Origin of the sequence: Kitasatospora setae KM-6054 (genome assembly GCF_000269985.1) — a bacterium.
Taxonomy (GTDB): Bacteria; Actinomycetota; Actinomycetes; order Streptomycetales; family Streptomycetaceae; genus Kitasatospora; species Kitasatospora setae.
In genome coordinates this window covers 5,469,372-5,525,522 of the sequence record NC_016109.1, presented here as the reverse complement: position 1 = coordinate 5,525,522, position 56,151 = coordinate 5,469,372, and the positions used below count along the sequence as shown (strand labels likewise).

Genomic DNA, 56,151 nt, shown 5'->3' with positions numbered 1-56,151 from the left:
CCAGCTGGAGACCGCGGAGAGCCCGGCGGGCGTGCTGATCGCGCGCCTGCGGGACCTGGGGCTCTGACCGGGGCGGAGCGGCCCGGGGACCGCCGTTGGCTCCGCCCCCGACCCGTCCCCCCGGGGGGCTACGCCTGGCCGAGCGTGGTCTCCTGGCGGCCGAGCCGGGTGACTTCGAGGGCGACCTTGTCGCCGGCCCGGAGGAACGGGGTGCCGGGGCGGCCGAGGGTGACGCCGGCGGGGGTGCCGGTGATGACGATGTCGCCGGGGTCGAGGCGCATGAAGTGGGTGAGGTAGCGGACGGTCTCGTGCACCGGGAAGATCATCGCGGCGGTGCTGCCGTCCTGCCGGAGCTCGCCGTTGACCCACAGGCGCAGGTCGAGGGCCTGCGGGTCGCCGAGCTCGTCGGGGGTGACCAGCCAGGGGCCGAGCGGGGTGAAGGTCTCGGCGGACTTGCCCTTGTCCCACTGGCCGCCGCGGTCGAACTGGAAGGCGCGCTCGGTGACGTCGTTGACGGCCGCGTAGCCGGCGATGATCGCGGCGGCGTCGGCCGGGGTCTCCAGGTAGCGGCCGGTGCGGCCGATGACGACGGCGAGTTCCACCTCGTAGTCGGTCTTCTCGCTGCCGCGCGGGACGAGCACCTGGTCGTTCGGGCCGACCAGGGTGTTGGTCGGCTTGAGGAAGACCACCGGCTCGGCCGGGATCGCGGCGCCCGCCTCGGCCGCGTGGTCGCGGTAGTTGAGGCCGATGCCGACGATCTTGCCGGGGCGGGCGACCGGCGGGCCGACGCGCTCGCCGGCCAGGTCGGTGACCGGGAGCGCCGCGAGGTCGAGCGCCGCCGGGTCGAGGGCCGCGAGGAAGGCGCCGTCGAGGTCGGGGGTGAGCGGGCGCAGGTCGCGGGCGGTGCCGTCGGGTGCGAGTACGACGGGTCGTTCTGCGCCCGCAGGGCCCACGCGGAGGAGCTTCACTGCACGTCACCACCTGTTCGTCGGGGGCGGGTCGTCCCTGCCCCTGGACACCGAGGTATATCAGGGGCGCTCGCCTGCGGAACAGCGGTGCCGCTTCGGCGAATTCCTCCCAATCGGAGGCGGGGCGGCGGGAGCCGAATCGGCGGCCCGCACCCTTGACACCCGACGCCGCCGGGCCCGGCCGCCCAGCCCGGCCGTCCGGTCAGGTCTCGCGCTGCGGGCGGTACGCGGACTCCTCGACGCCGAACGTCCAGGCGACGCCGGCCCGGGCGGTGCGGGTGCCGGGCGGGACGCGCAGGTAGTAGGTGCGGTGGGTGCCGTCCGGCTCGGGGGTGGAGTTGACCACCTCGACCATCACCACCGGTTCGTCGTCCGGGAGTTGGATCCGCCACAGCACGCCGGTCTCGTCCCGGTGCAGCGGTTCGGCACCGGACTCGGCGAGGTAGCGGTCGTAGCCGAAGTGCTCCAGCATGACCCGGCGCAGCTCGGCGTTGTCCTCGGCGCGGATCCGCTCGGGGGTGAGCCCGGTCAGCCGCGCCGGGAAGTCGGCGGGGACCGGCATGCCGCGCCAGGCGTACAGCGCGAAGCCGTCGGCGTAGGCGAGGGCGGGGCCGTCGGCGCGGTCGAGCCGGCCGGCCTCGTCGCGGTGCAGCGCGGCGGGGCGCTCGCTGAGCAGCACGGTCCGCTCGTACGGCCACCACCAGCCGGTCTGCCGGGCGGCGGCGGCCAGCGCGGCGAGGGCGGCGTCGCCGGTGCCGGCGGTGTCGAAGGCGGCGAGCCAGGCGGCGTCGTGCTGGCCGGCCACCGCGTCGAGCAGCAGCAGCCGGACCCGGCCGCGCTGTTCGGCGGCGAGCGCCCGGACCGCCTTGTTCTCGGGCTTGCGGGCCTCCTGCCAGTCGGTGATCGGCTCGGGCTCGGGGGCGAAGTGGTCGAGCAACGCGGTGCGGACCCGCTCGGCGGGCAGCCCGGTGGTGGCGGCCAACTCGGCGCCGGTGGTGGCCCAGAGCGCGGCCCAGCCGGCCGGGCCGTGCGCGGCGAGGGCGCCGGCGCGGGCCCGCTCCCAGGCGGCGGTGCGCACCCGCTCGCGCACGCTCGCCCCGAACTCGGCCCGGCGCTCCAGGAGTTCGGCGACGGCGGCGCGCGGCGAGGGGTGCCAGCGGAACTCGACCGGCTCGGCCAGCCCGGCGGCCCGGTAGGCGTCCCGGACGGCCTGCTCGGCGGTGGCCCGGTCGGCGGGCCCGGTGGCGGCGGCGACGGCCCGCCAGTGGGCCACCGCGAGGTCGGCGGGACGGCCCGTCAGCTGGCTGCTCATCGGTTCTCCGGATTCTGGGTCTGGTACGTCTGGTACGGGTGTCGGGTCGGGGCGGGGAAGGCTAGTCGGCGACCATCCGGACGGCGCCGGGCGCGTACTCGCGCTGGCGGACCACCCGGAACCAGCCGGCCGGCAGCGCGATCGTCGCGTGCTCCTCGTGCACGACCTTGCCGCCCTCCGGCAGGTGCAGCCAGGCGAACGAGAACGGGCCGCCCTCGCGGACGAGTTCGCCCGGGCCGAGCACCGCGTGGGCGTGCCCGGTCACCTCGCCGAGGGCCAGCACCAGCCGGCCCCGGCCGTCCCTCGGCTGGCGCGCCATGGTCGCGGCGGAGGCCGGGACGGCGCTCGGCTCGACCGGAACGATCAGTACGTCACCCTGGCGGTACACGGGGCCTCCCGCGGTCCGGTCCGGCCCGCTGCCGAACTCCGTGCCCCGCAAACTAGGCCGTGCCACCGACAACCGGGCGCCCGTCGCGTCGTCCGCGCGGGTGGACGTCACGGGCGGCTGGTAGACAGGTCTCCGGCCCCCGCGGGCGACAGCGCACCACCCCGGCGGGACCACGACAGCGGCACCACGACCACTCCAGCGAGGAGCAGCGCATGGCCATCAGCGAGCACGCCAAGGAGTTCCACGGCCTCCCGGTCACCGACTTCCGCACGGCGCAGGAGAAGGGCGACCTGCCGCCCGCGGCCGGCACCGCCTGGCGGATCGGCCTGGACTGGGACGACGAGAAGGACTTCGCCGCGCTCTGGGGCGAGTTCCTGGCGGCCGTCGACCCGTCCGAGGTCGGCGCGCTGGTGCTGGGCCGCTGGTTCGCGGAGGAGCCGGAGTCGCTGTCCGTCGCGCTGCCGCTGATCCTCGGCGCCGCCGACCGGCTGACCGGGCTGCGCGCGCTGTTCCTCGCCGACGTCACGTACGAGGAGTGCGAGATCTCCTGGATCCAGATGTGCGACGTCACGCCGGTGTTCGAGACCTTCCCGCTGCTGGAGGAGCTGGTGGTGCGCGGCGCCAGCGAGGACTACGAGGACACCGAGCGGCTCGCCCTCACGCCGCTGCGGCACGAGCGGCTGAAGGCGCTGCGCTTCGAGTCCGGCGGGCTGCCCGCCGCGGTGGTCCGGGCGGTCGGCGCCTGCGACTTCCCGGCGCTGGAGCGGCTGGAGCTGTGGCTCGGCGTCGACAACTACGGCGGCGACTGGACGCTGGAGGACCTCGCGCCGTTCCTGTCCGGCGCCCGGCTGCCCGCGCTGACCCACCTGGGCCTGCAGGACTCGGTGCTGCAGGACCGGATCGCCGAACTGGTCGCCCGGGCGCCCGTGGTGCCCCGGCTGACCGGCCTGTCGCTGTCGATGGGCGCGTTCACCGACGAGGGCGCGGCGGCGCTGCTGGAGGGCCAGCCGCTCACCCACCTGAAGACCCTGGACCTGCACCACCACTACCTCACCGCCGGCATGCAGCAGCGCCTGCGCGACGCGCTGCCCGGCGTCGAGCTCGACCTCTCCGGCGCCGAGGACCCGGGCGACAACTGGCGCTACGTCGCCATCTCCGAGTAGCCGCCGGCTCCGAGCAGCCGCCATCTCCGAGTCGCCGGGAGGCACCGTCTTGACCGCGCACCAGCTGGTCGTCCTGGGTTGCCCGGGGCACCGCCGGGTCACCCTGTTCGCCGCCGCGGCCCGCGCCGCCGGGCGGCCGGAACCCGCCGTGCTGCCCTGGGCGGCCGTGCTGCGCGGGCGGTACGAGCTGCCGCCCGGCGCGGTGGTCCGGGTCGACTCGCCCGGCGAGGACCCGGAGGCCGACCTGCTGCTGCGCGGCCCCGCGCTCGGCCCCGGCTACGCGCCGACCCGGGTCGAGGGCGGCCCCGCCTGGTACGCGGGCGTCACCGCGGCCCTGCGCGCGCTGGCCGCCCGGCCCGGGGTGCGGCTGCTCGGCGACCCGGACGAGATCGCCGCCATGTTCGACAAGCGGCGCGCGCACGCCCGGCTGGCGGCGGCCGGGGTGCCGGTGCCGCCCGCGCTGCCCGGCGGACTCCCGTCCGGCTACGCCGAGCTGCGGGAGCGGCTGGCGGCGGCCGGGATGCGCCGGGTGTTCCTGAAGCCGGTGCACGGCTCGTCGGCGTCCGGCGTGGTGGCGCTGGAGTACGGGCCGCGCGGCCGGGTCCAGGCCACCGCCTCGGTCGAGGTCGCCCCGGACGGGCTGCACAACTCGCTGACCGTCCGCCGCTACCGCACCGAGGCGGAGGTCGCCGCCCTGGTCGACCGGCTCGCCCCCGAGGGGCTGCACGTCGAGCGCTGGGTGCCGAAGTCCGGCCAGGCCGGCCGGCCCGCCGACCTGCGGGTGCTGGTGGTCGGCGGCCGGGCCACCCACGCGGTGGTCCGCACCAGCCGCCACCCGATGACCAACCTGCACCTGGGCGGCCGGCGCGGCGACACCGCCCTGGCCCGGGCCGAGGCCGGCGACCACTGGCCCGCCCTGCTCGCCACCGCCGAGGCCGCCGCCCGGTGCTTCCCCCGCTCCCCCATGGTCGGCGTCGACCTGCTCCCGCACTCCCACTGGCGCCGCACCCTGGTCGCCGAGGTCAACGCCTTCGGCGACCTGCTGCCGAACCTCCCCGGCCTCCCCGAGGGCCCGGCCCCGGGGCTCGACACCTACGCCGCCCAGCTCGCCTCCCCGGCCTACGCCCCGGCCCCCGGACCCCCGCCGGCGCGCGGGCCGCTGTCCCGCTCTGCGGAGGCGGTCGCGTGATCCCCGACATGAACCGGGTCGTCGGCTCGCACGACCTGCTGCTGGTCACCCTCGACACGCTGCGCTACGACGTCGCCGCCGAGCTGCTCGCGGCCGGCCGCCTGCCGAACCTGGCGAAGGTCCTGCCGCCCACCGGCTGGGAGCGGCGGCACTCGCCGGGCAGTTTCACGTACGCCGCGCACCAGGCGATCCTGGCCGGGTTCCTGCCCACGCCCGCCTCGCCGGACGGCCCGCACCCGCGGCTGTTCGCGGCCCGGTTCGCCGGGTCGGAGACGACCGAGCCGCGCACCTGGGTGTTCGACGCGCCGGACCTGCCGACGGCGCTCGCCGGGGCCGGGTACCGGACGGTCTGCGTCGGCGGGGTGGGGTTCTTCAACAAGCAGGGCGCGCTCGGCTCGGTGCTGCCGAACCTGTTCCAGGAGAGCCACTGGGCCCCGGAGCTGGGCGTCCCGTCGCCGACCTCCTTCGAGTCGCAGGTGGCCGTCGCGGAGCGGGTCGCGGCCGAGCAGCCGCCGGACCGCCCGCTGTTCCTGTTCGTCAACGTCTCGGCGCTGCACCAGCCGAACTGGTTCCACCTGCCGGGCGCGACCCGGGCCGACGGGGACAGCCGGGCGACCCACGCCGCCGCGCTGGAGTACGTGGACGCGCACGTGGGGAGGCTGTTCGCGGCGATGAGCGCCCGTCGCCCGTGCTTCGCGATCGTCTGCTCGGACCACGGCACCGCGTACGGCGAGGACGGGTACACCGGCCACCGGATCGGCCACGAGGTGGTCTGGACCGTCCCGTACGCGCACTTCACCCTCCCCGCCACCCCGCAGGAGCCCGCATGACCCCGACGAGCACCACCGCCACCGCCGAGTCCCCGTACCAGAGTTACGTCTACGCGTACCCGCACAAGACGGCGTACCGCCCGCTGCCGGAGCGGCCGCGGCTCGCCGAGCTGTGGCGGGGCGAGAAGCAGGACGCGCTCTCGCTGTACCTGCACGTGCCGTTCTGCGAGGTGCGGTGCGGGTTCTGCAACCTGTTCACCCGGATCGGCAGCCCGGAGGGGTTGACCACGGCGTACCTGGACGCGCTGGAGCGGCAGGCGGCGCAGGTGCGCGAGGCGCTGGCGCCGGGGGCGCGGTTCGCGCTGGCGGCGTTCGGCGGCGGGACGCCGACCTACCTGAGCGCGGCCGAGCTGGAGCGGCTGTGCGACATCGCCGAGTCGCGGATGGGCGTCGACCTGCGGGCGGTGCCGCTCTCGGTGGAGGCCTCGCCGGACACCGCGACGGCGGACCGGCTGCGGGTGCTGGCCGAGCGCGGGACGACCCGGCTCAGCCTCGGCGTGCAGTCGTTCCTGGACGGGGAGGCGAAGGCGGCGGTGCGCCCGCAGAAGCGGGCGGCGGTGGAGGCGGCGCTGGAGCGGGTGCGGGCGGCCGGCTTCCCGGTGCTGAACGTCGACCTGATCTACGGCATCGAGGGCCAGACCCCGGCCAGCTGGGTGGCGTCCCTCGACGCGGCGCTGCGCTGGCGGCCGGAGGAGCTGTACCTGTACCCGCTGTACGTCCGCCCGCTGACCGGCCTGGGCCGGCACGGCGCGGCCGGCGCGGCGGAGCCGGCGTGGGACGCCCAGCGGCTGGCGCTGTACCGGGCGGGCCGCGACCACCTGCTGGCCGAGGGCTACGAGCAGGTGTCGATGCGGATGTTCCGCCGGGCGGGCGCGGCGCGCGCGAGCGCGGGCGAGTACGCCTGCCAGACCGACGGCATGGTGGGCCTGGGCTGCGGGGCGCGCTCGTACACCTCGCGGCTGCACTACTCGTTCGACTACGCGGTGGACGCCCGCGAGGTGCGCCGGATCATCGACGACTACGTGGCCGCGCCGGACTTCTCCCGGGCCGAGCTGGGCTGGGAGATGACGGACGAGGAGACCCGCCGCCGCCACCTGGTGCAGTCGCTGCTGCAGGGCGAGGGCGTCGACCTGGCGGCCTACCGGGAGCGCTTCGGCAGCACCCCGGAGCTGGACTTCCCGGCCGAGCTGGCCGAGCTCGCCGCCCGCGGCTGGCTGGCCGACCCGGCGGCGGGCCGGCTGCTGCTCAGCCCGGAGGGGCTGGCCTGGTCGGACGCGGTGGGCCCGCGGCTGTTCTCGGCGGCGGCGCGCGCCGCGATGGCGGAGTACGAGGCCAAGTGAGCGAGGTGAACACCGTGGACGCCGTGGACGACCACCTGAGCGTGCTCTACCGGGGCCCGCTGTCCTCCTGCGACTACGACTGCCCGTACTGCCCGTTCGCCAAGCGGCGCGACACCCCGGAGCTGCTGCGCGCCGACCGGGCGGCGCTGGAGCGGTTCACCGCCTGGGCGGCGGCGTACCGGCACGGGCGGCTGTCAGTGCTGTTCACGCCGTGGGGCGAGGGGCTGGTGCGGAGCTGGTACCGGCGGGCGATGGTGGAGCTGAGCCGGCTGCCGCACCTGGAGCGGGTGGCGATCCAGACCAACGGGAGCTGCCGCACCGGCTGGCTGGCGGAGGCCGACCGCGCGAAGCTGGCGCTCTGGGTGACGTACCACCCGGGGCAGGTCAGCGAGCAGCGCTTCCTCGCCAAGTGCGCCGAACTCACCGCGCTGGGCGTGCGGTTCAGCGTCGGCGTGGTCGGCCTGCCGGAGCAGGCGGCGGCGGCCCGGCGGCTGCGCGCGGCGCTGCCGCCGGAGGTCTACCTGTGGGTGAACGCGGCCGACGGGCACGTGTACGACGACGCCGAGGCGGCCGGCTGGGCGGAGCTGGACCCGCTGTTCGGCTACAGCCGCCACCCGCACCGCAGCGCGGGGCTGCCGTGCCGGACGGGCGAGAGCGTGGTGTCGGTGGACGGCGAGGGCACGGTGCGCCGCTGCCACTTCGTCCGGCCGCCGCTGGGCAACCTGTACGACGACTCGTACCGGGAGCAACTGCGGCCGCGGGCCTGCCCGTTGGGGAGCTGCGACTGCCACATCGGGTACGTGCACCTGGAGTCGCTGCCGCTGTACGACGTGTTCGCGGGCGGCGTGCTGGAGCGCATCCCGCACGGGTGGTGAGGGATGCGCTCCAGCGGGTGCCGGTGGCGGGTCAGTTGGTCTTGGGCAGGCCGGGCGGGTTGATCTCGGAGGTCTGCACGGCCTCCTTGTCCAGGCCCCAGCGCTTCAGCACCTCGCCGTAGCTGCCGCCCTTGATGATCTCGTTGAGTGCCGCGTTGAGCGCCTTGACCAGGCCGTTGTCCTTCTTGGTGGTGGCGCCGATCTTGCCGAGGACGGTGTCGCCGCCGCCGGAGTAGGTGCCGATCACCTCGGTCTCGCCGGTCTGCACGGCGTGGAAGGCGGTGGCCGGGTTGGGGCCGAGCCAGGCGTCGATCCGGCCGGAGCCGAGCGCCAGGTAGTAGTCGGATGAGGTCTGGAAGTACTTCACGTCGACCGGCTTGAGGCCGTTCTTGACGTCCTGCGCGCTCCAGTCGAGCAGCAGCTTCTCCTGGTTGGTGCCGGAGCTGACGCCGATGGTGTGGCCGGCGACGTCGGCCGGGCCCTTGATCTTCCAGCTGCCGCCCTTCTTGGCCTCGAAGCCGAGGTTGTCGAGCCGGTAGGTGGCGAAGTCGTACTTCTCCTTGCGGGCCTCGGTGACGGTGATGTTGGTGATGCCGACGTCGTACTTGCCGCTGTCCAGGCCGACGAAGACGTTCTCCCAGGAGCTCGGGTTGAGCTCGACCTTGAGGCCCAGCACGTCGCCGACCAGGTAGGCGATGTCGGTCTCGTTGCCGATCACCGTCTTGTCGTCGGTGGCGTAGAAGACCAGCGGCGGGACGGTGCCGGCCGCGGCGGCTACCTGGAGGGTGCCTCTTCGGCGGATCTCGTCCGGGACGAGTGCCGCGATCGCGTCGACTTTCGCGACGTGGGTCCGGTTCTGGTCGGGCGTCAGGTTGACCTTCGCGCCGTTGGGCGCGGTGCCCTCCTTCTTGGCGCCGAGGTCGGCGGAGGCGCCGCCGGACGAGCCGCAGGAGGAGAGCAGCAGCGCGGCGGCGAGCGCGGCGGCGGCCGGGACGAAGGTGCGGCGGATCACGGACATGCGGATCGACTCCTGATCGGGTGCGAGGGGATGGGGCGTTGCGGGGTACGGGGGGTCAGAGGACCTTGGCGAGGAAGGCGCGGGTCCGCTCCTGCCGCGGGTCGTCCAGCACCTGGCTGGGCGGGCCCTGCTCGACGATCACGCCGCCGTCCATGAAGACCACCGTGTCGGCGACCTCGCGGGCGAAGCCGATCTCGTGGGTGACGACGATCATGGTGGTGCCGGCCCGGGCCAGGTCCTTGATCACGTCGAGCACCTCGCCGACCAGCTCGGGGTCGAGCGCCGAGGTCGGCTCGTCGAACAGCAGCACCTTGGGCTCCAGGGCGAGCGCCCGGGCGATGGCGACGCGCTGCTGCTGGCCGCCGGAGAGCCGGCGCGGGTACTCGGCGGCCTTGTCGGCCAGGCCGACCCGCTCCAGCAGTTCCAGGGCGCGGGCCCGGGCCTCGGCCTTGGGCACGCCGAGCGCGCCGACCGGGGCCTCCACCAGGTTCTCCAGCACGGTCAGGTGCGGGAAGAGGTTGAAGTTCTGGAAGACGAAGCCGAGCCGGGTGCGCTGCTTGAGCACCTCGCGCTCGGGCAGCTCGCGCAGCTTGTCGCCGCTGCGCCGGTAGCCGATCAGCTCGCCGTCCACCCGGACGTAGCCCTGGTCGAGCTTCTCCAGGTGGTTGACCGCCCGCAGCAGGGTGGACTTGCCGGAGCCGGACGGGCCGAGCACCACCGTGACGGTGCCGGGGCGGACGTCGAGGTCGATGCCGCGCAGCACCTCCAGCCGTCCGAACCGCTTGTGCACGCCGCGCACCTCGACCATGGCCGTGGCGCCGGCGGTGGCCGTGTCGCCGCTCATGCCCGCTTCTCCTTGAACTCGGTGGCGGCGGCCCGCAGCCGCTGCCAGGGGGTGGGCGGCACGCTGCGTTCGCTGCCGCGGGCGAAGTACCGCTCGACGTAGTACTGGACCAGCGAGAGCGCGGTGGTCAGCAGCACGTACCAGACGGTGGCGACCATCAGCAGCGGCACCACCCGGCCGGTCCGGCCGTAGATCACCTGGACCTGGTAGAACAGCTCGCCGATCGCCATCACGTAGACGATCGAGGTGCCCTTGAAGAGCGAGACCACCTCGTTGGCGGCGTTCGGCAGGATGCCGCGCATCGCCTGCGGCACCACGATCCGCCAGGCCTGCCGGAACTTCGGGATGCCGAGCGCGGCGGCCGCCTCGAGCTGCCCGGCGTCCACCGAGAGCACGCCGCCGCGGATGATCTCGGCGGCGTACGCGGCCTGGTGCAGGGCCAGGCCGAGGACGGCCGCGCCGAGCGCGCCGAGCAGGTCCATCGTCTCGAAGGAGACGAAGCTCGGGCCGAACGGGATGCCGATCCCGAACCGCTTGTACAGGTAGGACAGGTTGAACCAGAACACCAGCTGGACGATCAGCGGGATCGACCGGAACGCCCACACGTACGTCCAGGCGATGGTGCGCAGGATCGGGCTGCCGGACAGCCGCAGGGCGGCCACCACCGCGCCCAGCGCGAAGCCCAGGACCGTTCCGTAGACGGTGAGTTGGATGGTCATCCCGACCGCGCGCAGGATGCTGTCGGAGAACACGAAGGCGCGGAAGGTCGGCCAGTCCCAGCCGGGGTTGACGGCCAGCCCGTGGGCGAACTGGACGACCAGCACCAGGGCGGCCAGGCCGGCCACCAGCCGCCAGGGGCGGCGGTGCGGGACGATCGTCAGCCGCTCCACGGAGTCGTCCGACTGTCTGAGGGCGAGGGTTTTCTCGGGGGTGAGGGCGGTCATCGGGGGCTCCGTGGTCAGGGGTGCTCGGGCGGGTTGATCTGCGACTCGGTGATCGCCGAGTCGGCGGTGCCCCACTTGGCCAGGATCTTCTGGTACGTGCCGTCCTTGATCAGCTGGTTGACGGCGGCCTGGAAGGCGGGGGTGAGCGTCGAGCCCTTCTTGAACGCGAAGCCGACGTCCAGGCGGTGGAACTCGCCGAGGAAGCGGATCTTCGCGGTGGGCTGGTTCGCCTGGTAGCGCAGGCCGTTGATGGTCGACATCACCACGTCCAGCCGGCCCTGCTGGAGGCCGGTGAGCACGGCGCCGTTCTCGGTGAACACCTTCACGTCGTACGGCTTCTTGCCGGCCTTCGCGCAGTCGTCCTTCTTCGCGTTCAGGGTCGCCTCGAAGGTGGTGCCCGCGCCGGTCCCGACGGTCAGGCCGCACAGCTGGGTCAGGTCGGTGACGTTGTTCAGCGCGGTGTTGTCCGAGCGCACCGCGAAGCCCTGGCCGTCGTCGATGTAGGTGACGAAGTCGACGGTCTTCAGCCGGGCCGTGGTGACGCCGAAGTTGCCGGTGCCGACGTCGTACTTGCCGCTGCCGAGCGCGGGCAGGATGGTCTCGAACGCGGCGTCCTCGCGCTGCACCTTCACCCCGAGCACCGCGGCGACGCCGTTGACCAGGTCGACGTCCAGCCCGGCGAGCTCCTTCTTGCCCTCCGGGTAGTACGCCCCGGGCGGGGTGCCGACCGCGCCGCCGAGCTTGATCGTGCCGGCGGCCTTGACGTCGTCGGGCAGCAGCGCGGCGGCCGCGTCGCTCTTGTGGACGCCCGACAGGACGTCCTGGCTCGGCTGGATGCCGACCGGCGCGGCCTTCGGGGCGGCCGCCGGGTCGGAGCCGCAGCCCGCCAGCGCCAGGGCGGCGACCGAGGCCAGGGCGAGGGCGGGGAGGTGGCGCTTCATCGGGTCGGTGCCTTTCCGGCCGCCGCGGCGGCCAGGTCTTGCGGGCGGGTCGGGCCGGGCCCTGTCGGGTCGGGGTGGTGCAGGTCCTTCTCGAACGGCAGCGGCCGGTCCTGCGGCGGCGCGCCGACGTCGAACAGCGGGGTGTAGCCGGCCGCCAGGTAGAGGCCCTTGGCCTCCGGCTGGAGCGGCCCGGTGGTGAGGTGGATCCGGCGGTAGCCGGCCTGCCGGGCGGCGTCCTCCAGCTCGGCCAGGACGCGGCGGCCCAGGCCCTGGCGGCGGTGCCCGGCGGCGGTCCACATCCGCTTCACCTCGGCGGTGCGGTCGCTCTCGTGGCGGCGGTAGGCGCCGCCGGCCACCGGTTCGCCGTCGCGCAGCAGCAGGAGCAGCAGCCCGTCCGGCGGGGTGAACTCCTCGGCGCCGTAGCGGGCCATCTCCTGCTGTCCGCCGTCCCCGTAGCGGGTGACGTACTCGTGGGTGAGCTCGCGGATCAGCGGCTGGGTGAGCGGGTCGCCGAGGACGGCCCGCTCGACGGTCAGCGTGCTCATGCCGCGGCGGCCTTGGCGGTGTCGGCCGCGGCCTCGGCGGCCTTCGCGGCCTTGGCGGCGTCGCGCTTGGCGACCTCCTCGCGGACGATCGGGATGACGTACCGGCCGAAGTCGATCGCGTCGCCGACGTGGTCGTAGCCGCGGGCGGAGAGGATGTCCACGCCGAGGTCGTAGTAGTCGAGCAGCGCCTGGGCGACCGTCTCGGGCGTGCCGACCAGGGCGTTGGAGTTGCCGGCGCCGCCGGTCGCGGCGGCGGTCGGGGTCCACAGCGCGCGGTCGTAGCGCTCGCCGGCCTCGGCGATCTCCACCAGCCGCTGCGAGCCGGCGTTCTCCGGCCCCTCGGCGCTGACCGACCGGTGGCGCACCAGGTCGCCGGAGCCCCGGCGGGCCTTGATCGCGGCGACCGTGCGGTGCGCCTTCTCCCAGGCGAGCTCCTCGGTGGGCGCGATGATCGGCCGGAAGGCGACCTGGATCCGCGGGGTGTCGGTGCGCCCGGCGGCCTCGGCGGCGGCCTTCACCAGCTCGATCTGCTCGGCGGTGCGGACCAGCGGCTCGCCCCACAGCGCGTAGATGTCGGCCTCGGCGCCGCCGGCCGCGAACGCGGCGGGCGAGGAGCCGCCGAAGGAGACGTTCGGCCGGGGCTGCTGGACCGGGAAGACGTCCGAGACGAAGTCGTTGAAGCGGTAGAACTCGCCCTCGTGGTCGAAGGGTTCGCGGCTGGTCCAGGCCTTCTTGACGATCCCGATGTACTCGCGGGTGCGGGCGTAGCGGCGGTCCTTGGGCAGGAAGTCGCCCTCGCGCTGCTGCTCGTGGTCGTTGCCGCCGGTGATGAAGTGCACGGTGAGCCGGCCGTCGCTGATCCGGTCCAGGGTGGCGAAGGTCTTGGCGGCGAAGGTCGGGTACGAGACGTTGGGGCGGTGCGCGAGCAGGATCTGCAGCCGGTCGAGCTTGGCCGCGAGGAACGCGGCGGCGGCGGCCGGCTCGGGCGCGCCGGCGCCGTAGGCGAACAGCACCCGGTCCCAGCCGTGGTCCTCGTGGGCGCGGGCCAGCCGCAGCGTGTAGTCGCGGTCGAAGGCGTGGGTGGTGCGGGCGGTGGTCTCCGAACCGTCGCCGGTGGCGGCGATTCCGAGGAACTCGACGGGCATGGTGGAGCCTCTTCCGGTGGGGCACGGCCGCGGCGCCCGGGTACGCCGAGGGGACGCCTCGGCGGACAGGTGGCGGGCGGGCGGCTGGGATGACAGGCGGCTGGGTGGGGGGCGCGTGACGGTGCGCCGGCTCGGGAGCGAGCGGTGGTGTTCGGGCGGCAGCGTGCGCCTGTCGATCCGTCCGGACGGACGGCGTTCCCGGCCCGCGACTGGGGCGACCGAGGGAGGACTCCCGGAGGAGAGGAAGGGCCGGTCAGGCGGCCCGCTGCCGGGTCAGCCGCGACACGCCGCGGACCACACCCGACCGAAGTCGATGTGGCCTCGCGTCACGAGGGCGGGCTGGTCGGCGGTCATGTCGAACAGTTGAGCAGTGCCGCCGAGGGCCCGTCAACCTTTCTCCCCGGAACGAAACACCGGCGTCACACCAGGCTTAACACCCGCGTCCTTGACAGCCTCCGCTCGCTCACCCGTACGATCGCGGTGGAGCGAGTACTGCCCGGATCCGGTGGCGAACTGCCGCCGGGCCCAGCCGCGTTGAGGGACGCGGCGCGCGTGAGTGACGGCATGCGGAGACCGCCTGCCCCGCCGCCCCATGGAGCCCTCATGGCCTCGCCCGCCGTCCCGTCCACCGGCCTCCCGCCCACGTCCAAACCCGCCGCCGCGCCCGCTTCCACCGCCGCGGCCGCCGCGCCCGCCGCCGGTCCGTCCGCCGAGCTGGCCGCGCTGCCGGTGGTGCCCCGGCGCCGTCCCTGGCGGTACGTCAGCGGCGGTCTGGCGCTGCTCGCCGCCGGGCTGGTGCTGCGCTCGGTGGCGAGCAACCCGGCCTTCGAGTGGTCGGTGGTCGGCAGCTACCTGAGCGCCCCCTCGGTGCTCCGCGGGCTGCTGCTGACGCTCTGGCTGACCGCCGCGGTGGTCGCCCTCGGCTTCGCCCTGGGCACCCTGCTGGCGGTGGCCAGGCTCTCCGACAACCCGGTTCTACAGAGCCTGAGTTGGGGCTTCGTCTGGCTGTTCCGGGCCACCCCGCTGCTGGTCCAGCTGCTGCTCTGGTACAACATCGGGGCGCTGTACCCGACGCTCTCGCTGAGCCTGCCGTTCGGCGGCGAGCTGTTCTCGGTGAAGACGGTCAACCTGCTCGGCCCGGTGCTGACCACGCTGATCGGCCTGACCCTGCACGAGGCGGCGTTCGCCGCCGAGGTGGTGCGCTCCGGCGTGCTGTCGGTCGACCAGGGCCAGCTGGAGGCGGCCTCCTCGCTCGGCCTGGGCCGGGCCAGGGTGCTGCGCCGGATCGTGCTGCCGCAGGCGATGCGGGCGATCCTGCCGCCGGCCGGGAACATGCTGATCGGCACCCTGAAGGGCACCGCGGTGATCAGCGTGCTCGCCGTCCACGACCTGCTGTTCTCGGTCCAGGTGATCTACAACCAGACGTACCAGGTGATCCCGCTGCTGCTGGTGGCCACCCTCTGGTACGTCGCGGTGACCAGCGTGCTGTCGGTCGGCCAGTACTACCTGGAGCGGTACTTCGCCCGCGGCGCCACCCGCGAGCTGCCGCCGACCCCGTGGCAGCGGGCCCGGACCGGGCTGCTCCGGCTGCGGGCGCGCACCGTGGCGGGGCGGTGAGCGCGGTGGCCGTGCTGGTCGTGATCGGAGCCGGGCCGCGGGGCACCGGCCTGCTGGAGCGGATCGCCGCGAACGCCCCCGAACTGCTGGGCCCCGGCGTCGAGTTGGACGTCCACCTGATCGACCCGCACCCGCCCGGCGGGGGCCGGATCTGGCGGAACGCGCAGTCGCCGCTGCTGCGGATGAACTCGATGGCGGAGGACGTCACGATGTTCACCGACGAGCGCACCACCATGGACGGCCCGGTCCGCCCCGGCCCCTCGCTCGCCGAGTGGGCCGCCGACCCGGCCGCCCACCCCCCGTACCTGCCGGTCGAGGACCCGGCGGTGGCCGGCGAGCTGCGCGACCTGGCGTCCACCGACTTCCCGACCCGGCGCGCCCAGAGCGGCTACCTGGACTGGGTGCTGCGCCGGGCCATCGCCGAACTCCCGGAGAACGTACGGCTGTTCCTCCACCAGGACACCGTCCGGGAGCTCACCGGCGAGCCGGACGGGCCGCAGCTCGTCCACCTCGCCGACAGCGGCACCGTGCTGTCGGCCGACCGGGTGGTGCTCGCGCTCGGCCACCTGGACTCCGCGCCCGGCCCCGACACCGCCGAACCGCGCGACTTCGCCGAACGGCACGGCCGCACCTACCAGCCGCCCGCGTTCACCGCCGACGCCGACCTGTCCGGCCTGGCCCCCGGCGAGCACGTGGTGGTCCGCGGCCTCGGCCTGGCCTTCGTCGACCTGGTCGCGCTGCTCACCGAGGGCCGCGGCGGCCGGTTCACCCCGCTGCCCGGCGGCGGCCTGCGCTACCACCCCTCCGGCCGCGAACCCGTGCTGTACGCGGGCTCCCGGCGCGGCGTCCCGTACCACGCGAAGACCGGCTACCGGCTGCAGGGCCCGCCCCCGCCGCTGCCCCGCTACTTCGGCCTCGACCTCGAACTCCCGGACGGGCACATCGAGTTCAAGCGCGACCTGTGGCCCGCGATGGCCAAGGAGATCGGCTTCGCCTACTACCACGAGCTGTTCCACGGCCACCCCGAGCGCACCGCCCTGCCCTGGGACGCGTTCCTGGCCGACTACGACCGGCACCCCTGGCACAGCCCCGAGCGCGCCGAACTGGTCGCCACCGCCGTCCCCGACCCGGAGGACCGGCTCGACCTGGAACGCCTCGACCGCCCGCTCGCCGACCTGCGGGTCGGCAGCCCGGCCGAGCTCCAGCAGCACCTGCGCTCCCACCTGCGCGCCGACCTGGCCCGCCGCTCCGACCTGCGGCACAGCGCCGACCTCGGCGCCTTCTACGCGCTGCTCTCGCTCTACGGCCACCTCATCCACCTGCTGCCCGCCCACCCGCTGACCGCCCGCTCGACCGCCGCCGAACTGGACGGCTGGTGGACCGGCTTCTTCTCCTTCTACGCCTCCGGCCCGCCCGGCTTCCGGCTCGAACAGCTGCTGGCCCTCTCCGACGCCGGCCTGCTGCACTTCCTCGGCCCCGACCTGCGGGTCGACCTCGACGAGGAGCGCGGCACCTTCCGCGCCTCCTCCCCCGCCCTGCCCGGCCACCACGTCCACGGCACCGCCCTGGTCGACGCCTTCCTCCCCCGGCACGACCTCAGCCGCACCAACGACCCGCTGCTGCGCCAACTGCGCCGCGACGGACGGATCGACGAGGAACTGCTGACCGACCCGGACGGCCACACCTACCGCTCCGGCCTGATCCGCACCGACCCGGACGCCCGGATCCTCGACCCCGCGCTGGACGGCCACCCGCACCCCGGCCGGACCGCCCTCGGCGCCCCGACCACCACCCGCGCCCCGGCCGCCTTCGCCCGCCCGCGCACCGACGCCCCGTCCTTCCGGCAGAACGACGCCGTCGCCCGCCGGCTGCTCACCGAGCTGCAGAAGGAGGACTGAGGACCCGAACCGCCAGGCCACCGCACCGGATACGCTCCAAGCACCCCGAGCCTCCGGAGAGTGCGCCATGGCCAAGCCGCCCCCGCCCCGCGACCCCGCCCAGGACGCGCCGCACGTCGCGCCCCCGGCCCACGCCGCCGCCGGCCTGCCCGCGATCGGGCACACCCTGCGGATGGCCGCCGAGCAGATGTCGCCGGGGCGGGTGCTGGCGACCCTGCGCAAGGTCAACCAGCCGGACGGCTTCGACTGCCCCGGCTGCGCCTGGCCCGAGCCGGACAAGCCGCACCTCGCCGAGTTCTGCGAGAACGGCGCCAAGGCCGTCGCCGAGGAGGCCACCGAACGCCGGATCACCCCGGCGTTCTTCGCCGAGCACCCGGTCGCCGCCCTCGCCGACCGCTCCGGCTACTGGCTCGGCCAGCAGGGCCGGCTCACCACCCCGATGCTGCTGGACGAGGGCGCCGCCCACTACGTCCCGATCGGCTGGGACGCCGCCTTCGCCCTGGTCGCCGAGGAGCTGGCCGCGCTCGACTCCCCGGACGGGGCCGCGTTCTACACCTCCGGCCGCACCTCCAACGAGGCCGCCTTCGCGTACCAGCTGTTCGCCCGCCGGTTCGGCACCAACAACCTGCCGGACTGCTCCAACATGTGCCACGAGTCCTCGGGTTCGGCGCTCACCGAGACGCTCGGCGTCGGCAAGGGCAGCGTCTCGCTGAAGGACCTGCACCAGGCCGACCTGATCATCGTCGCGGGCCAGAACCCGGGCACCAACCACCCCCGGATGCTCTCCGCCCTGGAGCGCGCCAAGCGGGCCGGCGCGCGGATCGTCAGCGTCAACCCGCTGCCCGAGGCCGGGCTGGAGCGGTTCAAGAACCCGCAGACCCCGCGCGGCCTGATCGGCGGCGGCACCAGGCTGACCGACCTGTTCCTGCAGATCCGGCTCGGCGGCGACCTCGCCCTGTTCCGCGCCCTCAACCACCTGCTGCTCACCACCCCGGGCGCCGTCGACGAGGCGTTCGTCGCCGAACACTGCGCCGGCTACGCCGAGTTCGCCGCCGAGGCGGCCGAGCTGGACCGGGCCGCCGTGCTGCGCGCCACCGGCCTGCCCTGGGAGCAGGTCGAGGAGCTGCACCGCCTGGTGCTCGGCTCCGAGAAGGTCATCGTCTGCTGGGCGATGGGCCTCACCCAGCACAAGCACGCGGTGCCGACCATCCGCGAGGGGGTCAACTTCCTGCTGCTGCGCGGCAACGTGGGCCGCCCGGGGGCCGGCGTCTGCCCCGTCCGCGGGCACAGCAACGTCCAGGGCGACCGCACCATGGGCATCTTCGAACGGCCCTCCGCCGCCTTCCTGGACGCCCTCGGCGAGGAGTTCGCCTTCGAGCCGCCGCGCGCGCCCGGCCACGACACGGTGGACACCATCCGGGCCATGCGGGACGGCCGGGTGAAGGTGTTCTTCGGGCTGGGCGGCAACTTCGTCTCCGCGAGCCCCGACACCGACGCCACCGAGGCCGCGATGCGGCGCTGCCGGCTCACCGTGCACGTCTCCACCAAGCTCAACCGCTCGCACCTGGTCACCGGCGCCCGCGCCCTGATCCTGCCCACCCTGGGCCGCACCGACCGCGACCTGACCGCCGCCGGGGCGCAGTTCGTCAGCGTCGAGGACTCGATGGGCGTGGTGCACTCCTCGCGCGGCGGCCTGCGCCCGCCCGCGCCCGGCCTGCTCTCCGAGGTGGCCATCGTCGCCCGGCTGGCCCGGGCCGTCCTCGGCCCGCAGGACCCCACCCCCTGGGAGGAGTTCGCCCTCGACTACGACCGGATCCGGGAGCGCGTCGCCCGGGTCGTGCCCGGCTTCGACGACTACAACGCCAAGGTCCGCCGCCCCGGCGGCTTCGCCCTCCCGCACGCCCCGCGCGACAGCCGCACCTTCCCCACCGCCACCGGCAGGGCCAACTTCACCGTCAACCCGCTGACCGCCCCCGAGGTCCCGGCCGGCCGGCTGCTGCTCCAGACGCTGCGCTCGCACGACCAGTACAACACCACCGTCTACGGCCTGGACGACCGCTACCGCGGCATCACCGGCGGCCGCCGCGTCGTCCTGGTCAACCCCGCCGACGCGGACGGACTCGGCCTCGCCGACGGCCAGTACGTCGACCTGGTCAGCGAGTGGACCGACGGCACCGAGCGCCGCGCCCCGCGCTTCCGGGTCGTCCACTACCCCGTCGCCCGCGGCGGCGCCGCCGCGTACTACCCGGAGACCAACGTCCTGGTCCCGCTGGACTCCACGGCCGACGTCAGCAACACCCCGACCTCGAAGTCCGTCGTCGTCCGCTTCGAGACCCCGTGACGGCGGGGCCCGCCGCCCCCTCGGGGAGCCGGCGGGCCCGGGCCGCGCGGGGCGGCTCAGCCGGCCGAGCGGCTCCCCGAGGGCGTCGCCGGGTCGGTGCCGCCGCCGCCGCTCGGCGTGCCGGAGCCGCTGGGCGTCCCGCTGCCGCTCCCGCCGGGGGTCGCGGAGCCCGAACCGCTCGCCGAGGTGGAAACCGAGGCCGAGGGCGACGCGGACGCGGAGGCCGTCGCCGAGGACGGGTCGCCGGGCGAGGCGGAGGCCGAGGCCGAGGGCGTGGGCGTTCCCGCGGGGTCGGTCGGGGTGGCGCTGGGGGCGGGGGGCGTCGGGAGGGTGGAGGGCTTGGCGGGCTGGATCTTCACCGCGCCGAGCTGGACGTCCGGCACCTTCCACTCGCCGCCCGCGTCGTCCGCCGCGTCGTCGCCGTCCGGTCGGACCGCGCCCAGGATGGGCATCGCGCCCATCTGCGAGACCTTGACCACGTCGCCGGTGCGCGGGGCCTGGACGACCAGGCCGCCGCCGATGTACATGCCGATGTGGGTCGCGCCGCCGTAGTAGACGATCAGGTCGCCGGGCCGGATCTGGTTCAGCGGGACGTGCTTGAGCTGGGCCCACTGCTCCTGGCTGGTGCGCGGGATGGCCTGGCCGGCGTGCAGCCACGCCTGCGAGGTGAGGCCGGAGCAGTCGAAGACGTCCGGTCCGGCGCCGCCCCAGACGTAGTCCTTGCCGAGCTGCTGCAGCGCCCAGGCGACGGCCTTGCGGCCCGTCGCGGAGGGCGTCCGCTCGCCCTTGCCGAGGGCGCCGGAGGCGAGGAAGGCCAGCTGGGCCTGGTTGGCCTGCTGCTTCTCCAGGTCGGCGAGTTCGTCGCGCTGGGCGCCGGTGAGCGAGCCGACCAGCTTCTCGACCTCGGCCAGCTTGGTGGCGACCTCGTTCTTGGCCTTCTCCTGCTCCGCGGCCAGCGCGGTGGAGTCGGCGAGCGCCTGCCGGGCGGCGGCGTGCAGGGCGTTGAGGGTGTCCCGGTCGGCCTTGAGCCGGTCCAGGAACTCCTTCTGCGAGCGCCCGGCGGAGTTGAGCAGTTCGGCGATGACCACCGCCTCGTACGGGTTCTCGGCCATCAGCAGCTCGGCGTACCCGGATATCTGGTTGTTGCGGTACTGCGCGGCGGCGAGCTGCGCGGCCAGGTCGCCGCCGGCGTCGACGGCCTTCTGCTGCAACTCGACCCGGTTGTCGAGGTCCTGGACGGTGTTCCGGTGCTCGACGAGCGCGGCGGCCGTGCCGTTGTACCGCTCGGTGGCGGCCTCGGCCTGCTGGTAGAGGGTGTGCAGCTGCTCCAGCAGCGGCCCGAGGGTGCGCTTGGCGTCGGCCAGCGGGTCGGCGCCGGCCGCGACCGTCGGGGACGGGTCGGGCACGGCGTACGCGGCGGAGACCGCGAACGGCAGGGTGAGCGCGGCGGCGGCGAGCACCGCTCCGCAGCGCAGCGCGGCGCGCACCCACGGCCGCAGGCCGGTCGTCTCGGTCCGCTGCCCTGCCCCCATCGGCCGGCCTCCCCTTTGTTGTCCGTCGGCGATCGGACCGATCCTGCCATGCGGAGGGCGGTTCGGGGCAGGTGCTTTCGGGGCCGCCGGGTGAATTCTCATCCGGTCCGGAGTGTGAGACCGGTCTCACCGCAAGGCCCTGACCACCATGGGAACTCAACGCGGCGGCAACTCCCGCGTCACGAACGGAGCCAGGACTCCGCGTCCAGTTAACCTCCCGTTCACCATCACTTCCTACCTTCACCGAGGACAGCAACGTCAGTCCGACCACTACGACGATTGTTTGGGTATGGAACACATCACGTTCCTGGTGGCCGTTGTGATCATCACGGCGCTCGCCTTCGACTTCACGAACGGCTTCCACGACACCGCCAACGCGATGGCCACGTCCATCGCGACCGGCGCGCTCAAGCCCAAGGTCGCCGTCGCGATCGCGGCGGTGCTCAACTTCGCCGGTGCCTTCCTCTCCGTGAAGGTCGCCACCACCATCTCGGGCGGCCTGGTCAACGAGAAGGCCGGACTGCAACCCTCGATCATCTTCGCCGCCCTGGTCGGCGCGATCCTGTGGAACCTGCTGACCTGGCTGAAGGGCCTGCCCTCGTCCTCCTCGCACGCGCTGTACGGCGGCCTGATCGGCGCCACCGTCGTGGGCGTCGGACTGCACGGCGTGAACTTCACCACCGTGGTCTCGAAGATCCTGATCCCGGCGGTGGCCTCCCCGATCATCGCGGGCGCGGCCTCCTGGGGGGCCACCAAGCTGGCGTACCTGATCACCCGGGGCACCCCGAAGGAGGGCACCGAGAAGGGCTTCCGCCGGGGCCAGGTCTTCTCCTCCTCGCTGATCTCGCTGGCCCACGGCACCAACGACGCGCAGAAGACCATGGGCATCATCACGCTGACCCTGATCTCGGCCGGCGCGCTGGACAAGGGCGACGGCCCGCCGACCTGGGTGATCGTCAGCGCCGGCCTGGCCATCGCGCTCGGCACCTACATGGGCGGCTGGCGGATCATCCGCTCGATGGGCTCCGGTCTGGCCGACATCCGGCCGCCGCAGGGCTTCGCCTCGGAGACCGCCGCCGCGACGGTGATCCTGACCTCGTCGCACATGGGCTACGGCCTGTCCACCACCCAGGTCTGCTCCGGCGGCATCATGGGCGCCGGCCTGGGCGGCCCGTCCGGCCGGCTGCGCTGGGGCATGGTCCGCCGGATGGCCGCCACCTGGGGCCTGACCCTGCCGGCCGCCGCCGCGGTCTCCGGCGTGGCCGCGCTGATCGCCGACCGCGGCGACTGGGGTGTGGCCGTGGTCGGCCTGGCGCTGGTGGCCGGCGCGGGCTCGATGTGGGTGATCTCCCGCCGCCAGCCGGTGCACGCGGACAACGTCAACGAGAACGCGGCGGACGCGGCCCCGGCCGCCGAGGCCCCGGCCGTCCCCGGCCCGACCACCCTCGCGGCCTGAGAGGAACCCCGCACATGAACATCAAGTGGGCCGCACTGGCCGAGACCGCGGGCGTCAGCCTGCTGGTCACCCTCGGCGTGGTCGTCGTCTTCGCGCTCGGCAACCTGGCGCTGTCCCGCCGGGAGGCCGCCGTCGCGGCCGGCACCGGCAGCAGGGGCGTTCCCGCCCTGGTCGCCGCGGGCGTCTGCTTCGCGGCCTGCGCGGCCGCGGTGCTGTACGGCATCTCGCTGATCGCCTCGAAGTAGCCGCGCGCGCAGGCACGGCGAAGGGCCCCCGCCACCACGGCGGGGGCCCTTCTCGCATGTCGTCCGCCGCCGGCCTCCGGGCCGGCCGGCTCAGTCGGCGACCAGCTCCGCGGCCTTGGCCCCGGCGGGGGCGGCCGGGCGCTCGTCGTTGCTGGTGCGCAGCGGCACCTCGCGGATGAACAGCACCAGCAGGAAGCCGACCACCGCGAACGGCGCGGCGATCAGGAACACCGTGCCCACGCCGTGCCCGAACGCGTCGGTGATCAGCGGGACGACCTGCGCGGGCAGCTTCTTGAGGTCGGGGATGCCGTCGCCGCCCGCGCCGGTGGCGGGGATGCCGGCCTTGGCGAAGTTCTCCGCCGTGTAGCTGGCGACCTTGTGGCCGAGCAGCGCGCCGAGCGCGGAGACGCCCATCGCGCCGCCCATGGTGCGGAAGAAGGTGACCGTCGAGCTGGCCGCGCCGAGTTCGTGCCGGGGCACCGTGTTCTGCACCGCGAGCACCAGGTTCTGGCTGGTCAGGCCGAGGCCGACGCCGGCCACCAGCATGTAGAGGGCGAGCAGCGCGTACGCGGTGTCGTCCCGGGCGGTGCCCATCAGGCCGAGGCCGGCGGCGAGCAGCACGGTGCCGGCGACCAGGAAGCCCTTCCACTTGCCGTACTTGGTGATCAGCTTGCCGGCCACCGTGGAGGAGACCGCCAGGCCGATGATCATCGGCAGGGTGAGCAGGCCGGCCTGGGTGGGGCTCTTCTCCTTGGCGAGCTGGAAGTACTGGCCGAGGAAGGTGGTGGTGCCGTACATGCCGACGCCGACGAAGGCGCTGGCCAGCGCGGCGAGGGCGACGGTGCGGTGGCGGAACAGGTCGAGCGGGATCAGCGGTTCGGCGGCGCGCTTCTCGACGACGACGAACAGCGCGGCCAGCGCCAGGCCGCCGAGCACCATGACGGCGGTCTGCCAGGAGGCCCAGTCGTAGTTCTTGCCGGCCAGCGAGATCCAGATCATCAGCAGGCTGACCGAGGCGGTGATCAGCAGCGCGCCCAGGTAGTCGATCTTGGGCTTGCGGGTGACGGCCTCGGGCAGCTTGAGGGTGCGCTGCAGCACCACGATCGCGACCAGCGCGAACGGGACGCCGACGTAGAAGCACCAGCGCCAGCCGAGCCAGGAGGTGTCCACGATGACGCCGCCGATCAGCGGGCCGCCGATGGTGGCGAGCGCGAAGACCGCGCCGAAGTAGCCGCTGTACCGGCCGCGTTCGCGCGGCGGGACCATCGCGGCCAGGCAGATCTGGCCGAGCGCGATCACGCCGCCGGCGCCGATGCCCTGCAGCACCCGGCAGAAGATCAGCATGCCGATGCTCTGCGACAGGCCGGCCAGCGCCGAGGCCAGCACGTAGATCACCATCGCGATCTGGACCAGCAGCTTCTTGCTGACCAGGTCGGAGAGCTTGCCCCAGAGCGGGGTGGCGGCGGTGATCGAGAGCAGCGCGGCGGTGACCACCCAGGTGTACGCGGACTCGCCGCCGTGCAGGTCGTTCAGGATCCGCGGCAGCGCGTTGGAGACGACCGTGGAGGAGAGCACGGCCACGAACAGGCCGAGCAGCAGGCCCGAGAGGGCTTCGAGTACCTGGCGGTGGGACATCCGGTCCTGCTCGGGTGCCGGGAGGGTCGACGACATGCGGTTCCTTCGACTAAAAATTCGTTGCCTCAAGCAACTATACGTGGATAGTTGAGTGAGGCAACTTTCTTCAAGCCCAGGTAAAGGAACACCCCGCCCGGGGCCCGCTCAGACGTTCTCGGTCAGCTCGTTGAACCGCTCCAGCAGCCGGGCGAACTGCTCCAGCTCACCCAGCTCCCACCCGGCCAGCGAGGCCCGGAACCGCGCCATCCGCTCCGCCCGGGCCGCCGCGAACCGCCGCTCGCCCTCCTCGGTCAGCGACACCAGCGAGGCCCGCCGGTCCAGCGGGTCGGTCTCCCGGCACAGCAGCCCCAGCTCCTCGATCGCCCGGATCTGCCGGCTGACGGTGGCCTTGCCCACCCCGAAGTGCAGCCCGACGTCGGTCACCCGGGCCCGCCCGGACTCCCGGATGAACCCGAGCAGCACGTACGCCCCGGCCTCCAGCTCGGGGTGCACCAGCCGGGAGATCTCGGTCGCCCGCGCCCGGCTGCGCCGGAACAGCGTGGCCACCTCCCGCTCGACCGCGAGAAAGGCCAGCTCGGCGGGGTTCGGCCCGTCCAGGTGGTCAGTCATGGCGCTCAGTATCGCGCAGCTCGCGCCTCCCCCGGCACGCAACTGTTTCATGCTATGAAGTATCCGTTTTTGACACTTTTGCCGTCTTGACACCTATCCGCGAGGGAGATGCTCCCATGGCCCACCCGGCCTCACCGGGCAAGGGGTTCCTCGGCGACTTCAAGGACGCGGTCACCCCCCGCGCGTTCTTCCTGGTCGTCGGCGTCCTGCTGCTCCAACTCGGCTTCATCACCTCGTACGTCGGCGCCCTGCACCACCCGAAGCCGCACGAGCTGTCGATCGCGGTGGTCGCCCCGCCCGAGGTCGCGCCGAAGCTGGTCGGCGCGCTGGAGGCCGTCCCGGACAGCGCGGTGCGGGCCTCCACCGCGCCGGACGCGGCCACCGCCCGGGACCGGATCAAGGACCAGCAGATCTACGCGGCCTGGGTGTTCGACCCGGCCGGCACCGAGGACGCCCTGCTGGTCGCCGACGCCCGCGGCCCGGCCGCCGCCACCGCCGCGGAGGGCATCGTCACCAAGCTGGCCGCCGCCCAGCAGCGGACCGTCGCGGTCGACGACACCATCCCGCTGGCCCGCGGCGACGCCGAGGGCCTGTCCGCCTTCTACCTGGTGATCGGCTGGTGCGTGGGCGGCTACCTGGTCGCCTCGATCCTCGGCATCAGCGCCGGCTCCCGCCCGGCCAACACCGCCCGGGCGGTGCTCCGGCTCGGCACGCTGGCGCTGTACTCGGTCGCGGCCGGCCTGCTCGGCGCGGTGATCACCGGCCCGGTCCTGGACGCGCTGCCCGGCTCGATCGCCGCGCTGACCGGCCTCGGCACCATGGTGGTGTTCTCGGTCGGCGCCTTCACGATGGCGCTGGAGTGCCTGTTCGACGTGATCGGCATCGGCCTGGCCGTGCTGGTCTTCGTGGTGCTGGGCAACCCCAGCGCGGGCGGCGTCTTCCCGCCGCCGCTGCTGCCCGCGTTCTGGCGGGCGATCGGCGAGTGGATCCCGAACGGGGCCGGCACCTCGGCGGCCCGCTCGATCGCCTACCTGGACTCCACCCACCTGACCGTGCCGTTCCTGGTGCTGGCGGTCTGGGCGGTGATCGGCGTCGGGGTGACCTTCCTGGCGGTGACCCGCCCGCCGCTGTTCCGCCGGCCGGCCCCGGCGCCGGCCCCGGCCGGGGCGTGAGCCCGGCGGGCCCGGGGCGGGGTCAGACCCGCTCCGGGTCCCGGCCCGGCTCCCGGCCCGGCTCCTGGTCGTCCTCCCGGACCCGTTCGGCCAACTCGGTGAACACGAAGCGGTTCATCGCCCAGAACCGGAAGGCCATCGCCAGCAGCGTCCCGACGATCATCCCGCTGAAGAAGTCGGCGAGCTCCTGCGAGAAGTGGCTGACGTCCGGGGTGCGGAAGTCGAACACGTACCGGGAGGCCACCAGCGGGAGGTCGTTGACGCCCACCGCCAGCGCGCTGACCAGGAAGAACCCGGCGGCCTCGCGCTTGCGGCCGACCGCCCGGAAGGACCACTTCCGGTTCAGCACGTAGGAGATCACCGTGGTGATCACGGTCGCGATGGTCAGCGCGACCACCGGTTTGCTCTCCAGGACCGTCGTCTTCAGGGCGAAGTTGATCACCATGGTGAGGAGGAAGCAGGTCCCTCCGACCACCAGGAACTTCACCAGCGTGCGGTGCTTGACCAGGAACGGGCGGTAGCGCTCCGGAACGGCGGCCAGCACGCGCTGTGTGGGGGACGGCATGCCGGAAGTGTCCCATCGGCCCGGACCGGCGACCACCAGGCGCCTCGGGAACCCGCCGCTCCCGGGGCGCCCGGCCCGGCCCGCCCGCCGCCGGACCGCCGGCGGCGCACCGCCCGCCACCGGCGCGCCGCCCGCCGTCAGGCCGCCGCCACCAGCACCCCGGCCGGCTCCAGCGCGAGCCGCAGCACCTCGCGGACGTCCGACACCGGGTGCACGGTCAGCCGCTCCAGCACCTCGGCGGGGACGTCGTCCAGGTCCGCCTCGTTGCGCTTGGGGATGATCACCGTGGTGATCCCGGAGCGGTCCGCGGCCAGCAGCTTCTGCTTCACCCCGCCGATCGGCAGCACCCGGCCGGTCAGCGACACCTCGCCGGTCATCGCCACGTCGGTGCGCACCTTGCGGCCGGAGAGCAGCGAGGCCAGCGCCGTGGTCATGGTGATGCCCGCGCTCGGGCCGTCCTTGGGCACCGCGCCGGCCGGCACGTGCAGGTGGATGCCCCGCTCGCGCAGCCCGGTCACCGGCAGCTCCAGCTCGGCGCCGCGCGAGCGCAGGAAGGAGAGCGCGATGTGCGCCGACTCCTTCATCACGTCGCCCAGCTGGCCGGTCAGGGTCAGCCCGGTGGAGCCGGTCTCGGCGTCCGCCAGCGAGGCCTCGATGTAGAGGACGTCGCCGCCGGCCCCGGTGACCGCCAGGCCGGTCGCCACGCCGGGCACCGCGGTGCGCCGTTCGGCCGGCTCCTGCGCCGACTCCGGCACGTGGTGCGGCCGGCCGAGCAGCGCCCGCAGGTCGTCCGGGCCGATCGCGGCGGGCAGTTCGCGCTCGCCGAGCTCGGTCTGCGCGGCGACCTTGCGCAGGATCCGGGCGATCGAGCGTTCCAGGTTCCGGACGCCCGCCTCCCGGGTGTACTCGGCGGCCAGTCGGCGCAGCGCCGCCTCGTCCACCGTCAGCTCGTCGCCGCCCAGGCCGGCCTTGGCGAGCTGGCGCGGCAGCAGGTGGTCGCGGGCGATGGCGACCTTCTCGTCCTCGGTGTAGCCGTCGAGGCGGACCAGGTCCATCCGGTCCAGCAGCGGCTCGGGGATCGCCTCCAGCACGTTGGCGGTGGCCAGGAAGACGACGTCCGAGAGGTCGAGCTCGACCTCCAGGTAGTGGTCCCGGAAGGTGTGGTTCTGCGCCGGGTCCAGCACCTCCAGCAGGGCCGCCGCCGGGTCGCCCCGGTAGTCCGAGCCGACCTTGTCGATCTCGTCGAGCAGCACCACCGGGTTCATCGTCCCGGCCTCCTTGATCGCCCGGACGATCCGGCCGGGGATCGAGCCGACGTACGTCCGCCGGTGGCCGCGGATCTCCGCCTCGTCCCGCACGCCGCCGAGCGCGACCCGGACGAACGAGCGGCCCATCGCCTTCGCGACGCTCTCGCCGAGCGAGGTCTTGCCCACCCCGGGCGGCCCGACCAGCGCCAGCACGGCCCCGCCGCGGCGGCCGCCGATCTGGCCCAGGCCCTGGTCGGCCCGGCGCTTGCGGACCGCCAGGTACTCGACGATCCGGTCCTTCACGTCGGCCAGGCCGGTGTGGTCCGCGTCCAGCACGGCGCGGGCGGCGGCGATGTCGTACGCGTCCTCGGAGCGCTCGTTCCACGGCAGTTCGAGGACGGTGTCCAGCCAGGTGCGGATCCACGAGCCCTCGGGCGACTGGTCGCTGGCGCGCTCCAGCTTGTCGACCTCCTTGAGCGCCGCCTCGCGCACCTTCTCCGGCAGCGCGGCGGCCTCGACCCGGGCCCGGTAGTCCTCCTCCTCGGTATCGGCCTCGCCGTTCAGCTCGGCCAGCTCCTTGCGCACCGCCTCCAGCTGGCGGCGCAGCAGGAACTCCTTCTGCTGCTTGGCCACGCCCTCCTCGACGTCCTTGCGGATCGAGTCGTTGACCTCCTCCTCCGCGAGGTGCTCGCGCAGCAGGCCCAGCGCGTACTCCAGCCGGGCCGGGCGGTCGGCCTCCAGCAGCACCTTCAGCTTCTGCTCGGCGGTCGCGAACGGCGCGTAGCCGATGTGGTCGGCGAGCTCGCCGACGTCCTCGATCGCGGCCACCCGGTCGACGATCTGCCAGGCGCCGCGGCGGCGCAGCCACTGGGTGGACAGCGCCTTGTACTCCTTGACCAGTTCGAGCGCCCGGCCGGCCACCGGCAGCCCCTGGTCCGACTCCTTGAACGGGGTGGTCTCCACCCACAGCGCGGCCCCCGGCCCGGTCGTCCCGGCGCCGATCCGCACCCGGCGGACGGCGCGGACCAGCGCGGCCGGGTCACCGTCCGCCAGCCGCCCGACCTGCTCGACGGTCGCCAGCGCGCCCACCGCCGCGTACGACCCGTCCAGCCGGGGCACCAGCAGCACCTGCGGCTTGCCCCCCGCGTTCCCGGCCCGGGCCGCCTCCACGGCGGCGCGCACCTCGGGGTTCGAGAGTTCCAGCGGGACCACCATGCCGGGGAGTACCACCTCGTCGTCGAGCGGCAGCACAGGCAGAGTGAGCGGAACGGACGTCGATGCCATGATCTCTCCCCAGTCAGTGAAGTTGAGCTGACCTGACTAAGGTTTGGCGCTCGCCGATTGTTCCCCCGGCCTTGTTCACCCTGAGTGAACAAGACTGACCGGCGCGCGGCGGACGGCGGGCGCGCGCCGGGGACCCCGCACCCCGGCGGGGGCGCGCGGTGCCGCGCGCGTCAGGAGGAACGCGTCAGGAGGAGCGGGGCAGCGGCCGCAGCCCCACCCGCGAGGCGATCCGCGCGCCCAGGCCGCGCCGGGGCCCGCGGCCGCGGAGGACCGGCCAGAGCGCGACGCCCACCGCGAGCGCCGCCGGGTGGCCGACCCCGGTGACCAGGTCCGGGTCGCTGACCACCTGGTGCGCGATCAGGGCGAGTCCGGCGCCCAGCGCGACCTTCCGCCCGGTCGGGCCGAGCAGTCCGGCGAGGGCGCCGAGCGAGGTGAGCACCCCGTACGAGACGCCGATGTCCATCGCGTCGAGCAGGTCGGGCGCGGCGCCGCCGGCCGCGACCGCGGTGATCACGACGCCCTGGGAGAGCAGCGTCGCGGCGACGTGGCCGGCGCCGAAGACGGCGAGGGCACGAAGGCCGCCGATCCGTCGTTCCAAGGGTGCGACGGTGAGGGCGAAGGCCCAGAAGTACGGCATCCAGACCGGCCCGGCGACCCACAGGCCGCTGCCGACCAGGGAGAGCGCGGGGTGGACGAGCAGGTTGTGCGCGTCGGTGGAGGAGAGCGACTGGAGCCGGTGCACGGTCTCCGGGTCGCCGAAGCGGGCGTACAGCGTGGTGCCCAGCAGCAGCGCGAGGTAACCGAGCGCGAACGGGTTGGACCGCGGGGTGGGCACCGCCCGGAGCCCGGGCCGGATCAGTCGCCGCCGCAGTTCCGCGCTGGTCATGCCGCCTCCCTGACGCCTCGTCGTGCCCACGATACGGGGGGTGGGTGAGAGGTGTCTGAGGAACTTCTGTGAAGACCTCGGCCCGGGCACGTGCCGCTCGCACACGTACCGTTACAGCTCGCAAGTGCTGCGGGTAAGGTAGCGGCCCGTGCCCGTCCGATCGGGGACCTGCCAAACCTGGGCCGACCACGGGCGGGGCACACCCACGACGGAACAGCAGACGGAAACAAGACGACTACGAGCGGAGCCCGCCGTCCCCCCGGACGGCCGGCCCGCGAGCCCTGGGGGCGGTGGCGTGACCGTGACAGAGATCCAGCAAGAGACGATCAGCAGTGGACCGGTGGGCACCCAGCGACGGGTGCTCGTCGTGGAGGACGAGCCCACCATCGCGGAGTCGATCGCCGCGCGGCTGGGAGCCGAGGGCTTCAAGGTGGCGGTGGCCCACGACGGGCCGGGCGCGGTGGACGGGTTCCACACCTGGCAGCCCGACCTGGTGGTGCTCGACATCATGCTGCCGGGCTTCGACGGCCTGGAGGTGTGCCGCCGGATCCAGGCCCAGCGCCCGGTGCCGGTGCTGATGCTGACCGCGCGGGACGACGAGACCGACCTGCTGGTGGGCCTGGGCGTCGGCGCGGACGACTACATGACCAAGCCGTTCTCGATGCGCGAGCTGGCGGCCCGGGTGAACGTGCTGCTGCGCCGGGTCGAGCGCGCCCAGCAGGCGGCCCGCACGCCCGCGCTGGGCTCGCTGCGCTTCGGCGAGCTGGAGATCGACCACGTGCAGCGCCGGGTCCGGCTGGGCTCGGGCGACGTGCACCTGACGCCGACCGAGTTCGACCTGCTGGCCTGCCTGGCGGCGCAGCCGCGCGCGGTGCTGACCCGCGAGCAGCTGCTGGCCGAGGTGTGGGACTGGACCGACGCGTCCGGCACCCGCACGGTCGACAGCCACGTGAAGGCACTGCGCCGGAAGATCGGCGCCAGCTGGATCCGCACCGTGCACGGCGTGGGGTACGCGCTGGAGGCCCCGCTGTCCTGACCGGACGCCCCCGCTCCGGGCCCTCCCCGGGGGCCCGGCCCCCCGGCGCGGCCGGGGAGGCCCCACCAGCCGCCGCCGAAGCACCGCCGCCGAAGCACCGCCGCCGGAGCACCACCACCGCCGGGCCCACCGAGGACGAGTCACCGACGACGAGTCGCAGGGACACCATGACCTTTCCGCAGCAACGCAACGGGGAAGCCGAGCCGGCCTCCTCCCCCCGGCCCCGGCCGCCGCTCGCGGTGCGCGCCGCGCACCGGGTGTGGGCGGACATCCGCCCGTTCGACCCGGTGCGCTCGATCAAGGGCAAGCTGGCCCTGCTGGTGGTCGTCTCGGTGGTGCTGGCCACCGGCATGGTGGTGGTGGCGATCCGGTCGGAGACCCAGATCCGGATCATCATGATCTTCTCGCTGATCGCCTCGCTGCTGTTCATGCAGTTCCTGGCGAACGGCCTGACCGCGCCGCTGCGCGACATGACGGCGGCGGCCAGGTCGATGGCGGAGGGCGACTACAGCGCCCGGGTGCACGTCTCCTCGCGGGACGAGATCGGCGAGCTGGCCGACACCTTCAACCGGATGGCCGGCGACCTGGAGGCCGCCGACCGGCACCGCCGGGAGCTGATCGCCAACGTCTCGCACGAGCTGCGCACGCCGATCGCGGCGCTCCGCGGCCTGCTGGAGAACGTGGTGGACGGCGTGGTGAAGCCGGACCCGAAGAACCTGGGCACCGCCCTGGAGCAGACCGAGCGGCTGGGCCGGCTGGTCACCCACCTGCTGGACCTGTCGAAGCTGGACGACGGCGTCGTCCCGCTCGACTCCCGCCCGTTCCTGGTCGGCCCGTTCCTGGACGGGGTGCTGCGCGGGGTGACGGTGGACGGCGCGACGGCCGGCGGCGCGTACGCCCGGCGCGGGGACGTCCGGCTGCGGGTGGAGGTGGAGCCGGCCGGGCTGGCCGCGGTGGCGGACGAGGAGCGGCTGCACCAGGTGGTGGCCAACCTGGTCGACAACGCCTGCAAGCACTCGCCGGCCGGCGGCACCGTGACGGTGCGGGCCCGGGCGGCGGAGGGCGGCGGGCTGCTGCTGGAGGTCGAGGACCAGGGGCCCGGCATCCCGGCGGCGGACCGCGAACGGGTCTTCGAGCGGTTCGGCCGGAGCGGTTCGCCGACCGCGCTCGGACCGGGCAGCGACGGCGGCACCGGCCTGGGGCTGGCGATCGCGCGCTGGGCGGTGGACCTGCACGGCGGCCGGATCCGGGTGGCGGAGGAGGCGGCGGGCTGCCGGATCGAGGTCATCCTTCCGGGTGAGTCGCCGGTGCCGGCCTGAGACTGTGGCGCAATCGGTACAAACCGGGGCCGGGCTGCTCGGGGCCGGTCCCGGGCCGAGGCCGCCAAGTGGTCTATACCACTGCTTCGTCCGATTTTCTTCCGGTATGACCACGATCTGCCGGGCCCTGCTTTCCCCGATTTCCGGCATCCCTAACGCACGGATCAGGCCAAAAACCGGTCCGGCGATGTGATCTGGGCGACGCCTGACCATCGGGGACTGCGCGATCACTGGTCGGAGGCGTAGCCTTAATCCCCGCTGTCCACCATCCCAAAAGGAAGCGGAAGAGGGCGGTTGCCCCGTGTCGCCACACCAAGAAACCCCCAGCTCGGCAAGCTCCACTGGCTTCGGCCCCAATGAGTGGCTCGTCGACGAGATCTACCAGCAGTACCTCCAGGACCCGGCTTCGGTCGATCGCGCCTGGTGGGACTTTTTCGCCGACTACAAGCCCGGTACCGAGGTGACTCCAGTGACCCAGGCCGCGACTCCGGTCGGCGCCCAGCCGACCCCTGTTGCCGCTCCCGCTGCCGCTGCTCCGGCCGCGCCCGCCGCCCCCGCGCCCGTCGCGCCGGCGCCCGCGCAGCCAGTGGCCGCCCCCGCGACGCTCCCGGCCGCTCCGGCCGCCCCCGCCGCGCCGCCCGCGCCGAAGGCCGCGGCTCCGGCCGCCGCCGCGCCCGCGAAGGCCGCCGGGGGTCCCGAGGTGATCCAGCTGCGTGGTCCGGCGAAGGCGGTGGCGTCGAACATGGACGCGTCGTTGGAGGTCCCGACGGCGACGTCGGTGCGCGCGGTCCCGGCGAAGCTGTTGATCGACAACCGGATCGTGATCAACAACCACCTGCAGCGCGCCCGTGGCGGCAAGGTGTCCTTCACCCACCTGATCGGCTACGCGCTGGTCCAGGCCGTGAAGGCCAACCCGGGCATGAACCACTCCTACAAGGTGGAGGACGGCAAGTCCTACCTGGTCAAGCCCGAGCACGTGAACCTGGGCCTGGCCATCGACCTGGTCAAGCCCAACGGCGACCGGCAGCTGGTCGTCGCGGCGATCAAGAAGGCCGACACCCTCGACTTCTTCGGGTTCTGGCAGGCGTACGAGGACATCGTGCGCCGGGCCCGCGCCAACAAGCTGACGATGGACGACTTCACCGGCGTGACGGTCTCGCTGACCAACCCCGGCGGCATCGGCACCGTCCACTCGGTGCCGCGCCTGATGCAGAACCAGGGCACCATCGTCGGCGTCGGCGCGATGGAGTACCCCGCCGAGTTCCAGGGCTCCTCCCCGGAGACCCTGGCCCGCCTGGGCATCTCCAAGATCATGACGCTGACCTCGACCTACGACCACCGCGTCATCCAGGGCGCGGCGTCGGGTGAGTTCCTGCGTTCGATCCACCAGCTGCTGCTGGGCGCGAACAACTTCTACGACGAGGTGTTCGAGTCCCTGCGGATCCCCTACGAGCCGGTGCGCTGGGCCACGGACGTGGCCACCACGCACGACGACGAGGTCAACAAGACCGCGCGGGTGATCGAGCTGATCCACTCCTACCGGGTCCGCGGCCACCTGATGGCCGACACCGACCCGCTGGAGTACATGCAGCGCAAGCACCCCGACCTGGACGTCACCACCCACGGCCTGACGCTGTGGGACCTGGAGCGGGAGTTCGCGGTCGGCGGTTTCGGCGGCCAGAAGATGATGAAGCTCCGCGACATCCTGGGCCTGCTGCGCAACACCTACTGCCGCACGGTGGGCATCGAGTACATGCACATCCAGGACCCCGCGCAGCGCCGCTGGCTGCAGGAGCGGTTGGAGAAGCCGTACACGAAGCCGGAGCGCGAGGAGCAGTTGCGGATCCTGCGCCGGTTGAACTCGGCGGAGGCGTTCGAGACGTTCCTGCAGACGAAGTACGTCGGGCAGAAGCGGTTCTCGCTGGAGGGCGGCGAGTCGTTGATCCCGCTGTTGGACGCGACGATCGACGCGGCGGCCGAGCACCGCCTGGACGAGGCCGTGATCGGGATGGCGCACCGCGGGCGGCTGAACGTGCTGGCGAACATCGTGGGCAAGCCGTTCGGGAAGATCTTCGGGGAGTTCGAGGGGAACCTGGACCCGAAGTCGATGCACGGTTCGGGTGACGTGAAGTACCACCTGGGCTCGGAGGGCACGTTCACCGGCCTGGACGGCGAGACGATCAAGGTGTCGCTGGCGGCGAACCCGTCGCACCTGGAGACGGTGGACCCCGTGGTGGAGGGCATCGCGCGGGCCAAGCAGGACATCCTGGACTTCGGGGGCACCACGTTCCCGGTCCTGCCGATCCAGATCCACGGGGACGCGGCGTTCGCCGGGCAGGGCGTGGTCGCCGAGACGCTGAACATGTCGCAGCTGCGCGGCTACCGCACCGGCGGCACCGTGCACGTGGTCGTCAACAACCAGGTCGGCTTCACCGCCGCCCCCGCCTCCTCGCGTTCGTCGATGTACTGCACGGACGTGGCGCGGATGATCGAGGCGCCGATCTTCCACGTCAACGGCGACGACCCCGAGGCCGTCGTGCGCGTGGCCCGGCTGGCCTTCGAGTTCCGCCAGCAGTTCCACAAGGACGTCGTCATCGACCTGATCTGCTACCGCCGCCGCGGGCACAACGAGGCCGACAACCCGTCCTTCACCCAGCCGTTGATGTACGACCTGATCGACAAGAAGCGCTCGGTGCGCAAGCTCTACACCGAGGCGCTGATCGGCCGCGGCGACATCACCATGGAAGAGGCCGAACAGGCCCTGCAGGACTTCCAGGGCCAGCTGGAGAAGGTCTTCGCCGAGGTCCGCGAGGCCGTCGCCGCCCCCGCTCCCGCCGAGCCGGGCCGGCCGGTCGCCGACTTCCCCGTCTCCCTGCAGACCGGCATCTCCGCCGAGACCGTCAAGCGGATCGCCGCCTCCCAGGTCAACCTCCCCGACTGGCTCACCGTCCACCCCCGCCTGCTCCCGCAGCTGCAGCGACGCGCCGCCTCCATCGAGGACGACACCATCGACTGGGCCACCGGCGAGGCCCTGGCCATCGGCTCCCTCCTCATGGAGGGCCACCCCGTGCGCCTGGCCGGCCAGGACTCCCGCCGCGGCACCTTCGGCCAGCGCCACGCCGTCCTCATCGACCGCAACACCGGCGAGGACTACACCCCGCTGATGTACCTCACCGAGGACCAGGCCCGCTTCACCGTCTACGACTCCCTCCTGTCGGAGTACGCGGCGATGGGCTTCGAGTACGGCTACTCGCTGACCCGCCCCAACGCCCTGGTCATGTGGGAGGCCCAGTTCGGCGACTTCGTCAACGGCGCCCAGACCATGGTCGACGAGTACATCGCCTCCGCCGAGCAGAAGTGGGGCCAGCACTCCGGCGTCACCCTGCTCCTGCCGCACGGCATGGAGGGCCAGGGCCCCGACCACTCCTCCGCCCGCCCCGAGCGCTTCCTGGCCCTGTGCGCGCAGGACAACATGACCGTCGCCATGCCCACCCTGCCCTCCAACTACTTCCACCTGCTGCGCTGGCAGGCCCACAACCCGCACCACAAGCCGCTGATCGTCTTCACCCCGAAGTCGATGCTCCGCCTCAAGGCCGCCGCCTCCGCCGCCTCCGAGTTCCTCACCGGCGCCTTCCGCCCCGTCATCGGCGACCGCACCGTCGACCCCGCCAAGGTCCGCAAGGTCGTCATCACCTCCGGCAAGTTCTACTACGACCTGGAAGCCGCCCGCACCGACCGCGGCGTCACCGACACCGCCATCGTCCGCGTCGAGCGCCTCTACCCCCTCCCGGTCGCCGAACTCCAGGAAGAACTCGCCCGCTACGGCGACGACGTCCAGTTCGTCTGGGCCCAGGAAGAACCCGCCAACCAAGGCGCCTGGCCCTTCATCGCGATGAACCTCGTCGACCACCTCCAGGTCGTCATCGGCCCCACCGGCGGCAACGCCCGCCTGCGCCGCGTCGCCCGCCCCGCCTCCTCCGCCCCCGCCGTCGGCTCCGCCAAGCGCCACACCGCCGAACAGCAGGCACTCATCGAAGAGGTCTTCACCCTCTGACCCCCGGAGCCTCCTCGGTACTCCGCCGCCCCCGTCCCCGGTCCTCCGGGGGCGGGGGCGGTTCCGTTCCCGGACCGTGACGCTTCGGGAGTCACCGCGGGCTGCACGGCTTCTGACGTCTCGATAGGTTATGGTTCGCCGTTTCCGCCGCCGTCCGACGCCGGAGGGCGGCCGTCTTTCGACACGTTCGACCAAGGGGGACCCTCAGCATGGCTGCCGACACTCCGCAGCACTCCGCACCGCTTCCGCCGGTCTTCCAACCGCTGCTGCCGGACGACCCCCGCGAGGTCGGCGGCTACCGGCTGTTCGCCCGCCTCGGGGCGGGCGGCATGGGCCGGGTCTACCTGTCGTACACGCCGGGCGGGCGCCCGGTGGCGCTCAAGGTGGTGCGGCCGGAGTTCGCCGAGGACGGGGAGTTCCGCCGCCGCTTCGCCCAGGAGGTGAGCAGCGCCCAGCGGATCCACGGGCTCTACACGGCCCAGGTGATCGACTCCGGCGGCCTGGAGTCGGGCTCGCCCTGGCTGGTCACCTCGTACGTGCCGGGCCCGTCGCTGCAGCAGGTGGTGCGCGAGCACGGGGCGCTCCCGGTGCGGACGGTGCTGCTGCTGCTGGGCGGCATCGCGGAGGCGCTGCAGGCGATCCACAGCGTGCGGGTGGTGCACCGGGACCTCAAGCCGGCCAACGTGCTGGTCGCCTCGGACGGGCCGCGGGTGATCGACTTCGGGATCGCCCGGGCGGCCGACGCGACGGCGCTGACCGGCACCGGCTACCGGATCGGATCGCCCGCGTTCATGTCGCCGGAGCAGGCCCAGGGCAAGGCGATCACCCCGGCCACCGACGTGTTCGCGCTGGGCGCGCTGGCCGCGTACGTGGCGGGCGGGGCGCCGCCGTTCGGCGACGGGCCGGACACCGCGGTGCTGTACCGGGTGGTGCACGAGGAGCCGGACCTGAGCACGGTGCCGGCACCGCTGCGCGAACTGGTCGGGCGCTGCCTGGCCAAGGACCCGGCCGAGCGGCCGACGCCCGCCGAGATCATCCTGACCGCCCAGGAGCACCCGGAGGTCGGCGGGCAGCTGCGGTTCGGCGAGGACTGGCTGCCGGGGCAGGTCAACACCGAGATCACCCGGCGCTCCGACCTGCCGAGGACCCCGCCGACCCCGCTGCCGGCCGCACCCCCGACCGCGCCGCCCCTCGCCGCGCCGGCCGTCGCCGCGCCGCCGACCGCTCCCCCGGCGGTGCCGCCGGCCGTTCCGGCCGCACCGCTGTCCGCTCCCCCGGTCGCGCCGCAGGTCACCCATCAGGTCACCCACCCGGTCGCGCCGCCGAGCGCCCCGCCGGTGCAGCCGCCGTCCGGCGCGTTCGGGCCGCTCACCCCGGTCTCGGAGGCGGTCACCGGCCCGGTGGCCCCGGCCGACCCGACGCTGCGGCTGACCGAGCAGCACACGCCGCCGCCCGCACCCGCCGCCGTCCCGCTCGCCGCCGAACCGGCCCCGGCGCCCGCGCCCGCGCCGGCCGGGAAGACGGCGAAGGCGGAGAAGGCGGAGCGGCGCGGCGGGGTGTCCTGGAAGACCCTGCTGGTGGTCGCGCTGGTGACGCTGCTGGCGGGCACCACCGGCGGCCTGGTGCTGATGAAGCAGCTGAGCAAGGACGACAAGGCGAACACCGCGGGCGGCTCGTCCGCGTCGCAGAGCCCGGTGTCCTCGCCGAACGCCGTGAACGCGGGCACCGGCACCGGCACCGGCAGCCAGGACCAGGCGGTGTCCACGCCGTCCGCGGGCACCCAGCCGAAGCCGTCCGGTTCCGCGTCCGGGTCGGCGTCGGCCTCGCCGTCGCCGTCCGCCCGCAAGAGCGGGTCGGCCGCCGGGTTCACCGCGGTCTACACCGACCGCGAACTGTCGGTGCCGAACCGGAGCTACGGCTTCGACCTGCTGAACGGCAAGGTCAACACGGCCTCCGGGATGAGCAACGACGGAGTGGTGCTGCGTCCCGGCTACAGCGGCCTGGAGGTGGACAGCGGCTACGACCAGTACGTCGGCAAGGGCGACTCGCTGACCCCGCAGGAGTGCTCGGACGCCATCGACAAGAACCCGAGCGCCGGGTTCACGTACGGCGACCTCTCGCCCGGGCGGCTGATCTGCGTGCGCAACCGGCAGAACTGGAGCGTCGGCGTGATGAAGGTGCTCAACGCGAACACCGACGGCGCGGTGTCGCTCTCGCTCAGCTACTACCGGTACAACGGCTGATCGCGGCCGCCGTATCCTGAGGAACCAGTAACCCCGCACCCCGCACACCCCGGAGCGAACCACCGTGTACTTCACCGACCGCGGCATCGAGGAGCTGGAGAGCCGGCGAGGCCAGGAGGAGGTCACCTTCGAGTGGCTGGCCGAGCGCCTGCGGGAGTTCGTGGACCTGAACCCGGACTTCGAGGTGCCGGTGGAGCGGCTGGCCACCTGGCTGGCCCGGCTGGACGACGAGGACGACGAGTGACCGGCTGACGCACCGTCAGCAGTGCGGCCCGGAAGGCGAGTTCGCCTTCCGGGCCGTTCGCGTCTCCGGGTTCCCCCGACCGGTTCTCGGGGTGGCGCCTCGGGGTGGGCTCCGGGTCGGGATCGGGGTCGGGGCTCCTTGACTTCCGCGCCACGCGATATATCGTGAATAGCAGAAGACGCGATACATCGCGTATGGGAGGACGGGGAGCCGGAAATGACCCAGTGGACGGTAGACAGCAGCGAGCGGATCGCCTTCGACGAGGCCGTGCACACCCTGCACGTGCGCGTGGTCGACGGCGCGGTGAACGTGGTCCCCACCGAGGGGCCGGCCCAGCTGGAGGTGTCCCGGCTGGAGGGCGAGCCGCTCCAGGTCACCCTGGTCGACGGCGTGCTCACGGTGACCTACAAGGACCTCAGCTGGGGCGAGTTCGGCGAGGCCGTGAAGTCCGTGCAGACGGTCAAGTCCTTCTTCTCCGGCCTGCGCCGCAAGCGCAGCGCCGACCTGACGGTGGCGGTGCCCGCCGCCGCCGTGGTCCGGGTCGGCACCGTCTCGGCGGACGCCACGATCTCCGGCATCGCCGGCGAGGTCGGCGTGCACGGCGCCAGCGGCGCCACCACGCTGGCCGGCCTGAGCGGCCAGGTCAGCGCCAACACCGTCTCGGGCGACGTCGACGCCGAGGGCCTGTCCGGCGAGCTGAAGGTCAACACGGTGTCCGGCGCGGTCACCCTGGTGGCCGGTTCGGCGACCCGGATCCGGGCCCACTCGGTCTCCGGCGCCGTCACCCTGGACCTGGACGCCGCCACCCCCACCGACATCGCCGTCAACAGCGTCTCCGGCGCGGTCGGCGTCCGGCTGCCCGCCCTGGCGGACGCCAAGGTCGAGGCCGGCACCACCAGCGGTACGCTCTCCAGCGCCTTCGCCGAGCTCAGCGTCGGCGGCGGCTGGGGCTCCAAGAAGCTCTCCGGCCAGCTCGGCACCGGCCGCGGCCGCCTCTCGGTGACCACCGTGACCGGCGCGGTCACCGTCCAGCGCCGCCCGGAGCCCGAAGAGGACCCGCGGCCGAAGGAGCTGTCCGCGGCCCCGCTCGACCTGACCAAGGAGTCCTGATGACACCGGTGTTCGGCCACGGCCGACTCCGCCTCTACCTGCTGAAGCTGCTCGACGAGAGCCCCCGGCACGGCTACGAGGTGATCCGCCTGCTGGAGGAGCGCTTCCACGGCCTGTACGCGCCCTCCGCGGGCACCGTCTACCCCCGGCTCGCCAAGCTGGAGGCGGAGGGCCTGGTCAGCCACGCCACCGAGGGCGGCCGCAAGGTCTACCGGCTGACCGACGCCGGCCGGGGCGAACTCGCCTCCCGCTCGGCCGAGTTGACCGACCTGGAGGCGGAGATCCACGACTCCGTCGGCCAGCTGGCCGGCGCCATCCGGCAGGACGTCCGGGACAACGCCAAGGACCTGCGGGCCGAGCTGTGGAGCCAGGCCGCCCCCGAGCCGTCCGGCGGCGGGGCGCCCTGGCGGGACCAGGAGTCCTGGCAGCGGGCCAAGGAGGAGTTCGCCCGGCTGAAGGCCGAGACGAAGGAACAGGCCCGGCGCGCCAAGGAGCAGGAGAAGGCCGCCCGGCAGCAGGCCAAGGCCGCCGAGGCGGAGGCCCGGAAGCTGCGCGAGCAGTCCAAGGCCGCCCGCACCGCCGCCCAGCAGGAGGCGCTGCGGCTCAAGCGCCGGATCGAGGAGCAGGTCAGGGCCGCGCACGCGGCGGGCGGCGACTGGTCCACCGGGCTGGCCGAGGGTCTGGCCGAACTCACCCGCGGCCTGGGCTCGTTGGCGGACGCGGCGCGCTGGGGCACGGCCGAGCCGGCCGAGCCGTCCGAGGAGCCGCCGGTCCGGATCGACCTCGACAAGGACGGCGCCGCACCGGCCGAGCCCGCCGCCGAGCTGCCCGACTGGGCCCGCACCGACCCGGCCGGCGACCCGGCCCGCGAGCTGGAGCGCCTGCTCGACCGCTTCCGCGACCACGTCCGGGACACCGCCCGCGACCGGGGCGTGGACGCCGCCCGGCTGGCCCGCGCCGAGCAGGCCCTGGCGGCCGCGGCGAGCGCGCTGTTCCCGCGCTGAGCCGGCGGCGGAGCCGACCAGGACACGGAGCGCCCCCCGAGGACGGGTCGGGGGGCGCTCCGCCTTTTCCGGGCGCTGCCGGGCCCCGGCGCGCGCCTCAGGGCGTGAGCACCAGCTTGCCGAACACGTCCCCGCGCTCCAGCCGGGCGAACGCCTCCCGGGCCCCGGCCAGCGGCAGCACCGAGTCGATCACCGGCCGCACCCCGGAGTTGGCGCACAGCGCCAGCAGCCCGGCCAGCTCCTCCTTGGTCCCCATGGTCGAGCCGACCACCTTCAGCTCCAGGAAGAAGATCCGGTTCAGCTCGGCGGCCTTCGGGTTGGGCCCGCTGGTCGCCCCGGAGATCACCAGGGTGCCGCCGGGCCGCAGCGACTTCACCGAGTGCGACCAGGTCGCGGCGCCGACCGTCTCCATCACCGCGTCCACCCGCTCGGGCAGCCGGGCCCCGCTCTCGTAGGCCGCGTCGGCGCCCAGCTCGACCGCGCGGGCCCGCTTCGCCTCGTCCCGGCCGGTGACCCAGACCCGCAGCCCGGCGGCCTTGGCCAGCACCACCAGCGCGGTCGACACCCCGCCGCCGGCGCCCTGCACCAGCACGGTGTCGCCGGGCTTGACGCCCGCGTTGGTGAACAGCATCCGGTAGGCGGTCAGCCAGGCGGTGGGCAGGCAGGCGGCCTGCTCGAAGCTGAGCTCGGCGGGCTTGGGCAGCAGGTTCCAGGTCGGTACGGCGACCCGCTGGGCGAAGGTGCCCTGGTAGCGCTCGGTCAGGATGGAGCGCGGCTCGCGCGGGCCGACGCCGTGGCCGCTCTGGCCGATCACCGAGTGGATCACCACCTCGTTGCCGTCCTCGTCCACGCCGGCGGCGTCGCAGCCGAGCACCATCGGCAGCCGCTCGGCGGGCAGGCCGACCCCGCGCAGCGACCACAGGTCGTGGTGGTTGAGCGTGGCGGCCTTCACCGTGACCACGCTCCAGCCGGGCCGGGCCTCCGGTTCGGGCAGCTCGCCCAGGTCCAGTGCGCTCAACGGGTCGTCGGGGCTGATGCGGGCGGCGTAGGCAGCGAACATGCCCGGACCATAGCCGGGCCGCGGGCCCGCTGTTAACCGCGACTCACTGTGAAGGTGCCCATATTGCTTTCCGCGCACCGGTGTTGTGGCCGGGCCACCCGCCCCCGGAACGGCGCGGGCCCGCCCCGGGAACGGCTGCGCTGCCGTCCCGTGGCGGGCCCCACGGCCGTGCTCCCGCGGGTCAGGCCCGCGCGACGCCCTCCGCCCGGGCGGCCTCGGCGACCGCGCGGGTGACGGCGGGGGCGACCCGCTCGTCGAACGGCGACGGGATGACCTTCTGCGGGGTCAGCTCGTCGGCGACCACGCCGGCCAGCGCCTTCGCCGCGGCGAGCTTCATGCCCTCGGTGATCCGGCCGGCCCGGACGGACAGCGCGCCGGCGAAGATGCCCGGGAAGGCCAGCACGTTGTTGATCTGGTTCGGGAAGTCGGAGCGCCCGGTGGCGACCACCGCCGCGTAGCGGTGGGCGACCTCGGGGTGGATCTCCGGGGTGGGGTTGGCCATCGCGAAGACGAAGCAGCCGGGCGCCATGGTGGCGACGACCTCCTCCGGGACGGTGCCGCCGGAGACGCCGATGAAGACGTCCGCGCCGTTCAGCGCCTCGGCCAGGCTGCCGCGCAGGCCGGCCCGGTTGGTGAGCGCCGCGATCTCCGCCTTGACGTCGGTGAGGTCCTCGCGGTCCTGGTGGACCACGCCGCGGCGGTCGCAGACCGCGACGTCGCCGATGCCGGCGGCGAGCAGCATCTTGGCGATCGCGATGCCGGCCGCGCCCGCGCCGGAGATGACCGCGCGCAGGTCGCCGACCTGGCGGCCGGTCACCTTGGCGGCGTTCCACAGCGCGGCGGTGGTGACGATCGCGGTGCCGTGCTGGTCGTCGTGGAAGACCGGGATGGAGAGCCGCTCCTGGAGCCGCTTCTCGATCTCGAAGCAGCGCGGGGCGGAGATGTCCTCCAGGTTGACGCCGCCGAAGGACGGGGCGAGCCGGACCACGGTCTCGACGATCTCGTCGACGCCGGTGCAGGCGAGCGCGATCGGCACCGCGTCGACGCCGCCGAACTGCTTGAACAGGATGGCCTTGCCCTCCATCACGGGCAGCGAGGCCTCCGGGCCGATGTCGCCGAGGCCGAGCACGGCGGTGCCGTCGGTGACCACGGCGACGGTGTTGGACTTCCAGGTGTAGTCGTCGACCAGCTCGGGCCGCTCGGCGATGGCGGTGCAGACCCGGGCCACGCCCGGGGTGTAGGCGAGCGACAGGTCGTCCGCGTCGCGGACCGGCACGGTCGCCCGGATCTCCATCTTGCCGCCGCGGTGCAGCGCGAAGACGGCGTCGACCGGATCGGCGGTGCTCTGGGTGTCGGTGATGATCTCCGCTGCCACAATGACCTCTTCGTCATGTATCGGCGAAGGCGCGCGTCCGACGGACTTCGACCCTGGCGCGCGGCAATGCGCGAGTACGGGCACGCCGGCTGTGGCGTACCCGTGTCCGGGTCGGGGCGCTGCCGTCGGGCGGCGCCCTCGGGTGAGGGTTTAGGTGTTCTGCGCTTGTTCGTCCGGACGTCGGCACCGCACCTGTGCCGGGTCCTTCTTGTCCGCGTGACCCCTGATGAGCGAGGGGTCCGCAGGGCACTCGCAAGAGTGAACGCAGACACGGAGGGGAAACCGGCGCTTCCGATACGGAGCCGGTGAGGGCTTCCGTTCGTCCGCGCCCCCGGCCCTGTGGCGAACCGGCGGTCTGAGTTCTGCGTCGGGGGTCACCCGATACCAGATTCTGACACACCCGCGACCCGATCCATCAGGGTGGGATGGCAGTATCCGGTGTTCGACCACCGTTGTCCGGACGTTCCCGCGCACGTCGGGCCGCGTCCTGCCCCGTCGCACCAGGTCGCGCACACCAGCGCGCGCGACGGGGGCCCGCCCCCCTCTCCCACAGGAGGACCCAAGATGTCGACGGCCACTCCCCCCGCCAGATCCCGCGCCCCGCACCGGACCGCCGCCCTGACCGCCGCCGCGGTGACCGGCGCGCTGCTGCTGACGGGGTGCTCCGCCACCTCCTCGTCGTCCGGCGGCGGTGGCGGCGACGCCGGTTCGGCGTCCGACCTGCACGCCCTGCTGCCCGCCCAGATACGTTCGGCGGGGGTGCTGCGGATCGGCGCGGACCTGACGTACGCGCCGATCGGCTTCAAGGCGGAGGGCGGCGCCCCGGACGGCCTGGACGTGGACCTGGCCAACGCGCTGGGCGGCCTGCTCGGCGTGAAGGTGCAGTTCAGCGACGTGCCGTTCGACCGGCTGCGGCTGGGGCTGCAGGCCCACGAGTACGACCTGGTGATGTCCGGGATGACCGACAACCCGCAGCGCCGGGACGGCACCGACGACCAGGCCCGCAAGGTCAACGACGGCCTGGACTTCGTCGACTACTTCGTCACCGGCACCTCGATCGTGGTCGCCAAGGGCAACCCGCAGAAGATCGCCAAGTTGGACGACCTGTGCGGGAAGACCGTCGCCCTGCAGCGCGACACCGTCCAGGCCGTGCTGGTGGAACGGCAGGTCGGGGCCTGTCAGAAGACCGGCCGGAAGCTGACCGTGACCGAGACCGAGACCGACGACCAGGCGCTGGCGCTGGTCGCCCAGGGCAAGGCGGCGGCGGACCTGAACGACACCCCGGTGGCGCAGCACGCGGTGAAGAACGGGCGGGCCGGCGGGCAGTTCCAGGTGGTCGGCCCGGAGTTGCAGGTCGCGCCGTACGGGATCGCGTTCGCCAAGGAGGACAGCGCGCTGCGGGACGCGATGGTGAAGGCGCTGGACCAGCTGATCCGCAGCGGGGAGTACGACAAGGTGCTGGCCAAGTGGGGGCTGGGCGGCGGCGCGGTGCAGAGCGCGGTGGTGAACGGCAGCTTCTGACGGGCCGTCGGACCGAGGGGCGGTCACCCGGTGCATGGCTATGCATCGGGTGACATGATCAGGGAAAAGTTCCGCATAGCGGACATCGGGCAGTCCTGTTATCCGATTTTGATCTGCCGCGCGCTCCGATTTCTCACCCACAGTGGCAGGATTCCCCACACATCGGAACCACCTGTCACCTCGGCGGAGGGTGGCGAGCACCGACCACGCTGTACCGCGCCGCTCCACCCGCGGCGCGGCACCCCGTCCGATCCCCACGGAGGAGATCCCCCCATGCCCGCTCCCCGCACTCCGCGCACCCCGCGCGCCTCCCGCCCGCTCGCCGCGGCCGTCGCCCTGGCCGCCGGCTCGCTGCTGCTCACCGCCTGCGGGAGCTCGGTCGGCTCGACCACCACCACCTCGGGCGCCGCCCCGATCCCCACCCAGGCGATCGCCCCCGTCCCGGCCGACCCGGCGCTGGCCGGCCTCGTCCCGGCCGACCTGAAGTCCGCCGGCAAGCTGGTGATCGGCTCCGACACCTCGTACGCGCCCAACGAGTTCAAGGACGAGAAGGGCAAGATCGTCGGCATGGACGTCGACCTCGGCGCCGCCATCGCCCAGAAGCTGGGCCTGACCGCCGAGTTCCAGAGCGCCGGGTTCACCGACATCATCCCCGGCATCCAGTCGAACAAGTACCAGCTCGGCATGAGCTCCTTCACCGTGACCAAGGCCCGCCAGGAGCAGGTCGACATGGTCAGCTACTTCTCGGCCGGCACCTCCGCCGCCGTGAAGAAGGGCAACCCGGACAAGATCGCGCTGGACGACCTGTGCGGCAAGAAGGTCGCCGTCCAGGACGGCACCACCCAGGCCGACGAGGTCAAGGACACCCGCAACCCGGCCTGCGCCAAGGCCGGCAAGCCCGCCATCCCGAACGACGGCGACCGCTTCGCGCTGCAGACCGACGTCGCCCAGGCCCTGGTCTCCGGCCGCGACCAGGTCATGCTGGCCGACTCCCCGGTCGTCGACTACGCCCTCAAGCAGACCGGCGGCCAGCTGGAGAAGATCGGCGAGACCTACGACTCCGCGCCCTACGGCGTGATCCTGGCCAAGGGCTCGCCGCTCAGCCCGGCCGTCCAGGGCGCGATCAAGTCGCTGATGGCGGACGGCACCTACAAGACCATCCTCGACAAGTGGGGCGTGGCCGCCGGCGCCGTCACCACCTCCGAGATCAACGCCGCCCAGAGCTGACGCCCCGTCACCCGACCCCCCGACGAGGTAATCACGTGAAAACGACCGACCAGGGGTCGGCGGACCGGGGACGGCCCGAAGCCATCAAGGCCGTCCCCGTCCGCCACCCCGGCCGCTGGGCCTCCGTCGCCGTCATCGCGGTGCTCGCCGCGATGCTGCTGCACGTCCTGTTCACCAACGAGGCGCTCGACTGGGCCTTCGTCGGCGCCGTGCTGCGCGACCCGACCGTCATCCACGGCATCTGGTCCACCCTGGAACTGACCGCGCTGGCCATGCTGATGGGCGTGGTCGGCGGCGTGCTGCTCGCCGTCATGCGGCTCTCCCGCAACCCGGTGCTCTCCGGGACCGCCTGGCTGTACATCTGGATCTTCCGCGGCACCCCGGTGCTGGTCCAACTGGTGTTCTGGAACAACATCGGCGTGCTGTGGAAGCAGATCTCGCTCGGCGTCCCGTTCGGCCCGGCCTTCTGGTCCCAGGAGTCCAACACCCTGGTGCCGGTGTTCACCGCCGCCCTGCTCGGCCTCGGCCTCAACGAGGCCGCCTACATGGCGGAGATCGTCCGGGCCGGCATCCAGTCGGTGGACGAGGGCCAGGCCGAGGCCGCGCACGCGCTCGGCATGAGCCGGGCCACCGCGCTGCGCCGGATCGTGCTGCCGCAGGCGATGCGGGTGATCATCCCGCCGACCGGCAACGAGACCATCTCGATGCTGAAGACCACCTCGCTGGTGCAGGTGATCGCCCTGGTCGAACTGTTCACCGCCGGGCACGACATCGCCACCCGCACCTACAAGCCGATCCCCGCGATGATCGCGGTGTCGATCTACTACCTGCTGCTGACCTCGATCCTCACCGTCGGCCAGTACTACCTGGAGCGCCACTTCGCCCGCGGCGCCAACCGGACACTGCCGCCCACCCCGCTGCAACGGGCCCGCGCGCTCTTCACCGGCCGCGCACCCGCCGCGCGGACGGCCGCCGGGTCGCCGCCCTCGAAGACCGACGGTGGGGCACCGGACGGCGGGACAGCGGACGGCGGGGGCCCGAACGGCGGGACCCCGGACGGAGGGAAGGACGCATGACCGAGCTGACCGACCTGTCCAAGCCGCAGGCCGCCCCCGACCACCCGATGGTCCGGGCCGAGGGCGTGCACAAGTCCTACGGCCAGGTCGAGGTGCTCAAGGGCATCGACCTGGAGGTGCGGCCGAGCGAGGTGTTCTGCCTGGTCGGACCGTCCGGCTCCGGCAAGTCCACCTTCCTGCGCTGCATCAACCACCTGGAGAAGATCAACGCCGGCCGGCTGTACGTCGACGGCGAACTGGTCGGCTACCGGCAGAAGGGCGACCGGCTCTACGAGCTGAAGGACCGCGAGGTCGCCCTCAAGCGCCAGGACATCGGCATGGTGTTCCAGCGCTTCAACCTGTTCCCGCACATGACCGCGCTGGAGAACATCGTCGAGGCCCCGCTGCGGGTCAAGAAGGAGAACCGGGCCGAGGCCCGGGAACGGGCGACGGCCCTGCTGGAACGGGTCGGCCTGGCCGACAAGGCCGGCAGCTACCCCTCCCAGCTCTCCGGCGGCCAGCAGCAGCGCGTCGCCATCGCCCGGGCACTGGCCATGCGGCCCAAGCTGATGCTGTTCGACGAGCCCACCTCGGCGCTCGACCCCGAACTCGTCGGCGAGGTGCTCGACGTGATGCGCGGCCTCGCCGAGGACGGCATGACGATGATCGTGGTCACCCACGAGATGGGCTTCGCCCGCGAGGTCGGCGACGCGCTGGTCTTCATGGACGGCGGCGTGGTCGTCGAGTCCGGCCACCCGCGCGAGGTGCTGGGCGACCCGAAGCACGAGCGCACCCGCGCGTTCCTCTCCAAGGTGCTCTGACCCGCCCGCACGCCCGCCCGCACACCCACCGCACGCCCGCCGTGCTCCCGGTACGCCCCCGGTGCCCGCCCCGCGCCCCCGCGCACGGCGGGCACCGGCACGTCCGGCCGCACCTGTAATACCCTGGAGTCATTCGACCCGTTACACCCCGGCCGGAAGGACTCCCGTGGAGCTCGCCTCGTACGCCGACTTCGCCGTCCGGCTGGTCAACAGCGAGGAACCCGACCGCGGCACCGACGACCTCACCTCGGTCGACGCCGTCCGCGCCCTCTTCGGCGGCCCCTCCCGGGCCGCCGCCCTCGCCGACGAGGCCGACCTGCCCCGGCTGCGCACCGTCCGGACCAGGCTGCGCGGGGTCTTCGAGGCCGCCGCCGAGGGCGAGGACGTCCGGGCCGTCGACCTGCTCAACAGCCTGATGGTCGAGTACCCCGTCAGCCCGCTGGTCTCCGGCCACGACGACCTGGACGACACCGGCCGCCCCAACTGGCACCTGCACCTCGCCGACAACTCCCCCACCGCGGCCGCCAACTACGCCGCCGTCGCCTGCATGGGCCTGGCCATCCACCTCACCGGCCTCGGCGTCGACCGCCTCGGCATCTGCCAGGCCGCCCCCTGCCGCAACGCCTACCTCGACACCTCCACCAACCGCTCCCGCCGCTACTGCTCCGACCGCTGCGCCACCCGCGCCAACGTCGCCGCGTACCGGGCCCGCAAGCGCCAGGAGGCACAGCGCGCGCTGGCGACTCAGGGGGTGTGACCCCTCATCGGTGTCACGGCATCGATGTCGCGGCATCCGTGTCGCAGCATCGATGTCGCGTCATGAGTTGCCGCGTCATCGATGACACGTGATCGATGACGCATCACAAGATGTCAGGTCACTGGTTGGCACGTCATCGATGACGTGCCACTGGTTGTCGCGTCATGAATTGCCGCATCACCGATGTCGCGTCACCAGGTGCCGCGTCACAAGGTGTCGTCGAACGGAACACTGACGCCGAAGCGCTCGGCCACCCACCGCGCCCGCCCCCGCAGCAGGCGCTCCAGCAGGCGCTCCAGCCGCCGCCCCGGGGCCAGCCAGGACGGCCGGGGGGCGAGTCGCAGCAGCACCCGGCCGAGCACCAACTCGTCCGGCACCGGGCCGTATTCGCGGCTGTCGGTGCGCACCAGCGGGTTGTCGGAGAGCATCCACCAGCCGCCCGGCCGGCGCTCCGCCGCGCGCTTGACCACCAGCAGGTCCTGCCGCAGCGGGTGCCGGAACAGCGCGATCGCCCCCGGTCGCAGCGGGGCGCCGTAGCGCACGAGCACCCGGTCGCCGTCCGAGAGCAGTCGGCGCATCGACGGGCCGGCGATGTCGGCGATGCCGAACGCTGTCCCATATCGCACGATTCGAACTCCTTCTTTTGCCCTAGGCCACCGGGGCGACGGCGATTTCGACCCGACGTGAGGGTAATGTCGGGCGCGGGAAGACGATCTAAGGAAGGACCCCCATGTTCTCTCGTCTGTTTGCTCCGCGAGTCACCGCCCAGGCCCACTGCGACCTGCCCTGCGGCGTGTACGACCCGGCCCAGGCCCGCATCGAGGCCGAGTCCGTGAAGGCGACTCAGGAGAAGTACCAGGCCAACGAGGACGCCGAGTTCCGTGCTCGCGCCATCGTCATCAAGGAGGAGCGCGCCGAGCTGGTCAAGCACCACCTCTCGGTGCTGCACACCGACTACTTCAAGGCCCCGCACTTCGAGGCCTACCCGGGCCTGCACGACCTGTTCAACCGTGCCGGCAAGGCCGCCTCGGCCGCCAAGGCGTCCACCGACCCGGCCACCGGCCAGGCCCTGCTGGACCTGATCGCCGAGATCGACGCGATCTTCTGGGAGACCAAGAAGGCCTGACGCGCCACCAGTTCACACCGGACACCCGGTCGCCAGCCCAGCTGGCGGCCGGGTGTCCCGCGTTTCCGGCCCCGACCGGCCACGCCCCCACCCGCCCCCACCCACCCCCGGCAGGATCCCGCCGTTCCCCCATGAAGCGAATGGTGCTATTTTCATTAGCACCATGCTGCTGAGACTGGACACCAAGGACACCCGGCCGCTGCACGAGCAGGTCGCCGCCGCCGTCCGCCGTGCCGTCGCCGAGGGCGAGTGCCGCCCGGGCGACCGGCTGCCCTCGGCGAAGGAGCTCGCCGAGGCGCTCGACGTCAACGTGAACACCGTGCTGCGCGGGCTGCGCGACCTGCGGGACGACGGGTTGCTGGAGTTCCGCCGGGGGCGCGGCGTGACCGTCGCGGACGGCGCGGAGCGGCGCTCGGGGCTGCTGGAGCAGGCCCGCGCGCTGGTCGCGGAGGCGGCGCGGAGCGGGTACAGCAGGGCCGAACTCATCGAGATGATCAAGGAGATACCGTGACCGGGCGGGAGACCACGAGCACGAAGCGCAGCGGCCTGCCGTGGCCGGCGCTCTGGGTGGCGGGGACGGCGGTGCTGACCGCCGCGCTGCCGCTGACCGTCGCGGACCGGCTGCCGGACCCGGTGGCCACCCACTGGGGCGGCGCCGGCGGCGCGAACGGCTCGATGCCGTTCTGGGCCGCCTGCCTGGTGCCGGCGCTGATCTGGGCGGTGCTGGGGCTGCGCCGGGCCGATCCGCTGTTGCGGGTGTGGAGCCTGGCGGGGCTGCTGGCGGGCGGGGTGCTGTTCCTCGGCCTGCAGACGGCCGCCGTCCGCGCCAACCTGGACCAGGCCGACTGGCACGAAGCCGAGTTGCCGCTCGGCTGGCTGCTGGGCGTCTTGGCCGCGGCGGCGCTGACCGCCGCGGCGGTGCGGCTGCTGGCCGGGCGCGGCCTGTCGGCGGCCGCCGCCGCCCCGGTGCCGGCCGGGCCGGTGCTGGAGCTGGCCGAGAGCGAGCGCGCGGTGTGGTTCTCGTGGGCGGTGAGCCCGTCGCTGCGCGGCATCGCGCTGGTGAGCGGCTCGGTGGCGGTGGTGGCGCTGGTGGGCTCGGCGACCGGCCTGTTCGGGGCGTCGTGGGGCTGGCCGCTGTTCGCGACGTTCGCGGTGGCCGGCCTGGCGACCGCCTGCTGCTCGTCGGTGCGGGCCCGGGTGTCGGCGGAGGGCCTGGAGGTGGCGCTGGGCCCGTTCGGCCTGCCGACCCGCCGTTGGGCGCTGGACGCGCTGGAGTCGGCCCGGGTCGAGCAGCGCAGCGCGGCCCAGGTCGGCGGCTGGGGCTACCGGCTGAACGGCCTCGGTACCACGGTGATGCTGCGCTCCGGCGAGTGCCTGGTGGTGCGGCTGCGGGGCAACGGCCACGACTTCGCGGTGAGCGTCGGCGACGCCGCCCGCGGCGCGGCCCTGCTGAACGCGCTGCTCGCCCGCCGCCCCGCCTGACCAGCCGGCCCGCCTCACCCGAGCTCGCGCAAGGACCCACAGAAAACCCGCGAAAGGACCCGCGCGCCCCCAACTCCCTTCCCGCCCGGGGCACACCGTCCGGAGACCGTTTCCGGCGGTGCTGCCCCGGGCATAAAGCCCATTCCGGATGAAGGGGTGAGATGAGTACGCTCGACCGTATGATCCGCACCGCGACTCCCGACGACGTCCCCTTCATCCACGCCATGATCCGCGAACTGGCCGACTACGAGCGCGCACTGTCCGACGCGAAGGCCACCGAGGAGCAGTTGCGCGACGCGCTGTTCGGCGAGCACCCGGCGGTGTTCGGCCTGATCGCCGAGGAGGAGTCCGGCGAGCGGGTCGGTTTCGCGCTCTGGTTCCGGAACTTCTCGACCTGGCGCGGCACCCACGGCATCTACCTGGAGGACCTGTACGTCCGCCCGGAGAAGCGCGGCGGCGGTCACGGCAAGGCGCTGCTGACCGAGTTGGCCCGGATCTGCGTGGAGCGCGGCTACCAGCGCCTGGAGTGGTCGGTGCTGGACTGGAACGAGCCGTCGATCGGCTTCTACAAGTCGCTCGGCGCGGTGCCGATGGACGAGTGGACGGTCTTCCGGTTGACCGACGGCGCGCTCGCCGAGCTCGGTTCCGGGCCGCGCTGAGCAGGCCCCTGTTCGAACGGTGATCCCTCGTTCCCGTGACGGTGGTGCGAGATCACGACAGACCGACCCCGGGCGCGGTAACGTCTCGGGGCACAAGGCAGTTGAACCGAGCCAGTAGTGGTGTTGGCAGCTCCCCGGCCGCAAGCACCGTGCGCCACCCAGGAGGTGAGGGTGTCCCAGATCGACGGCGAGCCCGGAGTGAAGGACTTCGTTGAGGTCCGGCTGCCCGCGGCGGGCGCCTATCTCTCGGTGCTGCGGACGGCGACGGCCGGTCTCGCGGCACGGCTCGACTTCACCCTGGACGAGATCGAGGATCTCCGGATCGCGGTGGACGAGGCGTGCGCGATCCTGCTCCAACAGGCGGTGCCGGGCTCGATCCTGAGCTGCGAGTTCCGCCTGGTGGGCGACGCGCTGCGGGTGACCGTGTCGGCTCCGACCACCGACGGCCGGGCCCCGGAGCGGGACACCTTCGCCTGGACGGTGCTCTCCGCGCTGGCCGGCGAGGTCGACTCGGTGGTCGCTCCGGACAACACGGTCTCCATCAGCCTGCACAAGAAGCGCGGCGGGTCGCCGGGCCAGCCGTAGCCAGTGACGTGTTCTCGGAACGGAACGGGTGATCGCCGTGAGTGATCTGGACCGCACAGTTGCCGTCGTACCGCCGCAGGCGAGCGTCGCCCGCACCGCCACACCTGACGATGCCCTCCCGAAGGACTCCCACCGGATGAGCCAGCCGACCGATCCGAAGCCCGAGCGGCCCGAGCCGGCGCCCGCTGCCGAGCCCGTCGTCCCGCCCGCGGCGGACGGCGCTCCGGCGGACGGCGCCACGACCGACGACGCCCTGACCGACGGCACCCCGGCCGGCGGCAGCCCGGCGGCGGCCGACGACGCCCCGGTGGCGGCGGCCGAGGCCGTCCGCTCCACCGTGCCGGCGCAGGGGCACCGCAGCGGCGCCCCGGACCGCGAGGCGGCCCGGGCGCTGTTCGTGCGGCTGTCCGAGCTGCCGGAGGGGTCGGCGGAGCGGGTGGAGATCCGCAACCAGCTGGTCCGGATGCACATCCCGCTGGTGGAGCACCTGGCCCGGCGCTTCCGCAACCGCGGCGAACCGCTGGACGACCTGACCCAGGTCGCCACCATCGGCCTGATCAAGTCGGTGGACCGGTTCGACCACGAGCGCGGGGTGGAGTTCTCCACGTACGCGACGCCGACCATCGTCGGCGAGATCAAGCGGCACTTCCGCGACAAGGGCTGGGCGGTCCGGGTGCCGCGCCGGCTGCAGGAGCTGCGGCTGTCGCTGACCACGGCGACCAGCGAGCTGTCCCAGCGGCACGGCCGGTCGCCGACGGTGCACGAGCTGGCCGAGCACCTGGGCATCTCGGAGGAGGACGTGCTGGAGGGCCTGGAGTCCGCCAACGCGTACTCCACGCTCTCGCTGGACGTCCCGGACAGCGACGACGAGTCGCCGGCCGTGGCGGACACCCTGGGCGCCACCGACGAGGCGCTGGAGGGCGTCGAGTACCGCGAGTCGCTGAAGCCGCTGCTGGCCCAACTGCCGCCCCGGGAGCAGAAGATCCTGGTGCTGCGGTTCTTCCGGAACATGACCCAGTCGCAGATCGCGGCCGAGGTCGGCATCTCCCAGATGCACGTCTCCCGGCTGCTCGCCCGCACCCTCGCGCAGCTGCGCGAGAAGCTGCTGGTCGAGGAGTGAGCCGGCCGGGCGCCCGCGCCTGAAGCCCGAACGCGGTAGGGCCCGTTCCCCACCCGGGGACGGGCCCTACCGCGTCGTACGAGCCGCGCGGGCCGCGCGGGCCCCTGCCAGGCCCTACCGCGGGTCGTCGGGGGTGCCGTACAGCACGGCGGTCACCTTCGGGTTGAGCAGGCCGACGATGCCGGCCAGGCCGAGCAGCCCGACGGCGACGCCGACGGCGGCCATCACGCCGCCGGACTGCCACATGTAGTACGCGACGGGCAGGCAGATGGAGTTGGTGAGCACGGCGGGGCTGCGGCCCCAGCGCTGCCCGCGCAGCAGCGCGCGGGCGGCCAGCACCGGCAGCAGGCCCATCAGCAGCAGGACGGCGCCGCCGAGCTCGGCGCGGCCGAAGTCGGCGTCGGCCCCGAGGAAGCCGGACAGCAGGTTGTAGACGCCCCAGCCGGCCATCGCCGCGCCCTCCAGCGCGGTGAGCGCCGCGCCGACGAGCAGCGGGGCGGGCCGGGCGGCGGCAGCGGGGGTGGAGGCGGTTTCGACGGTCACCTGGCCAGGGTAGCGGTGGGCTCGTGCCGGGCGGGTCGTAGGCTGATCACCATGCGCGCTCTCCTGGTCGTGAACCCGAAGGCGACCACCACCAGTGGCCGGACCCGGGACGTCCTGATCCATGCCCTGCGCAGCGACCTGAAGCTGGACGTCGCGCAGACCCAGTACCGCGGCCACGCCCGCGACCTGGCCCAGCAGGCGGCCGAGGACGGCACCGTCGACCTGGTGGTGGCCCTGGGGGGCGACGGGACGGTCAACGAGGTGGTGAACGGCCTGCTGGCGCACGGGCCGGGCGAGCGGGTGCCGCGGCTGGCGGTGGTGCCGGGCGGTTCGACCAACGTGTTCGCCCGGGCGCTCGGCCTGCCGAACGATCCGGTGGAGGCGACCGGCGCGCTGCTGGACGCGCTGGCGGACCGCCGGGAGCGGGCGATCGGCCTGGGCAAGGCGCTGACCGACGGGCTGCCGGACCGCTGGTTCACCTTCACCGCGGGCCTGGGTTTCGACGCGGGCGTGGTCGGCCGGGTGGAGCGCCAGCGTCGGGCGGGGCGCAAATCCACCCACGCGCTCTATGTCGTCGAGGCGCTCCGGCATTACGTCACCGAACGTGAACACCGCCGTTCGGGGCCGATCTCCCTGGAGATCCATGGCCAGGAGCCGGTTCCGGGCATGGTGATGGCCATAGTCTCGAACACTTCACCGTGGACGTTCCTGGGTTCCCGTCCGGTCTTCCCCTCGCCCTCCGCGTCCTTCGAAACCGATCTGGACATCTTCGGCATCACTCGAATGACCGCGTTCCGGACGGCCCGGACGGTCCGTCAGATCCTCCGTCCGCTGCCCGCCGCGGAGGGGGGTGAACGCCCGGCCGGCCCCGCCGGGAAACACCTCGTCTCCTATCACGACGTTCGGCACTTCACCTTGGTTTCAGAGGAACCGGCCCCGTTTCAGGTCGACGGGGACCACCTTGGAGACAGGAGTCGCGTCAGTTTCACAGGCGTACGACGGGCACTGCGTGTGATTGTGTGACCAGAAGGGGGTCGTCGCCTTGCACTCGAACGTTCGAGCCCCTTCACCCCATAGAAGTACTGCCTGTGAGGTAGGCGACACCGAAGAATCAAAAATTTCTTGCCGAAGGGGGTTGTATCCGGCTTCGAGGTTTGCGAACCTCTACATGGCGATCGGGACACCACAGCGGGACACCGCGGGAGGGCCCAACGAATCGCCGAACCCCCCTCAGCACAGACCGCCCGGGCCCGATGGGCCTTAGGTCCCTTTTGCTGTTGCGGGATTCGTGAAAGCGTTCACATTCACAAGCCATTCGAGTGAGTCGCCGGGGCCACCACCCGACGACCGGAGGAGTTGGACGACCATGGACTGGCGCCACCGCGCTGTCTGCCGCGAAGAGGACCCGGAGCTGTTCTTCCCGATCGGGAACACCGGCCCTGCTCTGCTGCAGATCGAGGAAGCCAAGGCCGTGTGCCGCCGCTGTCCCGTGATGGAGCAGTGCCTGCAGTGGGCACTGGAGACCGGCCAGGACGCCGGCGTCTGGGGCGGCATGAGCGAGGACGAGCGTCGTGCGATGAAGCGCCGCGCCGCCCGCAACCGGGCCCGCACCGCCTGAAACAGCTGACACCACGTCAGAGCAGTACGGATCAACTCACGATCAAGGGTTCGGCCGCGTTTGGCCGGCCGAGCCTTCCCGAACGGGCCCCGCTCGATCCGCGGGGCCGACGACGCGAGCCGTCCAGGCACTTGATACTGTTCACTTAGAGCAATATTGTTGGCCTGTGGCGCTCACCGTGTGCAACGCACGGAGGCGGGCGT

51 protein-coding genes (1 of these 51 cut by a window edge) are annotated in these 56,151 nt (G+C 73.3%); 32 read left to right on the top strand and 19 right to left on the bottom strand.

All coding sequences use genetic code 11. The features are described 5' to 3' along the window. Positions 1-67, top strand: the end of a protein-coding gene (locus tag KSE_RS24630; RefSeq protein WP_014138069.1) for a TetR/AcrR family transcriptional regulator. 692 nt of this gene lie to the left of the window's left edge; 67 of the gene's 759 nt are visible here — the last part of the coding sequence; its start codon lies beyond the left edge, outside the window; its stop codon occupies positions 65-67. Between the two features lie 61 nt (positions 68-128). Here the strand turns inward: KSE_RS24630 and KSE_RS24625 are convergent, their stop codons facing one another. The 3 genes from KSE_RS24625 to KSE_RS24615 all read right to left on the bottom strand — a co-directional run bounded on the left by KSE_RS24625 (position 129) and on the right by KSE_RS24615 (position 2,668). Continuing rightward, on the bottom strand, positions 129-968 hold the full coding sequence (locus KSE_RS24625; RefSeq protein WP_014138068.1) for a fumarylacetoacetate hydrolase family protein: 840 nt from the start codon (positions 966-968) through the stop codon (positions 129-131). 202 nt (positions 969-1,170) lie between these two features. Then, complete coding sequence (locus KSE_RS24620; protein ID WP_014138067.1) at positions 1,171-2,280, bottom strand: DUF6745 domain-containing protein; 1,110 nt, start codon at positions 2,278-2,280, stop codon at positions 1,171-1,173. Between the two features lie 61 nt (positions 2,281-2,341). After that, positions 2,342-2,668: a hypothetical protein gene (locus tag KSE_RS24615; RefSeq protein WP_014138066.1), complete on the bottom strand. Its 327-nt coding sequence runs from the start codon at positions 2,666-2,668 to the stop codon at positions 2,342-2,344. A 212-nt stretch (positions 2,669-2,880) separates the two neighbouring features. Here KSE_RS24615 and KSE_RS24610 point away from each other — a divergent pair, with 212 nt between their 5' ends. The 5 genes from KSE_RS24610 to KSE_RS24590 are packed head-to-tail and all read left to right on the top strand — an operon-like array spanning position 2,881 to position 8,065. Beyond that, on the top strand, positions 2,881-3,831 hold the full coding sequence (locus KSE_RS24610) for an STM4015 family protein (RefSeq protein WP_014138065.1): 951 nt from the start codon (positions 2,881-2,883) through the stop codon (positions 3,829-3,831). A 49-nt stretch (positions 3,832-3,880) separates the two neighbouring features. Next, the gene (locus tag KSE_RS24605) at positions 3,881-5,020 is read left to right on the top strand and encodes an STM4014 family protein (RefSeq protein WP_014138064.1); all 1,140 of its coding nucleotides are present in this window, start codon (positions 3,881-3,883) and stop codon (positions 5,018-5,020) included. An 8-nt stretch (positions 5,021-5,028) separates the two neighbouring features. After that, positions 5,029-5,850 (top strand): STM4013/SEN3800 family hydrolase, encoded by an 822-nt coding sequence (locus KSE_RS24600; protein WP_033259091.1) that lies wholly within the window; start codon positions 5,029-5,031, stop codon positions 5,848-5,850. Then, complete coding sequence (locus KSE_RS24595) at positions 5,847-7,190, top strand: STM4012 family radical SAM protein (RefSeq protein WP_014138062.1); 1,344 nt, start codon at positions 5,847-5,849, stop codon at positions 7,188-7,190. Before KSE_RS24600 ends, KSE_RS24595 begins: the two co-directional genes overlap by 4 nt. After that, entirely contained in the window at positions 7,187-8,065 is an 879-nt protein-coding gene (locus KSE_RS24590; protein ID WP_407927450.1) for an STM4011 family radical SAM protein, read from the top strand. Before KSE_RS24595 ends, KSE_RS24590 begins: the two co-directional genes overlap by 4 nt. Positions 8,066-8,096: 31 nt before the next feature. Here KSE_RS24590 and KSE_RS24585 read toward each other — a convergent pair whose 3' ends face one another. Genes KSE_RS24585 through KSE_RS24560 form a run of 6 tightly spaced genes read right to left on the bottom strand, consistent with a single transcriptional unit; the run spans position 8,097 to position 13,502 of the window. Continuing rightward, the gene (locus KSE_RS24585; RefSeq protein WP_014138060.1) at positions 8,097-9,083 is read right to left on the bottom strand and encodes an ABC transporter substrate-binding protein; all 987 of its coding nucleotides are present in this window, start codon (positions 9,081-9,083) and stop codon (positions 8,097-8,099) included. A 55-nt stretch (positions 9,084-9,138) separates the two neighbouring features. After that, a complete protein-coding gene (locus tag KSE_RS24580) occupies positions 9,139-9,891 on the bottom strand; it encodes an amino acid ABC transporter ATP-binding protein (RefSeq protein WP_033259089.1) in 753 nt (250 codons plus the stop codon). Positions 9,892-9,923: 32 nt separating this feature from the next. Beyond that, positions 9,924-10,871, bottom strand: a complete 948-nt coding sequence (locus tag KSE_RS24575; RefSeq protein ID WP_014138058.1) for an amino acid ABC transporter permease — start codon at positions 10,869-10,871, stop codon at positions 9,924-9,926. Between the two features lie 14 nt (positions 10,872-10,885). Beyond that, positions 10,886-11,812: an ABC transporter substrate-binding protein gene (locus tag KSE_RS24570; RefSeq protein ID WP_014138057.1), complete on the bottom strand. Its 927-nt coding sequence runs from the start codon at positions 11,810-11,812 to the stop codon at positions 10,886-10,888. Beyond that, entirely contained in the window at positions 11,809-12,357 is a 549-nt protein-coding gene (locus tag KSE_RS24565) for a GNAT family N-acetyltransferase (protein ID WP_014138056.1), read from the bottom strand. Before KSE_RS24565 ends, KSE_RS24570 begins: the two co-directional genes overlap by 4 nt. After that, positions 12,354-13,502, bottom strand: coding sequence for an LLM class flavin-dependent oxidoreductase (locus tag KSE_RS24560; RefSeq protein WP_014138055.1), 1,149 nt, complete (start codon positions 13,500-13,502; stop codon positions 12,354-12,356). Before KSE_RS24560 ends, KSE_RS24565 begins: the two co-directional genes overlap by 4 nt. A gap of 603 nt (positions 13,503-14,105) precedes the next feature. On the opposite strand from KSE_RS24560, the gene KSE_RS24555 reads away from it, so the two are divergent. The 3 genes from KSE_RS24555 to KSE_RS24545 all read left to right on the top strand — a co-directional run bounded on the left by KSE_RS24555 (position 14,106) and on the right by KSE_RS24545 (position 19,358). After that, positions 14,106-15,119: an amino acid ABC transporter permease gene (locus KSE_RS24555; protein ID WP_014138054.1), complete on the top strand. Its 1,014-nt coding sequence runs from the start codon at positions 14,106-14,108 to the stop codon at positions 15,117-15,119. Positions 15,120-15,124: 5 nt separating this feature from the next. Beyond that, positions 15,125-17,017: an FAD/NAD(P)-binding protein gene (locus tag KSE_RS24550; protein WP_014138053.1), complete on the top strand. Its 1,893-nt coding sequence runs from the start codon at positions 15,125-15,127 to the stop codon at positions 17,015-17,017. Positions 17,018-17,084: 67 nt separating this feature from the next. Beyond that, positions 17,085-19,358: an FdhF/YdeP family oxidoreductase gene (locus tag KSE_RS24545; protein ID WP_014138052.1), complete on the top strand. Its 2,274-nt coding sequence runs from the start codon at positions 17,085-17,087 to the stop codon at positions 19,356-19,358. 56 nt (positions 19,359-19,414) lie between these two features. Here KSE_RS24545 and KSE_RS24540 read toward each other — a convergent pair whose 3' ends face one another. Then, positions 19,415-20,890 carry a C40 family peptidase gene (locus KSE_RS24540; protein ID WP_014138051.1) on the bottom strand — a complete coding sequence of 492 codons (1,476 nt, stop codon included), beginning with the start codon at positions 20,888-20,890 and terminating at the stop codon, positions 19,415-19,417. 289 nt (positions 20,891-21,179) lie between these two features. Between KSE_RS24540 and KSE_RS24535 the strand changes: the two genes are divergently transcribed. Next, positions 21,180-22,346: an inorganic phosphate transporter gene (locus KSE_RS24535; protein WP_014138050.1), complete on the top strand. Its 1,167-nt coding sequence runs from the start codon at positions 21,180-21,182 to the stop codon at positions 22,344-22,346. A 14-nt stretch (positions 22,347-22,360) separates the two neighbouring features. After that, positions 22,361-22,591 carry a hypothetical protein gene (locus KSE_RS24530; protein WP_014138049.1) on the top strand — a complete coding sequence of 77 codons (231 nt, stop codon included), beginning with the start codon at positions 22,361-22,363 and terminating at the stop codon, positions 22,589-22,591. Positions 22,592-22,681: 90 nt separating this feature from the next. Here the strand turns inward: KSE_RS24530 and KSE_RS24525 are convergent, their stop codons facing one another. Both KSE_RS24525 and KSE_RS24520 read right to left on the bottom strand, forming a co-directional pair. Then, positions 22,682-24,262 carry an MDR family MFS transporter gene (locus KSE_RS24525; RefSeq protein ID WP_033259079.1) on the bottom strand — a complete coding sequence of 527 codons (1,581 nt, stop codon included), beginning with the start codon at positions 24,260-24,262 and terminating at the stop codon, positions 22,682-22,684. A gap of 108 nt (positions 24,263-24,370) precedes the next feature. Next, the gene (locus tag KSE_RS24520) at positions 24,371-24,835 is read right to left on the bottom strand and encodes a MarR family winged helix-turn-helix transcriptional regulator (protein WP_033259078.1); all 465 of its coding nucleotides are present in this window, start codon (positions 24,833-24,835) and stop codon (positions 24,371-24,373) included. 116 nt (positions 24,836-24,951) lie between these two features. Here KSE_RS24520 and KSE_RS24515 point away from each other — a divergent pair, with 116 nt between their 5' ends. Then, positions 24,952-26,007: an ABC-2 transporter permease gene (locus tag KSE_RS24515; RefSeq protein ID WP_014138046.1), complete on the top strand. Its 1,056-nt coding sequence runs from the start codon at positions 24,952-24,954 to the stop codon at positions 26,005-26,007. Between the two features lie 22 nt (positions 26,008-26,029). Here the strand turns inward: KSE_RS24515 and KSE_RS45910 are convergent, their stop codons facing one another. From KSE_RS45910 to KSE_RS24500, 3 genes are all read right to left on the bottom strand, one after another. Further along, entirely contained in the window at positions 26,030-26,572 is a 543-nt protein-coding gene (locus tag KSE_RS45910) for a GtrA family protein (protein ID WP_014138045.1), read from the bottom strand. 137 nt (positions 26,573-26,709) lie between these two features. Beyond that, entirely contained in the window at positions 26,710-29,103 is a 2,394-nt protein-coding gene (gene lon, locus KSE_RS24505; RefSeq protein WP_014138044.1) for an endopeptidase La, read from the bottom strand. Between the two features lie 184 nt (positions 29,104-29,287). Then, the gene (locus tag KSE_RS24500) at positions 29,288-29,989 is read right to left on the bottom strand and encodes a rhomboid-like protein (RefSeq protein ID WP_051055370.1); all 702 of its coding nucleotides are present in this window, start codon (positions 29,987-29,989) and stop codon (positions 29,288-29,290) included. A 301-nt stretch (positions 29,990-30,290) separates the two neighbouring features. Between KSE_RS24500 and KSE_RS24495 the strand changes: the two genes are divergently transcribed. The 7 genes from KSE_RS24495 (at position 30,291) to KSE_RS24465 (ending at position 40,999) form a co-directional block, all read left to right on the top strand. Next, positions 30,291-31,025: a response regulator transcription factor gene (locus KSE_RS24495; RefSeq protein ID WP_014138042.1), complete on the top strand. Its 735-nt coding sequence runs from the start codon at positions 30,291-30,293 to the stop codon at positions 31,023-31,025. A gap of 167 nt (positions 31,026-31,192) precedes the next feature. Continuing rightward, positions 31,193-32,344 carry a HAMP domain-containing sensor histidine kinase gene (locus tag KSE_RS24490; RefSeq protein ID WP_014138041.1) on the top strand — a complete coding sequence of 384 codons (1,152 nt, stop codon included), beginning with the start codon at positions 31,193-31,195 and terminating at the stop codon, positions 32,342-32,344. A 301-nt stretch (positions 32,345-32,645) separates the two neighbouring features. Further along, a complete protein-coding gene (locus KSE_RS24485; RefSeq protein ID WP_014138040.1) occupies positions 32,646-36,398 on the top strand; it encodes a multifunctional oxoglutarate decarboxylase/oxoglutarate dehydrogenase thiamine pyrophosphate-binding subunit/dihydrolipoyllysine-residue succinyltransferase subunit in 3,753 nt (1,250 codons plus the stop codon). A gap of 209 nt (positions 36,399-36,607) precedes the next feature. Beyond that, on the top strand, positions 36,608-38,641 hold the full coding sequence (locus KSE_RS43650; protein WP_014138039.1) for a serine/threonine-protein kinase: 2,034 nt from the start codon (positions 36,608-36,610) through the stop codon (positions 38,639-38,641). 64 nt (positions 38,642-38,705) lie between these two features. Further along, complete coding sequence (locus KSE_RS24475; RefSeq protein ID WP_014138038.1) at positions 38,706-38,885, top strand: DUF6104 family protein; 180 nt, start codon at positions 38,706-38,708, stop codon at positions 38,883-38,885. Between the two features lie 216 nt (positions 38,886-39,101). Further along, positions 39,102-39,995, top strand: coding sequence for a DUF4097 family beta strand repeat-containing protein (locus KSE_RS24470; RefSeq protein WP_014138037.1), 894 nt, complete (start codon positions 39,102-39,104; stop codon positions 39,993-39,995). Then, a complete protein-coding gene (locus KSE_RS24465; protein WP_014138036.1) occupies positions 39,995-40,999 on the top strand; it encodes a PadR family transcriptional regulator in 1,005 nt (334 codons plus the stop codon). Before KSE_RS24470 ends, KSE_RS24465 begins: the two co-directional genes overlap by 1 nt. Before the next feature lie 97 nt (positions 41,000-41,096). Here the strand turns inward: KSE_RS24465 and KSE_RS24460 are convergent, their stop codons facing one another. Together KSE_RS24460 and KSE_RS24455 are read right to left on the bottom strand one after the other, a co-directional pair. Continuing rightward, entirely contained in the window at positions 41,097-42,059 is a 963-nt protein-coding gene (locus KSE_RS24460; RefSeq protein ID WP_014138035.1) for a zinc-binding dehydrogenase, read from the bottom strand. Positions 42,060-42,240: 181 nt separating this feature from the next. Continuing rightward, the gene (locus KSE_RS24455; protein ID WP_014138034.1) at positions 42,241-43,434 is read right to left on the bottom strand and encodes an NAD(P)-dependent malic enzyme; all 1,194 of its coding nucleotides are present in this window, start codon (positions 43,432-43,434) and stop codon (positions 42,241-42,243) included. A 564-nt stretch (positions 43,435-43,998) separates the two neighbouring features. Here KSE_RS24455 and KSE_RS24450 point away from each other — a divergent pair. The 5 genes from KSE_RS24450 (at position 43,999) to KSE_RS24430 (ending at position 48,815) form a co-directional block, all read left to right on the top strand. Further along, the gene (locus KSE_RS24450; RefSeq protein WP_014138033.1) at positions 43,999-44,955 is read left to right on the top strand and encodes an ABC transporter substrate-binding protein; all 957 of its coding nucleotides are present in this window, start codon (positions 43,999-44,001) and stop codon (positions 44,953-44,955) included. Between the two features lie 273 nt (positions 44,956-45,228). Next, a complete protein-coding gene (locus KSE_RS24445) occupies positions 45,229-46,182 on the top strand; it encodes an ABC transporter substrate-binding protein (protein WP_014138032.1) in 954 nt (317 codons plus the stop codon). A 35-nt stretch (positions 46,183-46,217) separates the two neighbouring features. Then, the gene (locus KSE_RS24440) at positions 46,218-47,258 is read left to right on the top strand and encodes an amino acid ABC transporter permease (RefSeq protein WP_014138031.1); all 1,041 of its coding nucleotides are present in this window, start codon (positions 46,218-46,220) and stop codon (positions 47,256-47,258) included. A gap of 47 nt (positions 47,259-47,305) precedes the next feature. Beyond that, positions 47,306-48,058: an amino acid ABC transporter ATP-binding protein gene (locus KSE_RS24435; protein WP_033260289.1), complete on the top strand. Its 753-nt coding sequence runs from the start codon at positions 47,306-47,308 to the stop codon at positions 48,056-48,058. Positions 48,059-48,224: 166 nt separating this feature from the next. Beyond that, positions 48,225-48,815: a CGNR zinc finger domain-containing protein gene (locus KSE_RS24430; protein WP_014138029.1), complete on the top strand. Its 591-nt coding sequence runs from the start codon at positions 48,225-48,227 to the stop codon at positions 48,813-48,815. A 206-nt stretch (positions 48,816-49,021) separates the two neighbouring features. Here KSE_RS24430 and sodX read toward each other — a convergent pair whose 3' ends face one another. Beyond that, positions 49,022-49,441 carry a nickel-type superoxide dismutase maturation protease gene (gene sodX / locus KSE_RS24425; RefSeq protein ID WP_014138028.1) on the bottom strand — a complete coding sequence of 140 codons (420 nt, stop codon included), beginning with the start codon at positions 49,439-49,441 and terminating at the stop codon, positions 49,022-49,024. Positions 49,442-49,545: 104 nt separating this feature from the next. Between sodX and sodN the strand changes: the two genes are divergently transcribed. The 6 genes from sodN to KSE_RS24395 all read left to right on the top strand — a co-directional run bounded on the left by sodN (position 49,546) and on the right by KSE_RS24395 (position 53,787). Further along, positions 49,546-49,941 carry a superoxide dismutase, Ni gene (gene sodN, locus KSE_RS24420; RefSeq protein WP_014138027.1) on the top strand — a complete coding sequence of 132 codons (396 nt, stop codon included), beginning with the start codon at positions 49,546-49,548 and terminating at the stop codon, positions 49,939-49,941. A 163-nt stretch (positions 49,942-50,104) separates the two neighbouring features. After that, a complete protein-coding gene (locus KSE_RS24415; RefSeq protein ID WP_014138026.1) occupies positions 50,105-50,452 on the top strand; it encodes a GntR family transcriptional regulator in 348 nt (115 codons plus the stop codon). Further along, on the top strand, positions 50,449-51,423 hold the full coding sequence (locus tag KSE_RS24410; protein ID WP_014138025.1) for a DUF1648 domain-containing protein: 975 nt from the start codon (positions 50,449-50,451) through the stop codon (positions 51,421-51,423). Before KSE_RS24415 ends, KSE_RS24410 begins: the two co-directional genes overlap by 4 nt. A 179-nt stretch (positions 51,424-51,602) precedes the next feature. Beyond that, complete coding sequence (locus KSE_RS24405) at positions 51,603-52,082, top strand: GNAT family N-acetyltransferase (RefSeq protein ID WP_014138024.1); 480 nt, start codon at positions 51,603-51,605, stop codon at positions 52,080-52,082. A gap of 171 nt (positions 52,083-52,253) precedes the next feature. After that, positions 52,254-52,667 carry an ATP-binding protein gene (locus tag KSE_RS24400; protein WP_014138023.1) on the top strand — a complete coding sequence of 138 codons (414 nt, stop codon included), beginning with the start codon at positions 52,254-52,256 and terminating at the stop codon, positions 52,665-52,667. A 136-nt stretch (positions 52,668-52,803) separates the two neighbouring features. Next, positions 52,804-53,787, top strand: coding sequence for an RNA polymerase sigma factor SigF (locus KSE_RS24395; RefSeq protein WP_081539600.1), 984 nt, complete (start codon positions 52,804-52,806; stop codon positions 53,785-53,787). Between the two features lie 114 nt (positions 53,788-53,901). On the opposite strand, the gene KSE_RS24390 is transcribed toward KSE_RS24395, so the two are convergent. Beyond that, positions 53,902-54,330 (bottom strand): hypothetical protein, encoded by a 429-nt coding sequence (locus KSE_RS24390; protein ID WP_014138021.1) that lies wholly within the window; start codon positions 54,328-54,330, stop codon positions 53,902-53,904. 51 nt (positions 54,331-54,381) lie between these two features. Here KSE_RS24390 and KSE_RS24385 point away from each other — a divergent pair, with 51 nt between their 5' ends. Next, positions 54,382-55,353 (top strand): diacylglycerol/lipid kinase family protein, encoded by a 972-nt coding sequence (locus KSE_RS24385; RefSeq protein WP_014138020.1) that lies wholly within the window; start codon positions 54,382-54,384, stop codon positions 55,351-55,353. Positions 55,354-55,696: 343 nt separating this feature from the next. After that, positions 55,697-55,948, top strand: coding sequence for a WhiB family transcriptional regulator (locus KSE_RS24380; protein ID WP_014138019.1), 252 nt, complete (start codon positions 55,697-55,699; stop codon positions 55,946-55,948). Positions 55,949-56,151 lie beyond the last annotated feature (203 nt).

Excerpts from the sequence above, each read along its gene's own strand:
- KSE_RS24415 (WP_014138026.1), top strand. The coding sequence starts at position 50,105 with ATGCTGCTGAGACTGGACACCAAGGACACCCGGCCGCTGCACGAGCAG.
- KSE_RS24445 (WP_014138032.1), top strand. The coding sequence starts at position 45,229 with ATGCCCGCTCCCCGCACTCCGCGCACCCCGCGCGCCTCCCGCCCGCTC.
- KSE_RS24540 (WP_014138051.1), bottom strand. The coding sequence starts at position 20,890 with ATGGGGGCAGGGCAGCGGACCGAGACGACCGGCCTGCGGCCGTGGGTG.
- KSE_RS24600 (WP_033259091.1), top strand. The coding sequence starts at position 5,029 with ATGAACCGGGTCGTCGGCTCGCACGACCTGCTGCTGGTCACCCTCGAC.
- KSE_RS24450 (WP_014138033.1), top strand. The coding sequence starts at position 43,999 with ATGTCGACGGCCACTCCCCCCGCCAGATCCCGCGCCCCGCACCGGACC.
- KSE_RS24405 (WP_014138024.1), top strand. The coding sequence starts at position 51,603 with ATGATCCGCACCGCGACTCCCGACGACGTCCCCTTCATCCACGCCATG.
- KSE_RS24460 (WP_014138035.1), bottom strand. The coding sequence starts at position 42,059 with ATGTTCGCTGCCTACGCCGCCCGCATCAGCCCCGACGACCCGTTGAGC.
- KSE_RS43650 (WP_014138039.1), top strand. The coding sequence starts at position 36,608 with ATGGCTGCCGACACTCCGCAGCACTCCGCACCGCTTCCGCCGGTCTTC.
- KSE_RS24525 (WP_033259079.1), bottom strand. The coding sequence starts at position 24,262 with ATGTCGTCGACCCTCCCGGCACCCGAGCAGGACCGGATGTCCCACCGC.
- KSE_RS24435 (WP_033260289.1), top strand. The coding sequence starts at position 47,306 with ATGGTCCGGGCCGAGGGCGTGCACAAGTCCTACGGCCAGGTCGAGGTG.
- KSE_RS24610 (WP_014138065.1), top strand. The coding sequence starts at position 2,881 with ATGGCCATCAGCGAGCACGCCAAGGAGTTCCACGGCCTCCCGGTCACC.
- sodN (WP_014138027.1), top strand. The coding sequence starts at position 49,546 with ATGTTCTCTCGTCTGTTTGCTCCGCGAGTCACCGCCCAGGCCCACTGC.
- KSE_RS24580 (WP_033259089.1), bottom strand. The coding sequence starts at position 9,891 with ATGGTCGAGGTGCGCGGCGTGCACAAGCGGTTCGGACGGCTGGAGGTG.
- KSE_RS24470 (WP_014138037.1), top strand. The coding sequence starts at position 39,102 with ATGACCCAGTGGACGGTAGACAGCAGCGAGCGGATCGCCTTCGACGAG.
- KSE_RS24560 (WP_014138055.1), bottom strand. The coding sequence starts at position 13,502 with ATGCCCGTCGAGTTCCTCGGAATCGCCGCCACCGGCGACGGTTCGGAG.
- KSE_RS45910 (WP_014138045.1), bottom strand. The coding sequence starts at position 26,572 with ATGCCGTCCCCCACACAGCGCGTGCTGGCCGCCGTTCCGGAGCGCTAC.
- KSE_RS24565 (WP_014138056.1), bottom strand. The coding sequence starts at position 12,357 with ATGAGCACGCTGACCGTCGAGCGGGCCGTCCTCGGCGACCCGCTCACC.
- KSE_RS24595 (WP_014138062.1), top strand. The coding sequence starts at position 5,847 with ATGACCCCGACGAGCACCACCGCCACCGCCGAGTCCCCGTACCAGAGT.
- KSE_RS24380 (WP_014138019.1), top strand. The coding sequence starts at position 55,697 with ATGGACTGGCGCCACCGCGCTGTCTGCCGCGAAGAGGACCCGGAGCTG.
- KSE_RS24575 (WP_014138058.1), bottom strand. The coding sequence starts at position 10,871 with ATGACCGCCCTCACCCCCGAGAAAACCCTCGCCCTCAGACAGTCGGAC.
- KSE_RS24395 (WP_081539600.1), top strand. The coding sequence starts at position 52,804 with ATGAGCCAGCCGACCGATCCGAAGCCCGAGCGGCCCGAGCCGGCGCCC.
- KSE_RS24620 (WP_014138067.1), bottom strand. The coding sequence starts at position 2,280 with ATGAGCAGCCAGCTGACGGGCCGTCCCGCCGACCTCGCGGTGGCCCAC.
- KSE_RS24530 (WP_014138049.1), top strand. The coding sequence starts at position 22,361 with ATGAACATCAAGTGGGCCGCACTGGCCGAGACCGCGGGCGTCAGCCTG.
- KSE_RS24570 (WP_014138057.1), bottom strand. The coding sequence starts at position 11,812 with ATGAAGCGCCACCTCCCCGCCCTCGCCCTGGCCTCGGTCGCCGCCCTG.
- KSE_RS24555 (WP_014138054.1), top strand. The coding sequence starts at position 14,106 with ATGGCCTCGCCCGCCGTCCCGTCCACCGGCCTCCCGCCCACGTCCAAA.
- KSE_RS24520 (WP_033259078.1), bottom strand. The coding sequence starts at position 24,835 with ATGACTGACCACCTGGACGGGCCGAACCCCGCCGAGCTGGCCTTTCTC.
- KSE_RS24545 (WP_014138052.1), top strand. The coding sequence starts at position 17,085 with ATGGCCAAGCCGCCCCCGCCCCGCGACCCCGCCCAGGACGCGCCGCAC.
- lon (WP_014138044.1), bottom strand. The coding sequence starts at position 29,103 with ATGGCATCGACGTCCGTTCCGCTCACTCTGCCTGTGCTGCCGCTCGAC.
- KSE_RS24500 (WP_051055370.1), bottom strand. The coding sequence starts at position 29,989 with ATGACCAGCGCGGAACTGCGGCGGCGACTGATCCGGCCCGGGCTCCGG.
- KSE_RS24585 (WP_014138060.1), bottom strand. The coding sequence starts at position 9,083 with ATGTCCGTGATCCGCCGCACCTTCGTCCCGGCCGCCGCCGCGCTCGCC.
- KSE_RS24385 (WP_014138020.1), top strand. The coding sequence starts at position 54,382 with ATGCGCGCTCTCCTGGTCGTGAACCCGAAGGCGACCACCACCAGTGGC.
- KSE_RS24535 (WP_014138050.1), top strand. The coding sequence starts at position 21,180 with ATGGAACACATCACGTTCCTGGTGGCCGTTGTGATCATCACGGCGCTC.
- KSE_RS24465 (WP_014138036.1), top strand. The coding sequence starts at position 39,995 with ATGACACCGGTGTTCGGCCACGGCCGACTCCGCCTCTACCTGCTGAAG.
- KSE_RS24515 (WP_014138046.1), top strand. The coding sequence starts at position 24,952 with ATGGCCCACCCGGCCTCACCGGGCAAGGGGTTCCTCGGCGACTTCAAG.
- KSE_RS24490 (WP_014138041.1), top strand. The coding sequence starts at position 31,193 with ATGACCTTTCCGCAGCAACGCAACGGGGAAGCCGAGCCGGCCTCCTCC.